Origin of the sequence: Segatella copri, from assembly GCF_009494835.1 — a bacterium.
Classification (GTDB): Bacteria; Bacteroidota; Bacteroidia; order Bacteroidales; family Bacteroidaceae; genus Prevotella; species Prevotella copri_F.
On the sequence record NZ_VZBE01000021.1, the window covers coordinates 1 to 41,301 of the forward strand.

Genomic DNA, 41,301 nt, shown 5'->3' on the forward strand with positions numbered 1-41,301 from the left:
AGGGACTTTTTCAGTGCCCTCCCTGGGCTAGGAGCTTCTGCCCTTTCAGGGCGTGTGAAGCTCAACGTTAGGGTGTCTGGAACTAGATTGCTATAAACTATTAACTATAAATTATTCAACTTTTGCCTTCACGCTGCCCTCGGCAAACCTCGTTTCAATGATGTCGCCAGACTTCAGTTGCGAGGCAGAACGGATGCTTTTGCCATCTTTCAGCGTGATGCTGTAGCCACGCTTCAGCAATAATTCGGGGTCTTGTGCCTGGATGCGCTGGGAAAGAAGCTGCAGACGATGACTCTCATTGAGCATTTTCCTTTCCAATATCGGCTGAATATTCTGAGAAAGAATCTCGAAATGGCGCTGGGCTTCCGATAGTTTCGACTGGACATTTGTGCTTAAACGACTCATCAGACGGTCGAGATAGGCTCCCTGTTTCGTCTTCACCAGCGAAAACTGGACAGGAATCGTGTTGCTCAATCTGTCGAGCCTCATCTTCTCTACCTGCAGACGGTGCTTCACATTCTGCACGATAGCCTCTTGCGCATTCACCACACGGGCATAAACCTCAGTAAGATGATTAACGAGGAAGGCGGCAGCGGCTGTCGGTGTCTTTACACGCTGGAAAGAAATCATATCCAGCACACTCTCGTCCCTTTCATGTCCTATTCCCGTGATGATAGGCAGCGGGAAGTTTGCCACATTCTCGGCAAGCGCCAGGGTGTCGAAACCCGAGAGATCGCTCGTAGCGCCACCGCCTCGGATGATGACTACGCAGTCAAACTGTTCCCATTCGGCATTGATACTGTCGAGAGCAGCTATCACACTCTGCTCTACCCCCTCGCCCTGCATCGTAGCCGGAAAGAGGCGGGTTTGAAACTGCAGACCATAATCGTTATCGGCAAGCTGGTTGCAGAAATCACCATAACCTGCTGCCGTAGCACTGGAAATGACGGCGATGCGCTGGCAGAACATCGGGAGCGCCAACTCCTTCTGCAGTTCGAATACGCCCTCTGCTTTCAGCGTATTGATGATTTCCAACCTCTTGCGCGCCATATCGCCCATCGTATAGTTAGGGTCAATATCATCTACTATCCAGGAGAAGCCATAGTTCTCATGAAACTGCGCGTGTACCTTGAGCAGCACTTTCATTCCGGCATGAATGCGCTGTCCGGTAATGCGCTCGAAATTCGGTTTGATGAATATCCATCGGTTTCGCCAGCAGGAGGCATGCGCCTTGGCAATGGGCGTATTAGACCGCTCATCCTTCTCGATGAGTTCCAGATAGCAGTGCCCGCCGTAGCCCTCGCGAGCCTCGGAGAGTTCCGCTTCCACCCAATAGCTGTCGGGCAAGGACATCGAAATGACGTCACGGACCATGGAGTTTAATTCAAAAAGTGATAATCGAAGTCGTTCCATGCTGTTTACTGTTTAAAGTTTACAGTTTATAGTTGAAAGTTTATAGCTAGCAGAGCAAGTTTGCCCTATTAACTATAAACTATCAACTATTAACTACTTAATCGCTTTCCCCGTCTGATAAGCCTTCCAGAAATCAGGCACACCATATCCGAATACATTATCGGGATGATGCTGATTATTACCAGCCAATCTCACGAGTTTCATAATCTGCTTAGCCGTCTTCTGAGGCAAAGCCTGCCAGAGACACGCTACCATTCCGGCGATGAGCGGAGATGAGAAAGACGTTCCGTTATCATTGATGATATTTCCACGGCCCGTAATCACACAGGTAGGACTTCCGTAAGCCATCACATCAGGCTTGATTCTGCCGTCAGCAGTAGGTCCCACGGCACTGAAAGCCGCATTCTCGCCCATTTCGTTTACGCTGCCCACGGTAAGGATATTGCGTGCATCGGCAGGGAAATTGATTTTCTTCCAACTTCCCATTCCGTCGTTTCCTGCAGAATTGACACAGATGATTCCCTTGTCAGCACACATCGAAGCGGTGCGGGAGATGAGGGTAGAATTGCCGTCCTGCTCATAATAATGATGGTTGGTAGACGCATCATCGAAGCCATGATAGCCTAACGAAGAGTTGATGACATCCACGCCGCAACTGTCAGCATATTCAGCCGCAAAAGCCCAGTAATCCTCTTCTGCCAGACTCTCTGTGCGCTCATCTTCACAGCGCACCAGCAGATATTGAGCCTCAGGCGCCACCCCTACGAATCTTTCGGGTTCGTTGGCAGCCATCGTAGAAAGCACCATCGTTCCATGCTCCATCTCGGCAAAAACATTCTTGGATTGAGGAACCACAAAGTCCTTAACGCCCGCCAATCTGATATTATGCAGCGCCGGAATCTTATCCACATTCATGAATCCGCCGTCGAAGACAGCAATCATCATTCCTTTGCCTAAATGTCCGGTTCCATGCAGCCGCTTGCCGTTGAGCGACTGGATCTGCGCATCGGCAGCACCATATTCGCCTACTCCACCAGTCCAATCGTTCAATCCCCTGCGAACGCTACTTCTGACGCGCTGACTGACAGAATCGGGAGCAGAGAAGACCTTCATCTTCCGGGTGATGAAATCGAGATCATCCAGTTTGCGGAGCTCCTTCTCCTTATGAATGCGGACCAGCAGGGTATTGTTCCACTTGCTTTTGCCCACAATCTCGATGCCTGCCTCGCTTACAGCCTGCACATAAGCAGGAGCCACAGGCAAATCGGTAACATCGATGGGCAGATTCTGTCTCTTTCTGCGCTCGATGGAACGGGAAGAGAGAAAATCTGCAGGGCGACTTATCGAAAAGGGAGTGTGACTGAGGTCTTTGTCTCTGAGATAAAGACGATACATCATACACTTGCCTCCCGGATACGACACCATATCGGTTTCGGCGATGCGGGGCAACCGCATCAGTTGCTCAAAATTGCTAACTCTATCTTCGCGAGCAAACAAAGAGAGAGCGGTCATTAAGAATGCATAAAGCATCAAAAATTTTTTCATCATTATATCGGTAGTCCGGTTTGTTATTGTTGTTGCTGCAATTTTCTGTATTGCATTTGTTTATGAGTTGAATTGTTTATTCTGAAGTGCAAAAGTACAGAAATTGTACGAAAACGCCAAAAGAAAAGAGAAGTTTTTATCGAGAAATGCAAGTTTTTCTCATATATATAATAAGGTATCAGATATTTTTTGTACTTTTGCAGACAAGTAGCCGCCGTGATTGCTTTTTAGAAGAAGCAGGGCGAGCGTCTATGAGGCAAAAACAGATATAAATGGAAAATAAACAAGCAACATTAGAATTAGGTACGAAGCCGGTGGGCAAGCTGCTCATTCAGTACGCCCTGCCAGCGATGATTGCAATGACCGCCTCCTCGCTCTACAACATCGTAGACCGTGCATTCATCGGTCAGGGTGTGGGAGCCATGGCCATCTCGGGTCTCGCCATCACCTTCCCCTTCATGAACCTCACCACCGCCTTCGGAGCCGGTGTTGGCGTGGGAGCGTCCACAACCATCAGCGTGAAGCTGGGACAAAAGGATTATGCCACAGCACAGAACATTCTGGGTAACACGATTTCTCTGAACCTCGTCATCGGTATCGGATTGAGCATCATCTGTCTGCTCTTCCTCGACCCTATCCTGAGATTCTTCGGAGCCAGCGACCAGACGCTCATCTATGCCCACGAGTATATGGTCATCATTCTGCTGGGAAATGTGGTGAGCCACATGTATTTCGGCATGAACGGCCTGCTCCGGGCTGCGAGCAAGCCCAAGCAGGCGATGTACGCCACCATCTTCACGGTGGTGATGAACGTGATACTCGATGCCCTCTTCATCCTCGGTTTCAAATGGGGAATACAGGGTGCCGCCATCGCCACCATCCTATCGCAGCTGATGGCGCTGATGTGGCAGATCAAGCTCTTCAGCAACAAGAGCGAGCTGCTCCACTTCAAGAAAGGAATCTACAAGCTGAAGAGAAAACTCGTGGAAAAAATCATTGCCATCGGCATTTCGCCTTTCCTGATGAACGTGTGCGCCTGCATCATCGTCATCTTCATCAACAACCAGCTGGTGCGTTTCGGAAGCGACCTCTCGGTGGGTGCCTACGGAATAGCCAACGGTATTGCGATGGTGTTCATCATGTTTGTTTTAGGCGTAAACCAGGGAATGCAGCCTATTGCAGGCTACAACTATGGTGCCCAGAAGCTGGACCGTCTGATGCGCGTACTGAACCTGAGCATCATTGCTGCCACCGCCATCATGGTGACGGGATGGCTGATAGCGATGTTCCTGCCTTACTACTGCGCAAGACTCTTTACTACGGATAAAACGCTGTTAGACCTGGGCATCAAGGCCATCAGAGTGGTGATGTGCTGCTACCCGGTCATCGGGTTCCAGATGGTCATCACGAACTTCTTCCAGTGTATCGGAAAGGTGAAGATCAGCATCTTCCTCTCCTTGTCGAGACAGTTGCTCATCCTCCTGCCGCTCCTGGCTTTCCTGCCGATGATCTGGGATATCGACGGCGTATGGTACAGTATGCCTATCTCCGACTTCACAGCATCACTCATCGCCGGAGTCGTAATGATGTGGTACATGAACAAGCTGAAGAAACAACATAAAGAAAATATGAAAGTTAATGTTAATGAATAACGGTTGAGGTTAACAGTTAACAGTTAACAGCTAAAATTTTAGACTTATGGAAAAGATTATCATAAACGTGGGTCGCCAGATAGGTAGCGGCGGCCATATCATCGCCGAGAAACTGGCGGAGGAATTCGGTTGCAAATGCTACGACCGTGAGCTGCTGAACCTGGCAGCCAAGGAGAGCGGATTCTCCGAGAAATTCTTCGAGCAGAACGATGAACAGAAGGGATTCTTCAAGTCTCTCTTCCACTCTCATCTGCCTTTCCTGAGCGACAACAACTTTTATCACAACGACTTCTCACAGGAAGGCTTATATAAATTCCAGAGCGACGCCATCAGAAAGGCTGCCGACCAGGGCAACTGCGTGTTCGTGGGCAGAACCGCCGACTATGTGCTGCGTGATTACAAGAACGTAATCAACATCTTCATCACCGCCAATATCGACGACCGCATCAAGGCAGTATGCAAGCGAAAGAACATCGACAGAGCCACCGCCCGCAAGTTTATCGAAAGTCACGAGGAGCAGCGCGCCTCTTACTACGATTACTATACAGGCAAGAAGTGGGGCCACAGCGAAAGCTACGACCTCTGCATCAACAGCAGCCTGCTGGGAATAGAAGAGACAGAGAAGTTTATCGCAGAATTTATCAGAAAGAAATTTAACTTATAATATAATGAAGAAGATTATGCTTTTGGGCTCAGGCGAACTGGGCAAGGAGTTTACCATCGCCGCAAAGCGAGCAGGACAGTACGTCATCGCTTGCGACAAGTACGACAATGCACCAGCCATGCAGGTTGCCGACGAGCGAGAAGTGTTCTCGATGCTCGATGGCGACGCATTGACCGCAGTGGTAGAGAAACATCACCCAGACATCATCGTGCCTGAGATTGAAGCTATCCGCACCGAGCGACTCTTCGACTTCGAGAAGGAGGGCATTCAGATTGTGCCTTCTGCACGTGCCGTGAACTACACCATGAACCGCCGTGCCATCCGCGACCTGGCTGCCAAGGAACTGGGTCTGCGCACAGCCAAGTATTTCTACGCAAAGACTTTCGAGGAGTTCAAGAACGCTGCCGATGAGATCGGCTTCCCATGCGTAGTGAAACCTCTGATGAGTTCCAGCGGTCATGGACAGAGCTATGTTCACAACGATGATGAACTGAAGGAGGCCTACAAGGAGGCAATGGAAGAAGGTCGTGGCGACGTGAAGGAAGTAATCATCGAGGAATTCATCGACTTCGATTCAGAGTTCACCCTCCTCACCGTCACCCAGAAAGACGGTCCTACCCTCTTCTGTCCACCTATCGGACATGTACAGAAGGGCGGCGACTACCGCGAGAGTTGGCAGCCATTCCAGATTCCAGAGGAGGCTTTGAAGAAGGCTGAGCATATTGCAGGTGAAGTAACCAAGGCATTGACCGGTGCCGGTCTCTGGGGCGTAGAGTTCTTCCTGAGCAAGCAGGGCGAAGTCATCTTCTCAGAGTTGAGTCCTCGTCCACACGATACAGGTATGGTAACACTCGGGCACACCACCAACCTGAGCGAGTTTGAACTCCATTTCCGTGCCGTGATGGGCTTGCCTATCGCCGGAATCCACCTGGAGCACATCGGCTGTTCAGCCGTTATCCTCTCTCCTGAGGAAAGCACCGAGCCATTAAACTACAACATGCTCGATGCCCTGAAGGAAGACCATACCCGCATCCGTATCTTCGGCAAGCCAGAGGCTCACGTAGGGCGCCGCATGGGCGTCGTACTCTGCTACGGCGAGAAGGGCGATGACCTGAATGCCCTTCGCGACAAGGCAAAGCGTCTGGCAAAAACTGTATTGGGAACCGACCCATACATGAAGAAATAAGATATGAAAGAATTAGGAAGAATTATCACATTACCCAAGATATTCGACCCTAGAGGCAACCTGACAGTGGCAGAGGGAGAGACGCATATTCCCTTTGCCATTGCCCGTACCTACTGGACCTATGATGTTCCGGGCGGAGAAAGTCGCGGTGGCCATGCTCACAAGGAATGCCAGGAATTCATCATAGCAGCCAGCGGTTCCTTTTCGGTAACACTGGATAATGGAGAACAGAAGAAGACCTATCATCTCAACCACCCTTGGGAGGGACTGTTCGTGGATGTCAATATCTGGCGAACACTGGATGATTTCTCTTCCGGCTCATTGTGTCTGGTTCTGGCTTCCCACAAGTTTGAGGAAGAAGACTACATACGCGAATATGACGAATATCTCAAATTCGTCAGTTCGAAAAACAGCCAAAATCTCTCAAAGACCGAGAATCAATAACGCTAAAAATCATGTTTGAGATCAGAAAATACAACGATGCAGACAAGGAAGTCTGGAATGCTTATGTAGAACATGCACGCAACGCCACCTTCCTTCTCAACCGCTCCTACATGGATTATCACAGCGACCGTTTCCATGACCATTCGCTCATGATTTTCCACAACAACAAGCTCTATGCCTTGCTCCCTGCCAATGAGGACGGAGATATTTTCTATTCTCATCAGGGACTCACCTATGCCGGACTGCTCACTACCGGACACGCCTCAGCAGAAAATATCTGTCAGGTTTTCGTTGCCATCAACACATACCTGAAGCAGGCAGGTTTCCGGAAGTGCATCTACAAACCGATACCCTGGATTTACCAGCAACTGCCAGCCGAAGAAGACCTCTATGCCCTCTTCAAGGAATGCCGGGCGCAAATCTGCGCCAGAAACATTGCGGCTGTAATCGACCTGAAGCATCCGCTGAAATGGTATAATATCAGAAAATCGGGCGCAAGGAAAGCCCTGGAAAAAGGAATCTTCATTGAAGAAAGTGAGGATTACGAAACGTTCTGGAGCATTTTAACCGAAAACCTGATGAACACCTATCAGGCTCATCCTGTTCATACCTTGCAAGAGATGAGCAGTCTGAAAACATCTTTCCCTGACAATATCAAACTGTATGTTGCCCGAGAAGAATCTGGCAAGATGCTAGGCGGAACCGTTCTGTACATCAGTAGAAAAGTGGTTCACACACAGTATATTTCCGCATCAGAAGAGGGAAAAAAGGCGCATGCTCTCGATGCTTTGTTTCTGAATCTCATTAATATAAGGTATAAGGATTTTGATTATTTCGATTTCGGAACATCTAATGAAGAAGGAGGAAAGGTGCTCAACACCAGCCTCATCTATCAGAAAGAAGGTTTCGGAGGAAGAGGCGTAATTTATGACACCTACGAATGGAACTTATAATAGTTGAAAGTTTAAAGTTGATAGTTTATAGCAATCTTGCGAACGGCTAAGCCCTATAAACTATCAACTTTTAACTATAAACTAAATCAGTATAACTGTCACACCACGAGCAGCTTGCGCACCCATAACCAATGCCTGCTCAATATCGGCAGTCTTGGAAGGACCACTGATGAAAGTACCGAAATTGTACTTCGGATCCATCTCAATACGGGCATAAGCCTCATGCATATTGTTCACAATCTTCTCTTTTTCGAGGAAAATCACGAGATATTCCGAGATGAAAAGCACCGCTTTCTCCTTCATGGTCTGAGGAATCCAGATGCAGCCATTCTCGGCTACACCCACTTCACCACGAACAATACCCACATCAGTACCGTTCAGGTCGTTAGCCTCAGCCACCGTGTCAGGGTTTTTCTGGGCAATCGTGATTTCTGGCAGATGAGAAGCAAAGACCTTGGCTTCAGGATAAGCCTTCTTTACCAGCTCATCCAGACTCTCGCCCTCCTTCGCCTCTATCACATGGCCACCTACCGATTCCGTCATCTCAATAAACTGTTTCAGCGTATCCTCATACTGGATACCCTTCACATCTACGGCAGGCATATCGAATTGAACGTGCGTATTCTTACGCAACTTGTTCAGGAAATCTTCTTTCTTCATTGAACTTTGAAATTTGAACTTTGAACTTTATGATGACCCACTACTTCACCTTTCCTTCTTTCCAAAGCTGATGGAAACTCTTCTTTGCAAACTCAGGCATGGCGTGACCGATGCCCCAGGCATTCCAATTGCTGAAGTGCGTACAGCATTCAGGAACCAGATTGACAAGCGGAGCAAACTTCAGGGCAGTGGTGTAGAGCGCAGGACGGTCGAAGAGATACTTCATACCATTCGACATCGCCTTCTTGACAGGATCAGCCTTACCCAATCTTTCCAGACTCTGGCGCCAGACATAAATCTGAGAACCAGGTCCTACCTTTGAAGGACAGACATTATCGCAAGACAAGCACAAGGTACATGCCGAAACATTATCGCTGTACTTCTGCGGATTCTTCAGCATACCCAGGTTCACACCAACAGGTCCCGGTATGAAATAGGTGTAGCTGTAACCACCCGAACGGCGATAAACCGGACAGGTGTTCATGCAGGCACCGCAGCGCATACACTTCAACGTCTGCCAGTGATCCTTATCGGCGAGAATATCGCTTCTGCCATTATCCACCAGCACCACATGCATCTCAGCACCCGGACGAGCCTGGCGGAAATGAGAAGTGAAGGTTGTTGTAGGCTGACCTGTACCGCAGCGGCAAAGCAGGCGCTGGAATACAGCCAAAGACTTATAATCAGGAACCAGTTTCTCAATACCCATCGCTACGATATGGAGCTTAGGCATGGAAGTGGTCATATCCGCATTACCCTCATTGGTGCAAACCACGCAATCGCCGGTAGCAGCCACACCGAAGTTACATCCGGTCATACCAGCTCCAGCTTCCATAAACTGGTCGCGGAGATGATGACGGGCACAGCGGGTCAGGTAAGTAGGATCATAGTTGCCGATTTCCTTGGAGATTCCCTTCTCCTCGAACATCTTACCTACCTCCTCACGCTTCAGGTGGATGGCAGGCATCACGATATGGCTAGGCTTCTGATGCAAGAGCTGGATGATGCGCTCACCCAGATCGGTCTCCACCACGTCAATGCCGTGCTGCTCCAGATAAGGATTCATCTCGCACTCCTCGGTGAGCATCGACTTCGACTTCACCATCTTCTTCACGTTATGATCCTTCAGGATACCGAGCACAATCTCATTAAATTCCTGTGCATCCTTTGCCCAGTGAACCTTCACCCCACGGCTCTCCAGATTCTTGGAAAACATATCGAGGTAATCGGCAAGATGGGTAATCGTGTGCATCTTGATTTCAGACGCATGCTCACGTAGGTCTTCCCACTCAGGAAGTTCCTGCGCCATTTTATCTCTCTTCTGACGAACAGACCAGAAGGTAGCATCGTGCCAGGTGGTCTTCTCTACGTTCTGCGTAAACTTCGCAGCTCTCTTGGAATGTTCTGTACTCATAGTCCTGCAGCTAATATTTGAACAACATGAATAAACTTGATCGGCATCTTCTCTTTCTTGGCGATTCCCGCCATGTGCATCAGGCAGGAAGAATCCGGACCCGTTACATACTCGGCACCTGTAGCCATGTGGCGCTTGATCTTATCTTCGCCCATACGGGTAGAAACGGCAGGTTCCTCAATAGAGAACATACCGCCGAATCCGCAACACTCATCCTTGCGCTCCGGTTCGTGGATGGTAATGCCTTCCACCATATTTAAAAGATCGATAATCTTATTGAACGGCTTGATGTGGCGTTCAGAAGGAGATGACAATCCCAGTTCGCGCACACCGTGACAACTGTTGTGTACACTCACCACATGCGGGAACTTGCCCGGAACATGATCCACCTTCAGCACATCGTGAAGGAACTCCACAACATCCATGATTTTCTTTGAGGAAATACACTCGTGCTTACCCTCAAGGATTTTAGGATAATACACCTTTACGTAAGCAGCACATGAGGCTGAAGGAGCTACGATATAATCGTAATCCTTGAACAGCTCATCAAATGTCTCTATGACCTTCTCCGACTTTTCCTGAAAACCGGCATTAGCCATTGGCTGGCCGCAGCAAGTCTGTTTTTCGGGATAACCCACGTCTAGTCCATAATGCTTAAGCAACTTGTATGTAGCCACACCCGCTTCAGGGTAAAGGGCATCCACATAACAAGGGACGAATAATCCGACTTTCATTGTTGTTATATTTATCTTGTTTGCTATTTTTTATTCTTTTTCTACATGACTAAAAGCCGCTGCAAAAGTAACAAAATAATTGCAAAAATACGACATTCTAGAGAAGAAATAATAATAATTGATGTTATTTAACTGTAAAGATTTGCAGAAAATTTGGAATAATCAAATAAATAGCGTAACTTTGCATCTAGAAATAGTGTGTCTACCATTTGTGAACTAACGCAAATACAGTTTAGTTGCTAAAAACATAAATAACAAGACATATAAAGAACAAACTTATAGTTATATTTAATGATGAAGAAACAGCTTAAGAAAGTCCTCGTTCTGGGTTCCGGTGCTTTGAAGATCGGCCAGGCAGGTGAGTTTGACTATTCCGGTTCGCAGGCTCTCAAGGCTTTGCGCGAGGAGGGTATTAGTTCCGTCCTCATTAATCCAAACGTTGCTACAATTCAGACAAGTGAAGGTATTGCTGACAAGGTTTATTTCTTGCCGGTGACACCTTTTTTTGTAACTGAAATTATCAAGAAGGAGCGCCCAGACGGCATCATGCTGGCTTGGGGTGGACAGACGGGCTTGAACGTCGGTACAGAACTTTACCTCAACGGTGTGCTCAAGGAGTACGGTGTAGATGTGTTGGGTACTTCGGTAGAGGCTATCATGAACACGGAAGACCGCGACCTCTTCGTAAAGGAGCTTAACAAGGTTGACCTCAAGGTTCCTGTAAGCCACGCTTGCGAGAACATGGAGGAGGCTGTGGCTGCGGCACGCAACATCGGCTACCCTATCATGATCCGTTCTGCCTACGCGCTGGGTGGTCTCGGTTCCGGTGTCTGCAAGACTGAAGAGGAGTTCAAAGAGATTGCTGAATCTGCCTTCACTTTCGCACCTCAGGTGCTTGTTGAGGAGAGCCTGAAGGGATGGAAGGAGATTGAGTTCGAGTGCATCCGTGATGCGAACGACCGTTGCTTCACCGTTGCCTCTATGGAAAACTTCGACCCACTCGGAATCCATACAGGTGAATCTATCGTTGTGGCTCCAACCTGTTCTCTTACCGACGAGCAGGTGAAGATGTTGCAGGACATCGCCGTGAAGTGCGTCCGTCACCTCAACATCGTGGGCGAGTGCAACATCCAGTATGCTTTCAATGCTGAGACCAACGACTACCGTATCATCGAGATCAACGCTCGCTTGAGCCGTTCTTCTGCCCTTGCTTCTAAGGCTACCGGTTATCCTTTGGCTTTCGTTGCAGCTAAGATTGCCCTCGGTTATACACTCGACCAGATTGGCGAGATGGGTACTCCTAACTCAGCTTATGTAGCTCCATCACTCGACTATATGATCTGTAAGATTCCTCGTTGGGACCTTACCAAGTTTGCCGGTGTAAGCCGCAAGATTGGTTCTTCCATGAAGTCTGTAGGCGAAATCATGTCTATCGGCCGTTCTTTCGAGGAGATGCTCCAGAAGGGTCTCCGTATGATTGGTCAGGGAATGCACGGTTTCGTAGGCAACGACCACACCAAGTTTGATAACCTGGATGAGGAACTTTCTAACCCTACCGACCTCCGTATCTTCGCCATCGCCCAGGCTTTGGAAGAAGGTTACACCATCGAGCGCATCGAGGAGTTGACCAAGATTGATCCTTGGTTCATCGAGCGCATGAAGAATATCGTAGATTACAAGCACAAGCTTTCTGAATATAATACTCTGGAGGAGATTCCTGCCGAGGTATTGCGCGAGGCTAAGGTATTGGGCTTCTCTGACTTCCAGATTGGCCGCTTCGTATTGAAGACTCAGAACACCAATATGGAGAAGGAGGTGCTCGCAGTTCGTGCCCAGCGTAAGAAGCTGAACATTCTTCCTGCCGTAAAGCGCATCCCTACTGTGGCAAGCGAGCATCCTGACCTCACCAACTATCTCTACATGACATACGCTGTAGAGGGTTACGACATCAACTACTACAAGAACGAGAAGTCTGTCATCGTTCTCGGTTCGGGTGCTTACCGCATCGGTTCTTCTGTAGAGTTCGACTGGTGTTCAGTAAACGCCATCAATACAGCCCGCAAGTTGGGTTACAAGTCAATCATGATCAACTACAACCCGGAGACCGTATCTACCGACTACGATATGTGCGACCGTCTCTACTTCGATGAGCTTTCATTCGAGCGTGTACTCGATGTCATCGACCTGGAGTCACCACGTGGCGTGATTGTTTCTGTAGGTGGTCAGATTCCAAACAACCTGGCTATGAAGCTCCATCGCCAGTCTGTGCCAATCCTGGGTACATCTCCTGTCAACATCGACCGTGCCGAGAACCGCGGTAAGTTCTCTGCCATGCTCGATAAGTTGGGTATCGACCAGCCTAAGTGGAGCGCCCTCACATCAATGGAGGATGTTCAGAAGTTCATCGACGAGGTAGGCTATCCTGTTCTCGTTCGTCCATCTTACGTTCTTTCCGGTGCAGCCATGAACGTTTGCCACGATGATGATGAGTTGCGTCGCTTCCTGGAGGCAGCTTCTGAGGTTTCTAAGGAGTACCCGGTAGTTATCTCTCAGTTTATGACAGAGACCAACGAGATTGAGTTCGATGGTGTTGCCCAGAACGGTGAGATTGTTGAGTATGGTATTTCAGAGCACGTAGAGTATGCAGGTGTTCACTCCGGTGACGCTACCATGACCTTCCCTGCCCAGCAGATTTCCTTCGCTACAGCCCGTCAGATCAAGAAGATTTCACGTGCCATCGCCAAGGAGCTCAACATCTCGGGTCCTTTCAATATCCAGTACCTGGCTAAGGGTCGTGATGTGAAGGTAATCGAGTGTAACCTCCGTGCATCCCGTTCATTCCCATTCGTGAGCAAGGTATTGAAGCGCAACTTCATCGAGACTGCTACCCGTATCATGCTCGATGCTCCATATCAGAAACCGGATAAGTCTGCTTTCGATATCGACCGCATGGGTGTGAAGGCTTCACAGTTCTCATTCGCCCGTTTGCAGAACGCCGACCCTGTTTTGGGTGTGGACATGAGTTCTACCGGTGAGGTAGGTTGTATGGGTGATACTTTCGAGGAGGCATTGCTCAACTCTTTGATTGCCACCGGCTACAAGATTCCTTCAAAGGACAAGGGCATCATGCTTTCAAGCGGCGGTGCTAAGGAGAAGGCTTCTCTGCTTGACGCAGCCCAGGCGCTGGTGAAGAACGGTTACACCATCTACGCTACTGCCGGTACAGCGAAGTTCCTGAACGACAACAACGTGAAGGCTACAGCCGTAGGATGGCCTGATGAGGACCACAAGGATCTTCCTAACGTGATGCAGATGATTGCCGACCACAAGTTCGACCTCATCGTCAACATCCCTAAGAATCACACCAAGCGTGAGTTGACCAATGGTTACAGAATCCGTCGTGGCGCCATCGACCACAACATTCCTCTGATCACCAATGCCCGTCTGGCTTCCGCCTTCATCGAGGCATTCTGCACATTGAGCCAGGATCAGCTTCAGATCAAGAGCTGGCAGGAGTACGAGTAATCGCACGCAGATTTATATGAATACGCCCTGTAAGGCAAGGCACAAGTTCTAGATTGTGCTCCAAGCCTTACGGGGCTTTTTTATTCTCTGCCATGAGAAAAAAGAAGATGAAATGATGGCTATCTCATTATTTTATTGTACCTTTGCAAACAGAAATAAGAATAAAACATGATAGTTTGTATAGCAGAGAAACCGAGCGTGGCTAAGGATATCGCCCGAATCATCGGGGCTACCACGGCACGCGACGGTTATATGGAAGGTAATGGTTACCAAGTAACATGGACCTTCGGCCACCTTTGTGAGCTGAAGGAACCGGATGATTATACTCCGATGTGGAAACATTGGAGCCTTGCGGCGTTGCCGATGATTCCACAGCGTTTCGGCATCAAGCTCATCAACGATGAAGGCATCAAGAAGCAGTTTGCTACCATCGAGAAACTGATGCAGGCTGCCGACAGCATCATCAACTGCGGTGACGCCGGACAGGAAGGAGAGCTCATCCAGAGATGGGTGATGCAGAAGGCGCAGGCGAAATGCCCGGTCAAGAGACTGTGGATTTCATCTATGACCGATGAAGCCATCAAGCAGGGATTTCAGGAACTGAAAGACCAGGGGGAATATCAGTCGCTCTATCTTGCCGGACTTTCCCGTGCCATCGGCGACTGGATTCTCGGCATGAACGCCACCCGACTTTATACATTGAAATATGGTCAGAACCGACAGGTGCTCAGCATCGGCCGGGTGCAGACCCCTACCCTTGCCCTGATTGTAAACCGACAGAAGGAAATTGACAACTTCGTTTCCGAACCTTACTGGGTACTCGCCACCATCTACCGCGACACCCAGTTTACAGCCACCAGCGGCAAGTTTACCAGCAAGGAGGAAGGCGAGAAGGCTTTCAGCACCATCGCCGGCAAACCCTTCACCGTTACCGATGTAAGCAAGAAGAAGGGAAACGAGGCACCGCCTCATCTCTACGACCTCACTTCGCTGCAGGTGGATTGCAACAAAAAGTTTGCTTACTCTGCCGATATTACGCTGAAACTCATCCAGAGTCTCTACGAGAAGAAGTACACCACTTATCCTCGTGTAGATACCCAGTTCCTGACCGACGATATCTATCCGAAATGTCCGCAGATTCTGAACGGAGTGAGTCAGGCAAAGATCATGAGTCAGCAGAAATACCTCCCGCTCATCCAGCAGCTCGCAACAATCAGCAAGAAATTGCCGAAGAGCAAGAAGGTTTTCGATAATAGCAAGGTAACCGACCACCACGCCATTATCCCAACCGGTGTTCCGCCAACCGGACTCACCGATATGGAGGCAAACGTGTATGATCTCATCGCCAAGCGCTTCATCAGCGTGTTCTATCCGGATTGTAAATTCTCCACCACCACCGTATTGGGCGAAGTCATCAACGAAGACGGACCGAAACCGGAGAAGATAGAGTTCAAGGTGAGCGGTAAGGAGATTCTCGAACCGGGCTGGCGAGTGGTCTATGCCAAGGATGCGAAGAATGCAGATGACGATGATGCTTCAGATAACGCCGCCGGAAATGCAGACTCAGGAAACGGTGCCAAGAAGGAAGTGGTAGAAGAAAGAACCCTCCCATCCTTCACAAAAGGCGAATCGGGAGAACATCAGCCTACCCTGACGGAGAAATGGACCACGCCACCTAAGTATTATACCGAGGCAACCCTGCTGCGTGCGATGGAGACAGCCGGCAAATTCGTAGAAGACGAAGAACTTCGTGCAGCATTGAAAGAGAACGGAATCGGCCGACCTTCCTCCCGTGCCGGCATCATCGAGACCCTTTTCAAGCGCCACTACATCCGTCGCCAGCGCAAGAATCTGATGGCAACCCCGACAGGCATCGAACTCATTGACACCATCCATGAGGAACTGCTGAAGAGTTGCGAACTGACCGGTATCTGGGAGAAGAAGCTCCGCGACATCGAACACAAGACCTACGATCCTGCCGACTTCATCAACGGACTGAAAGAACAGATCAACAAGATAGTCATCGATGTGTTGTCAGACAACAGCAACCGGAGAGTGACCATCATGACAGAGGAAGACCTCAAGAAGAAACCGGCTGCCAAGAAGCCGGCTGCCCGAAAGGCTCCTGCCAAGAAAGCCGATAAGGCAACAGCACAGAATACAGATTCTCAGAATGCCCCTGCTCAGCCAACTTCTGCGACTGACCCAATGGTTGGCAAACCATGTCCGCTCTGCGGCAAGGGCGTCATCATCAAGGGCAAGACTGCTTATGGATGCAGCAACTGGAAATCAGGCTGCCAATATCGCCAGCCATTCTCGCAGATGTAAATCAATATGAAACAAATAAGATTTTATCAAATCATAACAGCAATCAGCTGCCTCTTTCTGATAAGTTGCGGCATTGAACAGAACCTGAAGAAAGCAGACAAGCATCTTTCTTTAGGCGAATACTACGATGCGGCAACCCAATATAAAAAGGTGTACACCAAGACACCTACCAAAGAGCGGGCTGCCCGGGGCAAGGTGGCTCTGAAGATGGCACGCTGCTATGATAAAATCAACAGTACGCCGAAGGCACTGGCAGCCTACAGCAATGCCATCCGATACAAGCAGGCAGACCTCAACGACCGCCTGGCTTACGCCCGGCTTCTCCTGAAGAACGGAAGTTACAGACAGGCTGCCAAGGAATTCGAATTTCTGCTCGATTCCATGCCCGACAACATGCTGGTAAAGAACGGACTCGAATCGGCACGAAAAGCCCCAGTCTGGAAGAAGGAAGGAAGCCGGTACAAGGTAAAGCGGATGGATGTTTTCAACTCCCGAAGAGACGACTATTCGCCGATGTTCCTCAGCGATGACTACAGCCAGCTCTATTTCACCTCAACCCGCAACGAAGCCCAAGGCAGCGACCTGAACGGAGTGACGGGAACGAAATCTGCCGACATTTTCTTCTCTGAAAAGAACGACAAAGGCAAATGGAGCAAGCCAGAAGCCATCGGAACCGGTCTCAATACCGACTACGAAGAGGGCGCATGCTGCTTTACCCCAGACGGCAAGCAGATGTACCTCACCCAGTGTACCACCGATCCCACTTCGCCCCGCTTAGCCCAGATAGTAACCTCCAACCGCTCAGATGCAGCCTGGAGCAAGCCTACAAATCTGGAAATCAGCAAAGATACGCTCAGTTGTTTTGCCCATCCAGCCATCTCCCCTGATGGCGAATGGCTCTATTTCGTATCAGACATGCCGGGCGGAAAGGGCGGTCTCGACATCTGGCGAGTGCGCATCACTCCTGCCGGACTGGGCGGCGTAGAGAACCTGGGCGAACCTATCAACACCCCAGGCGATGAGATGTTCCCTACCTTCCGTCCTAACGGCGACTTCTACTTCAGCAGCAACGGTCATGTAGGAATGGGCGGACTCGACATCTATATCGCCAAAGTGAATTCCATCACCCGGAAATATGAACTCACCCACCCCGGCTATCCGCTGAATACAGAAGCCGATGACTTCGGAATGACTTTCGAGGGTCTCCATAACCAGGGTTTCTTCTGCTCCAACAGAAAAGACGGAAGAGGCTACGATCATATCTACTCCTTCGAGAATCCGGAGATTGTTACTACGATGAAGGGATGGGTTTACGAGAAAGACGGTTATGAACTGCCTGCCGCAGAGGTGAGAATCGTAGGCAACGACGGAACGAACAGGAAACTATCCGTCAAGGGCGACGGTTCGTTTGTCCTCCCTATCAATCCGCATGTCGACTACCTGGTGATGGCATCCTGCAAAGGCTACCTCAACCACAAGGAAGAAATTCGGGTTGATTCGGCTAAAGAGAGTAAGGAATACGTGCTCCAATTCCCGCTGGCTTCCATCACAGCCCCTGTACTCATCGACAACATCTTCTACGATTTCGACAAGGCAACCCTTACCGAAGCCAGTACAACAGCCCTCGACCAGCTGGTAACGCTGCTGAAAGAGAACCCGCACGTTACCATCGAACTCAGCGCCCATTGCGACTACAAGGGAAACAGCGAATACAACAAGCATCTGTCTCAGCGCCGCGCCCAATCGGTAGTAGACTACCTGATAAAACACGGCATAGAGAAAGAGCGCCTCACCCCTGTGGGCTACGGCAAGGAGAAACCGAAGAATGTGCGCAAGAAACTTACCGAGAAGTATCCTTGGCTCAAGGAAGGCGATGTGCTCAACGAAGAATTTATCCTGAAGCAGAGCAAGGAGCATCAGGAAATCTGCAACCAGCTGAACCGCCGAACCGAGTTCAAAGTGCTCCGCACTACCTATAAATTGTTTTAGAAACCGATATCATAAGCATAGGTGCTCTACTGAAAAAGTAGCAGCACCTATTTGTTTTTCTATATTCAGCAATATTAAATCTTCGTTCAAAGACATTGAATGTCCGTTCAAAGTCATTGAATGTCCGTTCAAAGACACTGAACGGACATTCAAAAGCTTTGAACGGAGATTTCAAAGGCATAAAGATGATATTTATAGTAATAAAAAACTCTTTCTATTAGCACTAAAAACTATTCTGCTAATAGAAAGAGTTGATCATTCATACAATTGATATCAGGGAAGAAGCCTACTGACGTGCATCAGCCAGTTCATTATATCCCCAAACCATGATGAGGACAACGAAGCCTGCCAGCACCATCAGGAGATTCTGAGAGTGGGCGATGGAATCTGCCACATGCGTAAGCGCACGCGAACCGGAGAGGAGGAAATCTATCTTCATAGAGAAAAGCCATCCCTGAATCTGTTCCCATCCCTGGCAGACTACTGCTATGATGATGCCGGTTGCCACACAGGCTGCCGTCCATAAATGTTCCAGGCGCTGGCGCTTAACCAGCGACATCGCAGTATCAGTTTCGGGTAAAGCCGGCAAGGCCTGCATCACCCTGTCGGAGAATCCGTCATCAGGAATCTCTGACATCTGGCAATCGGAAAAGAACATCTGCAAGAGTTCTTCATCCTGAGGGTTCAACGGTTCCCCTTTCATGCTCTCCAACTTCTTATCATTTATCTTATCGGTCATAACCATTCTTTTTTAAGTAACTTGCAAGTTTCTGTTTTCCTCGAGAGAGATGCGACTTGATGGTGCCTTGCGCCATTCCCGTCACCTCTGCAATCTTATCTATAGAGAGTCCATCCATCAGCTGCAGCGTGATGCATGTACGTTCATTTTCACTCAATATCTGTAGTGCCTTGAGCAAATCCATCTTCAATCCGGCATGGGCGCCCTGTGCATTCTTACTGGAAACGGCAGGCGTATCGATGTCCTGCGTCTCCTTATGGCTGCGGGTATAATCATACCATACATTATAGGCGATGCGGTAGAGCCAGGTGGAGAAAGAGGCTGTACCCCTAAAACCGGACAGATGGGTATAAGCCTTGACAAAGGTATCCTGAGCCAAGTCGTCACTCAGCTGCGCATCCCCCAACGTCTGCCGCAGAAAGAACCCACGAATGGGTGACTGATACTTCCTGACCAGCAGGTCGAACGACTTGCGGTCATGAAGCATCACCACCTTCGTGACGAGAGAGATATCGGATAACTTTTCCACCTTATATATATATTAACTAATAATTGTTGTTCTTTTCCTTGTGACTTCCTCTCCTATTGAGAAGCCATGATACATTGAATGTCGGCTGCTAGATCGGAGTTCCATTATATCCCGTGCCCTGATCGCCATGACGGTTCTTCCACCAGTCCTTGATGGCAGGAAGCGAGCCGATAACGGTCTGACCGATGCCATAGAAGAAGACCAGGGCTCCGATGCCAGCCAGGAAATCAGCATCCCACCAGGCAAACATGGCGCACAAGCCGGCTCCCAGGAAGGCATTTCTCAATCCCCGCTTTACCAGATACTCATCGCTCTGCTTGTCTATCGGCCGGTCGCTTTCCGGAACATTGATGCCCTTCTCCATCGCCATCTCCGCCAGTTTCATCCGGTCGTTGTGGCGGCGAATCAGATATCTGATAACCAGAAATACGATGATCAGCGGAGCAAAGACAAACAGCAGACCGAAGATGATACAGAAGATGATCATAACAGCCAGCGCTCCGCCACCAAATACCGAACCGATGAAATCGAACGGATCATCATAGTTGTCTAAACTGTATCTAGAATGAACAGACTTATTATCATTCTCATCATAATCATCATAGTTAGCCGAATCTGTACTGGTTGTATCAGAATAAGCCTCCAACGCCTCGTCGTCTTTATCCTTCGAAGCAGATGGCTGTGCAGCAGATGCAGAAGCAGCCTTTGAATCTACCTGTTGGGTAGTTGGATGATAACGATGTTTTGGAGCAGAAGACGCCAAAGACACTTGGGTGGCTCCGATGCTCATAACGAGCGCTAATGCCAATATTGCTTTCTTCATATCATTATTTTTTATTGTTTTACCTTGTTATTTGAAAAATTTCTGCTTCTTAGACGCATCTCTTCGCGATTTAGTTGCAAAGAAACGAAAAATTTCTTATTTTTGCAAACAAATTAAAGAAAAAGAAACAGAATGAAGACATTACCTGAAGATTTCAGAACATATACGCAGGCACTGATGGGCGAAAAGCTGTATCAGCGTCTGGAGCATGCTATCCTTGAAGAGGAGGCACCAACCAGTATCCGCATCAATCCTTTTAAATGCAAGGATGCTGATGGCGAACCGATTCCCTGGTGTCCGGAAACCGGACGTTATCTCTCTACGCGTCCCGGATTCACCTTCGATCCGCTGCTGCATGCCGGCTTATATTATGTACAGGAAGCCTCATCCATGTTTGTTGATATGGCTATCCGACAGTACGTAAGAGAACCGGTGATGATGCTGGATCTCTGTGCTGCCCCTGGCGGAAAGTCGACTGCCGTAAGGGCTGCCTTGCCGGAAGGGAGTCTGCTCTTCAGCAACGAACCGATGCGCACCCGCTCGCAGATTCTTGCCGAAAACGTACAGAAGTTCGGTCATCCGGATATGATTGTTACCAACAACTATCCCCGCGATTACAAGAAATCCAAGTTGCAGTTTGATGTGATTCTTACCGATGTTCCCTGCTCCGGCGAAGGAATGTTCCGCAAAGATGAAGGGGCTATCGGCGAATGGAGTACCCAGAATGTGAACAACTGCTGGCAGCTGCAGCGCGAAATCGTATCGGATATCTGGAACTGTCTGAAGCCAGGCGGTATCCTGATTTACTCTACCTGCACCTTCAATGCGCACGAAGATGAGGAGAACGTGGAGTGGATATGCGAAGAACTTGGCGCTGAAGTGATGGCACTGGAGGGTGTAGAAGATGCATGGAACATCACCCGCAACCTCACGGGCAGCGACTTTCCGGTTTACCGGTTCATTCCTGGCGTTTCGCGAGGCGAAGGTCTGTTTATGGCGATTCTGAAGAAAGAGGGCGAATGGGAAGCCGGTTCTTCAGCCAAGGAGAACAGGAAGGATAAGAAGAAGAAAGACAAGAAGGTGGCTAAAGGAAAGGGACCGGAGATTCCGGACGGCTGGCTGAAGACTGATACGGAATGGATGCCTGCAGAGAGCAACGAGACGGTTTACGCCATTCCGGGCAGATGGAAAGACATCTACGACCAGGCTGAAAAGAACCTGAAGGTGCTGCATGCCGGTGTGAAACTGGGAACAGACAAGGGAAAGGGTCTCATTCCCGACCAGGCTCTCGCTCTCTCTACGATGCTCAACAAAGATCAATTCCCACAGGTGGAGTTATCCTACGATGATGCCATCCGCTACCTTCGCAAGGAGGCTGTGAATCTGCCTGCCGATACGCCTAAGGGTTATGTACTGGTAACCTACAGACAGGTTCCGATAGGCTGGGAAAAGAACATTGGCAACCGTGCCAACAACCTCTATCCGCAGGAGTGGAAGATCAAGAGCAACCACGGGACAGGAGAGCTATTTATAGTTAATAGTTTATAGTTAACAGTTTACAGCAAGAATGAATAATTCAACATTCAACACTCAACATTCAACATTAAAATAAAAAATGCTCAGCATCATCGCCTGTATATCCAAAGTGCATAGAGCTATCGGGTACAAGAACCGGTTACTCTACGCCATCCCATCGGACATGACCCGCTTTCGTATGCTCACAACCGGACATACGATCATCATGGGCAGGAAGACATTTGAGTCGCTGCCTAACGGAGCCTTGCCCAACCGCCGCAATATTGTTATCTCGAAGACAAAAGAGCAGATAACAGGGTGCGAAGTATACACCTCTCTGGAAGAAGCGCTGGCAGCAAGGAAAGAAGAGGCTGGAAACAAAGAAGCGGCAGCAAGCAAAGAAGCGATTGGAAGCAAAGAAACTTCAGATGAATGTTTCATCATCGGAGGAGCCAGCATATATGAACAGGCATTGCCTTTTGCAGACAAGCTTTATCTCACAATCGTAGAAAAGGAACCTGAACATGCCGATACCTTCTTTCCGGAAATCAATCCGGCAGAATGGGAAGTGACAGAAAAAGAAATGAGGAATGAAAACGGCTTACCGTTCACATTCCTCACCCTTTATAGAAAGCAGTAATCCCGCAGGGAGCTACTGCTTTTTTTTCTTTTTATATCTTATTTCTCTGCTGCAGCCTCCTCATCAGTTTCCTCTTCATCATCGTTGAAAGTCTTGAGATCCTGCATAGAAAGCTGACGGTTGATAGATGCATTGAAAGAAATGATGGTCTCGCTGCGAGACAATCCCAGTGGCTGCAACTTGTCATGGATGATTTCCAGGAGATGGTGGTTGTTCAGCGCGTAAATCTTGATAAACATATCAAAGCCGCCTGTAGTATAGTGACACTCCACAACCTCAGGAATCTTCTTCAACTCCTCTACAACCTGGTCAAACTTCTCAGGCTCCTTCAGATAGAGTCCCATATAAGCACAAGTTTCGTAACCTATCTTTTCTGGGTCAATGATAAATTGTGAACCCTTGATGATACCAAGATTTGTAAGTTTAGCTACACGCTGATGAATGGCAGCACCGCTCACGTTGCAAGCGCGTGCCACTTCCAAAAATGGAATACGGGCATCCTGAGAAATCAGCTTCAGAATCTGCCTATCTAATGAATCTAAAATTTGTTTTGCCATAATACTAATAATTTGCTTGCAAAGATAATACAAAAAATTAATAAAAGCAATTTTTTAAGAGAAAAACATGATAAATTAATATTATTTTCCATTTTCTGTGGCAGAATAACTGATTTTTAGTGCTTTTGCCTGGCGCAAAGCCTGCTTTACGTCGGTTATCACACCCATCTTGGTTTCCTGATCTGCTTTGATTGATACGGTCATCAGCTTCTGGTCTTCCGGCGACATACGCTTCTTTTCTGCCGAAATGTAATCCATCACTTCGGGAGCCGAAGCAAACTTATCATTCAACTGAATCTGGGTACCGGTACCAAACTTTGCCTGCATCTCTTTGGTTGGCTTACCTATATAAATATGGCTCACCGCCGATTTCTTGGTCAGGCGGGTGAGTTCCTTGCCTTGTGGCAAACGGCAGTCTACCTTCAAGGTAACCTGGCGCATGTGGGTAACAATCATAAAGAAGAACAGTACGGAGAAAATGAGGTCTGGCAGAGAAGATGTATTCAACCCTGGCACTTCATGCGATTTCTTATGAAAATTCATCATTGTTTACCTCCTTTCTGCTGTTCTGTAGCTGTTTCTGTAGAATTTTCTTCCCCTTGCTTTTCTTCAGCATTGGCATCAACACGCTGGTCGGCATGAGTCATTGCGTTGGCATACGACTCTGTGATGCGCTGCGGACAGATGGTGCGCACCTGTTCTTTCTGGTCATTGTTCAAGAGGGCATAATCCCTGTGATATTTCTTCTGGGCTGTTTCGTTGCGTAGCTGGCTATATGCTTCCATCAGCTGATTCTGCATCTGGAAATAGAGATTGTAGTCGGCATCGCGGTCACTCTCGATAGAGATGAGATGTTTCTTGCCCAGACGGTGAACAAAGCGGATGGTTTCTTCCTTGAGCTGGCTCACCTGCATCGGCTTACCGTTGACCAAAAGCGTATCGCCAGCTGTCAGGCGCAGCGCCATGAGGTTAGCCTTGTCTACCACCGACTGCTGCTGTTCCTTCTTCTGCGGTTCAGGTGAAGGGAGTTGGCGCAACAGTCCCTTATCCACATCCATTGATGTGGTGACAAGGAAGAATATCAACAGCATGAACGAGATGTCGGCTGTAGATGTGGTATTCAGTCCAGGGGTTTCGTGTTGCTTCCTTCTAATCAGCATATTTAATCCTTATTTATAGAATAGAGAGCCCAGAGAGCTCTCTTAGTTTTTCTTCCGAATATAACGTGTGGCACCGAAACAGACGGCACCGATTCCTGCCACCAGCATCAGGAGCGATGTGATGACAAACATATCTGAAAGTTTGAGCCAGAGCCAGTCGGCATAATTCTCGCCATTGATGAGCATCGGAGCAGAACCGCCCCAAAAGAAGGTAAACAGCAAAACTGCCAAAGTTCCGATCCATGTGATGCGGAAGATGCGGCGCACGGGAATGCCATTCACTACAGCCTCCGACTTGCTGCTGCGATAATCTCTGATCATCGAAAAGACTGCCAGACCAGTACCTCCTATCAGGAAGAGCCACATCAGCAGGATGAGCACATCGGTAAAGAGAGGCGCATTAAAGTCGGGGTTCTCTTCGAAAGGCAAATCGTAGCCTACCAAAAAGAACAGACCGAAAACCAGCACCGCCAATCCTATCATGATATAGAACACCTGCTGCGATATCTTTTCGGCCGACTTCGTCTTCTGCTTTGAAAATTGAAATTTAACCATTTCTCTCTTCGTTTATTTATTCTTGGCAATAATATCCATTAAAGTAACCGCCGACTCCTCCATCTGGCTTGTCAGGTGCTCCACCTTAGAAAGGATGTAGTTATAGAAAACCTGAAGGATGAGGGCTACGATGATACCGAAGATGGTAGTGATGAGCGCCACTTTCATACCCGAAGCAACGATAGTAGGACTGATATCGCCCGCCTGCTGAATCTGGTCGAACGACATGACCATACCGATCACGGTTCCGAGGAATCCGAGCGATGGCGCCATAGCGATAAAGAGTTTGATCCAGGAGCATCCCTTCTCCAGGTTAGCCGCCTGAACGGTACCATATCCGCTTACCGAGCGCTCGATGTCATCAAGACTCTCGCTGATATGCATCAAACCCTGGTAGCAGATAGAAGCCACCGGTCCGCGAGTATTCCGGCAGAGCGTCTTAGCCCCTTCCACATCTCCCGCCGACACCTTCTGGTCAATATCCTGCATCAACTTCTTGGCGTTGATTTCAGAAAGGCTCAGATAGATGATGCGCTCGATACAGAAAGCCATACCCACGATGAGGGCGATGGCAACGAGAGACATAAATCCCGCATTACCCTCTATAAACTTTGTCTTAAGAGCTTGATGAAATCCCATGCTCTCTTCTTGAGCCATCATAGGCAGAGAACACATCCATGTGAAAACCAATATTGCAAAACGTGCAATAGCTGTATTTTTCTTCATATACCTTATTATATATATAAAAGCGGAAAGAGGGGGATTCGAACCCCCGAACCGGTTTTGCCGGTTACACGCTTTCCAGGCGTGCCTCTTCAGCCACTCGAGCACCTTTCCATATTCCGAAGAACTCTTCTTAATCGCCGCAACATGCTGCTGCAACAATTTCGAAGTGCAAAATTATTGCTTTTCCTCCGAAATACCATAACTTTCATTGTTTTTTTATGTTTATTTAAGGAGTTTTGAACGCTTACGTCCTATACTTGCGATACGGATAGCGGAAAAACCCGCTCTGCATTGAGGTTGGTCTGTCGGGCAAACTCCTCTTCGCTTATGCCATAAGCCTTGGCGAGCGTCTTCATCACTTCTACCACAAAAGCACTCTCGTTACGCTTGCCGCGATAAGGAACAGGCGCCATATACGGACTGTCGGTCTCCAGAACGATGCGATCCAGAGGAACTACAGCAGGCAGGTCTTCTCTGAGATGGCTGCTCTTGAAAGTAGATACGCCACCGACGCCCAATACAAACTTATCGAAGGAGAGCAGTTCTTCGGCTTCCTTCTGATTGCCCGTAAAGCAATGGAAGACGCCACCCGGCAGTTCTTTCTCATACTTTCTGAGCAGATGCACCATCTCGTTCTGCGCCTTGCGGCAATGAATCATCAGCGGGAGCTGGGTTTCTACCGACCATTTTACCTGTTCCTCGAAAGCCTCGAGCTGCTCGTTTTCGAACTCACGGCTCCAGTAATAATCAAGTCCTACCTCTCCGATAGCAATCAAGTCTGAAAACTGAGGAGAATCACCCGCAGGATTGGCATTACCCGATTCGTCTGCAGGATTGGCATTGCCTATCATGCGATGCTCCTCCAGTATCTTCCGGAGTTCAGCCAGTTGTTCCTTCCAGTCAGCCTTTACCTCTTCAGGATGCAGACCAATCATCGGATAAGCATAGCCTGGATATTCCTTGCTCAATGCCAGTACCGCGTGTGTGGTCTTCACATCGATGGCAGGCAAGAACACCTTGCCTACCCCCGCTTCCTTGGCACGGGCGAAAGCCTCCGCCCTATCCTCATCAAACTCCTCCGCATCGAAATGCGTATGTGTATCTATTACTTTGAACATTGCCCTATCAACTGTCAACTATAAACTATTAACTATCAACTAGTACTGGCGCTTCATCATTTTCTGAGCATACTTTGCCAATTCCTCCTTACGCTCAGCAGGCACATTCACGGCATCCAGATACTTCTTGCTCTGCTCGAAATAATAAGCAATCTTATCCTGCGCCATTTTGTCGATACCTATCTCGTTGTATAGACGGGTAACGGCAGCCACCTTCTCCTTGCGGTCGAACTCCTTGGCATTCACCCACTTCTGCAGTTCAGCACGCTGAGCGTCGTTGGCATGGTTGAAGGCATTGATGAGCATATAAGTTTTCTTGTTGGATGTGATATCGCCACCAATCTCCTTACCGAACACCTTGGTATCGCCGTAAACATCGAGGTAATCATCCTGCAACTGGAACGCCAATCCTATCTGCTCACCAAACTTATACAGGTTCTCTGCATCCTCATCAGAAGCATCGGCAAGGATAGCACCCATCTTCAGGGCACAAGCCAGGAGAACGCTGGTCTTGAGGCGGATCATCTCGATATATTCCTCCTCCTTCACATCGTTGCGGTTTTCAAACTCCATATCAAACTGCTGACCTTCACCAATTTCCAGGGCAGTGGTCGTAAAGAGTTTCAACACCTTGGCAAGATGCTTTTCATCACATTGAGCCATACGCTCATAAGCCAGAACGAGCATGCTGTCGCCCGAAAGGATTGCCGTATTGGCATTCCATTTCTTATGAACCGTTTCATGACCGCGACGCAAATCAGCATTGTCCATCAGGTCATCATGCAGCAAAGTATAGTTATGATAAGTTTCCAGGGCAACGGCATTCATCAGAATCTTCTCAGGATTGTCCTTGAAAAGATTGTAGCCCAGAAGCATGAGCGTAGGACGAATACGCTTGCCACCCATAGAAAGTACGTATCTGATAGGCTCATAAAGAGACTTTGGCTTTCTTTCGTAAGGCAAATTAGCCAGAAACTCATTTACCATGCTTAAAATTTCATCTGCTGTCTTCATAATAATGTATAATTTATAATGTATAATTTACAATGAACAATTTATAATTTATAGCTGGAACACTACCGGGATGGCAATCATCGTGCGACAGACCTTGCCTTTATCGATGCCCGGTTTCCACTTCGGCATCATCTTCATCACCCTCAAAGCCTCGTTGTCGAGCAATGGATCTACCGAAGTGCTTACCTTGATATTGGCAACACTTCCATCCTTGTTTACGATAAAGGATACCACTACGGTTCCCTGAATCCTACTCTTCTGGGCAGCTACAGGGTACTTCAGGTTCTTGGTAAGCCACTGCATGAAGGCAGACCAGCCACCAGGAAACTGCGGTATCTTCTGCACGACGGTCAGTTTGATAGGAGCCTCAGCTCCCGGATTCTCAATCGGAGTTTCAGGAACCGCTTCCTTCACCTCTGCTCCATCCACTACACCCGAGCCGTCGCCGATAACCAGTTCACTGGTTGTAGAACTGATTTTCTGCGGTGCCTTCTGAGTCTGTTGCTCGGCAGCCTTCACTTCCTGAGTAATTGACTTAGAAGCAGGAGCCGAAACAGCCTCTGCACTCACCATATCTTTCAGGTCGGGACGAGCCGACATTTCCAGATCCTGTGAAAGATCTTCCATCGATTCCGACAAGTCATCATCTCCCTGCGGACCTCTCTGATATTGGAGTCCTACGAAGATGAAAGTAAAAGCCAGCAGCAAACCTAGCAGGAAAAATGTAACCCGCTTATCTTCCAGTTGTGCGCTATTTGATTTCTTAATTTCCACAATAAAAACCGTTTAAAATCGTTATTTCCTACGAAAACATTGCAAAATTACTTCTTATTATTGAAAAAAGCAGTATCTTTGCCAAAGAATTAGAAAATTTAAATGAAAAAATATGTAATTTCCGCAATATTGACGCTTTTTGCGACAATTATTGATGCTCAAGAGAGCCAAACGGGGTATAATTTCCTTCGCTTGCCGGTGAGTGCTCATGCAGCTGCTCTGGGTGGCGACAACATCACCTTGATAGAAGATGATGAGGCACTCATATTCCATAATCCGGCTCTCCTGTCATCAGTAAACGACAAGACGGTCAATCTCAATTATATGAACTATATGTCGGGGGTGAACACTGCTTCGGCTAGTTTCAACCGTATTGTCAACGACAAGGCTTCGTGGGCTGTTTCGGCTCAGCTTGTTGACTACGGCAAGATGAAAGAGACGGATGAGAACAACATCCAGATGGGTGAGTTCTCGGCAAAGGACATTGCCGTTGCGGGTTACTTCTCTTATATGCTCGGTGAGAAATTCGCGGGTGGTATTGCCGCCAAATTCATCACTTCGTATATTGGCGATTACAATTCTATCGCTGTGGGAGTGGATTTGGGTATCAACTATTACGACCCTGAAACGGAATGGTCGGTTTCTTGCGTGGCAAAGAACCTGGGTGGACAGCTGAAAGCTTACGACAATGAATATGAGAAGATGCCGATCGACCTGCAGTTGGGTGTGACGAAACGCTTCGCCAACGCACCGTTCAGGGTATCAGCCACACTGGTCAACCTGAACCATTGGGACAGCAGTCTTCGTGATCATGCCGTAGTAGGTGCCGACATTCTGCTTTCGGAGAGCCTGTGGATAGGTGCCGGCTACAACTTCCGGAGAGCCAACGAGATGAAAATCAGCACCTCAGAAGATGAGGAAAGCAGTCATGGAGCCGGTTTCTCTGTGGGTGGCGGTATCAACCTGGAGCGCTTCCATCTGAACGTTGCCTACGGCAAATATCACGTCAGTAGCAGCAGCCTCATGCTGAATGTAAGTTACAGATTATAAATTATACATTATAAATTATACATTAAAGTTAGTTCGAAATTATGAAGAAAATAACAATAGCAATAGACGGATACTCTTCTTGCGGTAAGAGTACGATGGCAAAGGATCTTGCCAAGGAAATAGGTTATGTTTATGTAGATACGGGCGCCATGTACCGCTCGGTAACTCTCTATGCGCTGCGTCATCAGCTCTTCGAAGCAGATGGAGCTGTAAAGACTGAAGAACTGCAGAAGGAGATGAAGAACATCAGCATCTCATTCAAGTTTAATGAAACAACCGGTCGCCCGGACTGCTATCTGAACGGCGAACTGGTAGAAAAGGAAATCCGTTCGTTAGAGGTTTCCAACCACGTTAGTCCGATTGCCGCCGTTCCTTTCGTCAGAGAGGCGCTGGTAGAGCAGCAGCAGAAGATGGGCGAAGACAAGGGCATCGTGATGGATGGTCGCGATATCGGTACCACCGTGTTCCCTAATGCCGAACTGAAGATTTTCGTTACAGCCAGTTCACAGGTGAGAGCACAGCGCCGTTTCGATGAACTGAAGGAGAAAGGAATGCCAGCCGACTTCGATGCGATTCTGAAGAATGTAGAGGAACGCGACTATATCGATACCCACCGCGAGACTTCCCCACTCAGAAAGGCTGATGATGCCATCACGCTCGACAACAGCAACATGACCATTCCTGAACAGAAGGCATGGCTGATGGAACAATATCAAAAGGCAATAGCAGAATAAGCTACAGAAAAGAGACTGCCGGGTTATTTGCGCAAAAATACGTTAAATATACTACTTTTACCGATAAATTTATTTTATTCGATGAAAAAGATTTGGGAAAAAAAAATTTTTTAGTATCTTTGCAACCATATTAACAAGGTAGTAATGATATAGATTATAAATTTTGAGTTAATTACTGTTTTTTGAAGGTGATAGGTCTTCGGGAGAAGATTTATCACCTGTTTTATTTTCAGACAGTTTATAAAAGATAAACCCACTTGACGTCGTGAAACACGACACCAAATGGGTTAACTAATTAATAACCAACATATTAAGATTTTCAATCAACGATAAAACTATCCTCTACCCATATACGGTGAAACACCGTATCAAGTATATCAAGTTACTGATAATCAACTCTTTAACTCTCACTATAAGAGAGCAGAACTATCCTTGATAATCTTCTCCCTGCATTCTTCCATCAGCCACTTCGGCGTACTGGTAGCACCACAGATACCTACCGTTTCCACATCCTTGAACCAGTTCATATCTATTTCGTCGGCACTTTCTATCTGGTAGCTGTTGGCATTCACGCTCTTGCATTCCTTGAAAAGCACCTTACCGTTCGAACTCTTTCTGCCACTCACAAAGAGGATGACATCATGCTTGCTGGCAAAGGCAGCGATGTTAGGCATGCGGTTAGCCACCTGACGGCAGATGGTATCGAAACTCTTGAAGACAGCGCCCTCAACAATATGCTCCTGGCAGTATTCGATGATGCGGTGGAACTCATCGAGACTCTTGGTAGTCTGGGAGTAAAGATAGATATCTTTAGAGAAATCCAACTGACCGCTTTCCTTCAGCTGCTTCACATCCTCAAACTTCTCTACCACGATGGCATGACTCTCCGTCTGCCCCACCAGTCCGAGCACCTCAGCATGCCCGTTCTTGCCGAAAATCACGATCTGTGCCTCCGGATTGTTGACATACTGCTTCTTGATGCGGCGCTGCAACTGGAGCACCACAGGACAGGTAGCATCGATGATTTCGATGTTGTTTCGCTCGGCAAGGGCATAAGTTTCAGGCGGTTCACCATGAGCACGGAGCAAGACCTTTACGCCCTGCAGTTCCTCCATCTGCTCATGGTCTATCGTGATGAGTCCCGCTTCATGCAGGCGCTCCACCTCCATACCGTTATGCACAATATCGCCCAGGCAGTAAAGTTTACCACCCTTAGCCAACTCCTCTTCAGCTTTCTTGATGGCAGTGGTTACGCCAAAGCAGAACCCACTGCCGTTATCTATTTCTATCTGCACGATATTCGTTTTTAATTCATTGTACATTAATCTTCACCACCACCTTAGCATGGTCAGGGTCATTCGTAATCATGAGGATACGAGGGTGTCTGACACGCGATTTCTTCAAGTCGGCAGCCACAGCCGTCACCTTCATCTTAACGGTCTCTCCTGGCTGAATCTTACTCTTCTTCAGGTTCACCTGCAAGCCCATCGTAAACATCTGCATGCTACGGATATCCAGTTCCGACTTACCCTTATTGGTAATCAGAATCTCACCCTTCAGTTTCTTCTTTCCATTGAAACTACCCAGATTGAGATCGGTGGCAGACATCTCTATCTTCGGAGCCAGTGCCTTCTTGGCTGGAGTCATGTTCTCAAAACCAGGAAGAAGAACGGCTGATACCACGATTTCCTTCTCAGGCGCAATCCTATCGCCAGGACGTTCACCGAGATAAACCGATGTCTGGTTCAAGCCCAGGTCGCGCAGTTTCTTGGAATCCAGCACGAAACTGATTTCGGCAGAATGACGCGGAGCTACCTTGGAAGGCGATACGAAAGCATGAAGATAGGATGGCAGATGCATCACTACCGGCTCCAGTAATTCGTCGGTAGGATTGAAGATATGGATGCGCTGAACCGGACGGTCGCCACGGTTCACGTCATCAAACTCCACCTCCTGGGCATCACTCTTGATGACACCCAGCATCTCATCGTAAGAACCAGCGAAATCTACTACGCTGCCCACTACCTTTCCCCTCATAGAGAGGATGAACGGGTCTTCACCCGCATTGGTATAGAGGCAAACCTGCTTGGTGAAAGTACCCATCTGCTTGGCATCGTATACCGCCTTGATGACGAAACTTTCGCCGGCAGCAATGCTCGTCTTCGGATAATCTACCTCCGTACAGCCGCAGCTTTTCAATACATTGTTGATAACCAACGGCTTGAGCCCGTCATTCTTCAGCATGAATTCGGCAGTTACAGGCTTGTTGAACACCACCTGTCCGCAGTCTACCACCTCGTGCTGGGTTGTAATCTTCTGTGCTGATGCAGGCAGCGCCAACAGCGCTGAGAGCATCCATATATTCATCCGTTTCATACTATTCTATTTTAAATTATCAATCTATAAACTTTTAACTATCAATTATTAACTTTCAATTCATAAGTCTCTGTGCGGCCACCAAACTCCGGACTGTAGGTACACTCAGCGGTGCAAGTTCCGCTCTGATAGTCGCCCTTTCTATCCACGTAATACTCCATTTCTACGATGTGCATACCTTTAGATAAACGATCGAAATAGAAATTTGTTGCATGATCTCTTGGAGAAACATAGCAGCCTATGCCCCACTGATAACCACTCTTCTGGTTAACCGGTTCCAGACATGCCGCACGCTTATCCGTAATCTGTACAAAGTCGTAGTCGCGGTCGGCGGTAATGAGGAGTGTTACCTTCACCTTCTCTCCTACCTTCGCCTGTGCCTTGCCCTTACCCTCAGATTCGGCAGGAACGATGACACGGCGCACCTTGATGCCCGACTCCATGGAACCGATTTCGCTGACAGGCTGCTTAAACTCTGCATAGACAGCTCCCCAGCTGGTATAATCGCTCTTTTTGTCGATGCTCAGCTTAGATGCCTTGCCCGTCTTTTCGGTCTTCACATAGCCCAAAGTAGTGGAATCCTGCGGCATCGGCAGCAGCTTTCCGTCCAGTTTCAGCACGGCATTCTCAGCCTTCCTGCTCCAGTTGCTCTCATTGCCCTTCATAAAGGCGTAGACAGCATCCACGGTGTTCACCGGCGTATCCCAAACCTGGGTACGTTTCGACATCAGGAGCCAGCGCTGCAGTTCCTCGATGGTCTGCTTGTCGTTCGGTTTCAGCATCTGCAGCGCCTCTATCACGGATACCTGGGTAGGAATCTTATAGTTTCTCCAGCTGTAGAGTGCCTTGCGGGTATCGTAGTAGCGGCCCATCTCCTCACGGTAAACGGCATATTCGTTCACGCTCTGCAGATATTCGCCTGCCTTCTCGCGGTAAGCAGCATTCTGCTGGCTGTTTTTGGCGAGTACCACGGCAGCACGCGCCTTGCCATAGATGGAGAAATCACCCGTCATCTTCGACATCTTTTCCAGGAGATAAGCCTTGTCCTGCTCCAGATTCTGCTTCATCTTTCTGCCATCCATCGAAAGGATGTAGAGATAATGCAGCGCCTGTTCGCTAGGACTCACCTTCTGCTTTTTCTCCTCCTGCTTCTTCATTTCTTTTACTTCCTGTGCTGTCTGCCAGGAGAGATAATCGATGGCGGAAGTCAGCATCCGGGCGGTTGATTTCTGCACACCTGCGATGGCATTCAATCGAACCATCATTTCGGCTACCGACGTTGTCATATACCGGCTGCCCTTCATGCCCTTCCACCAGGAGAAGGAACCGTTAGGGTTCTGCAACTTCTTCAGCTTCTCCACCTGATTCTGCAGACGGATGCTCTCCTGAGAGAGATTCTTCTGAGAATGATTATCCAAAGAGAGAGTCTTCTGGATATGGGTGGTGATGGTATTGGCATAGATGGCAGACATCAGCGAGATGGCGTTCTCCTCATCCGGATTGCTGATGGCAGGCAGCGCCTTCACCATGAGCCAACTTGGGTTATTGGTGTACTCGATGGTTACCTTTGCCTCTTCAGCGCCCTTCGCCTGCTTGCCCTCCTTGTTCAGGAAGAGTTTGCTCAGGTCGAAGTTCTGCTCACCCTTCTGATGCAGGGTGATAGGCAGGGTGTTCACCACGAGTTCACGGTTGCTCAAAACCGGCAGATAGTGCTGTTCACCATCGCTATAGCCATTACCGGCAGCCACCACCTTATTAATATATATGCCTTCTTTCAGCCCCTGGACATCAAAGGAGATGGTAGCAGAGCCCTCGGCATCGATGCTGTAGTTCTGCGTCTTCTGCCAAACCACCTTGTTGGTCTCCGGGTCGAGAATCTGCATACGGGCGTTGCCGCTCACCTTCTTGTCGGAAGTATTGAAGAGTTTCACCACGATAGTTGCCTTATCGCCCTCACGCAGGAAGCGAGGCATGTTAGGCTGCACCATCACGGTCTTCTGAGCCACAGCCTCATCCACCAGCAAACCGTTGCGCATCTCCTTGTCATGAGCCAGGCCCATGAACTTCCAGGTAGTCACGCTCTCCGGCAGGGTAAATCTGATGGCTACGTTGCCATTGTTGTCGCTCTCCAAGGCAGGATAGAAGAAAGCGGTCTCGTTCATGTTCTCACGCACCTGCACCTTGTCGAGGAATTGTCCTGCATCTGGACCTGAACCGCCGACAAACTGCGGCATCTCCTCTACTACATCAAAAACCTTGTTGGCAGATGGAGCAGCCGCTCCGACACGGGTCATTTTAGAGCCGCGAATCCTGATGACTTTCGCTTCTTCTCGAACCAGCTCGTCTTTTTGTATACGAACAGACTCAACGGTTCCGCCAGAAGAACGTTCCAACTTGCTCAGTTCCACCGCTTGCATATAAGCATAATAGCTAAAGAATTTACCATCAAACTTATCCACATCCAATTGCTTCTCGTCATAATACTTGGTAGGATAAGCGCCATTCAAGCAAAATGAACGGAAAGTGAGGTTGTCCTCCCAGTAGCAGTTTGGCAAACTCTGATAGAAGCCCAGGGAGAAATTCCAGAAATGCGGGGTTATCTGGTCGAGCGACTTGTCATAGAGTACGCTCATCAGCTGCGCCTTAGCTGGCTTGCCGTCAGGGGTGGTAATCTTCAGCGTCCACTCCTCCTTCTGTCCAGGGGTCAGACGGTTGCGGAAGGTTTTCCAGGCGATATTCAGTTTCTTCTCAGGCAAAGGACGGGCGATGCTCATCATTCGGGTATAGCACTTGCCTTGCTTCACGAAACTATAATTCAGTACGATGCCCGACGCATATTCCTCCTTGTAGGTGAAAGGCAAGGTCACGATACTGTCGCCCAACTCCCAGGCACCTTTCTCCAGCAGTTTGTTGCCGGCGATGATGGAATATACGATGTGCGCTCCGTTCTCCGAAGAGCCCACCTGGATATAGACCGGCTTGCCATCACGAGGGAAAGTCTTCGCCGTCTGATAATACCATTCGGTAGTTGGCTCCACCGGATGGGTATCCTTCATGCTGAAAAGGGTGAATTTCTGCTGCAGGGTGTCCTGTCCGCAGATTGCCTCCAGCTGATGAACGCCAGATTTCCAAACAAAAGTAGTAGTTGCATATTCCTTGATAGCAACCGGAGCATTTGCCTCGGCATCCTTCCATTCGCCCTTATCAATTCGATATTTCAACCTGCTCGAAATCGGCATTCCACTGGCATTGCGGTAAGCGAAGGTCACCGCCTTCAGACTGTCTGTTTCGATACGCTTAGGAAGATTCACCGTGAGGATGGTTGGCTTGGTGCCCAGAGGCAGACTCATCACGCCCTCATGGCTCTCACCACTGATGTCGGTAACGATGGCTGAGACCTCGAAGTTGAAGAAACGGGCTTGGCGCATGAAATCGCTCATATCAGCCTCGTCTTTTCCTGACAAGGAAGCCTCCAGCGGAATCTCGACGTCGAAGGTTCCGTCCTCACGAGTCACGCAACTGTCAGTTTTCACCAACTGTCCGGCAGATCCTGCGCCCCACCACCAGAGTTGGTTTCTGCGGGTCACCTGATACTCCACCTTGGCACCCTGCACAGGCACACCAGCATAGGTCTTGGCTGAAGCTTTCACCACCACGGTGTCGCCCCAGTTATATTTCTCATTCACCTTCGGGAAGGTAATCTCGAAGGTTGGACGCTTGTACTCCTCAACTCTGAAATATTCGCTTGCTGTACCATTCACGGAGATGGAATACTGTCCTGTCTTTCCCTCCTTCGGGAGTTCGAAATCTACCGAAGCCGTACCATATTCATCGGTCGTAACCTTCTGTTCTGCCACCTGCTTCCAGTTGGCATCACTCAGGACAAACTTCAGTTCCATACTCTTTCCTGGCACGCTGGCATCCAACCCCTTCTTGACAGTATAGGAAATGGCTGAGGCATGCACCTTCTGTCCTGGGCGATAGAGAGCACGGTCGGTATAAACCTGATATTTAGTCTCATTATCCTTCTTCTCATAATAGCGGGTACGGCTGAGATAGATGTCCCTGGCTGGCGTAAACTTGTCATTGTTGGTAGAAATCAACACCATTCCATCCACATTTTTGAAGTAAGCCTCTCCGTTCTCATCTGTTGTCAAGCGGGCATGAACTATTCGCTTGTCCTTCTTCGTCTTGAAATCATACCGCTGGTCGTAGAGTTCTATCTTCGCCCCAGCGATAGGCTGTCCATCGGTAGCATTCACCACTACATAGCGATGCTTATCATCCGGCAACTGCTGGATCATCACCGCCAAATTGCTGACATAGAAGAGTTCTCGCTGCGGAGCGATGCCGGTATTATCCGAAGTTACCTCCATCAGATAGGCACCCAGCGGCAGATTGCCACCGATTTCGATGGAATCCTTCACCGTTTCATAATCCGGCCGACCGTAGTAGTTGCGGCTGAAATCCTTCTGATGCAGCTTCGTAGTCTTCTTCAGGAGCATCTTATAGATAGCCTCATCCTGCGCATTATAATCGTTATCTGCCGTAATATTGAGGCGGGAGATACTGATTTTCAGGTTCTGCAGATTGCGCACGTCCAGATGCACCCACGCCTTCTCCCCAGGTCGCAACACCTGCGGCATATCCAGCACCTGGAACATCGGTTCGGTGAGTCGCTTCTGCGCATTTCTCAGTTCGTTCATTCTCGACCATCCCCCCCAGCGGCTCAGCGCATAGTTGATATAGTTGAGCTTATCCTGCGGTTTGGCATCGGTAGCACCTTCCATGAAGCGGAAATGCTCCACGGCAAGTTCGCCTGCCTCCGGAATATCCTGATAAACCTGGATGAGCGAGTCGATGGTCTGCAGATACTTCGATTTCTTCACCTCTCTCACGTCGTCCTGACGGTATTTCTCGATGAGCTTATAGGCACAGAGACAAGCCGCACCCCGATTGCCCACCTTATTATAATAGGTGTACAGCTGCAGATACGCCTCCTTGCTGTCTGCCTCGAATCCGATGAGATGCAGCAGATCATTGTTGAAGGAACTGCCATCCACGCCCTTCAGCGTCAATGGCACATACTCAGTGGAGGTATGTCGAGCAAGAAGTTCAGGCTGTTCCAAGGCCTTCTTGAAGAACTCCTGGCTTTTCTTTTCGTTCATATCACAGTACACCTTACCCAGCACGGCATATCTCACCGCCTTCAATGCGGGGTCGTTCACCTTCAGCACCTCGGCTTCCATCCGCTTCACGTTAGGCGTCAGCGAGTCAGCCGAAATCTCATTCCAGAGTGTCATCTGTCTTGTCTCAGCCGCCAGCAGCTGCCCGTAATCTTTGGCAGCCGAAGCCTTGGCGATGATTTTCTTCATCACCGCGATTTCGCTCTTAGGCTGGTCCTTCTGAGCATTGATTTCAGCTTGCTTCCACAAGTTGTCGTATGTCTGAGCCGCTACCTGCATCGTAGCAAAGAGGGCTATCAGAAGTGATAAAATGTTTCTTTTCATAAGCCAACTGTATAAAATGTTAATAGAATGATGATAATCATCAAACTTTTCATTGCAAAAATACAAAAAAAAACTGTTTTCTAACCCCGAAACTTAAACTTTTTACTATCTTTGCACCAAAATAGTATATTTTACCAAGAAATAACATTAAAAAAACAATGGCAGAAAAAAAGTATGGTCATTTTGATGACGCCAATCGCGAATACGTGATTACTGACCCAAAGACCCCATGGCCTTGGATCAATTATTTGGGTAACGAGGATTTCTTCTCGCTCATCTCAAACACAGCAGGTGGTTATTCCTTCTACAAGGATGCCAAGTTCCGTCGCATCACCCGTTATCGCTACAATGGTGTGCCGATGGATAACGGCGGTCGCTATTTCTATATCAAAGATGGCGATACCGTATGGAACCCGGGATGGAAACCTTGCAAGACACCGCTCGACAGCTATGAGTGCCGCCACGGCATGAACTATACCCGCATCACGGGCAGCAAGAACGGCGTAGAGGCGAGTGTACTCTTCTTCGTACCGCTCCATACATGGGCTGAGGTGCAGAAGATGACGCTGAAGAACCAGACTAAGGAGGTGAAGACCCTCAAGGTGTTCTCCTTTGCAGAGTGGTGCCTCTGGAATGCTGCTACCGACATGGAGAACTTCCAGCGCAACTTCTCTACGGGCGAAGTAGAGGTAGAAGGCTCTACCATCTATCACAAGACCGAATACCGTGAGCGCCGCAACCACTATGCTTTCTATACAGTGAATACCGAGATTCAGGGCTACGATACCGACCGCGAGAGCTTCATCGGACTCTACAACGAGTTTTCCGAGCCTGAGGCTGTGATGGAAGGCAAGCCACGCAACAGCTTTGCCCACGGCTGGAGCCCTATCGCATCTCATTATATCGAGGTTACCCTGCAGCCAGGCGAGAGCCGCGACCTCATCTTCCTGCTGGGCTATGTGGAGAACGAGCAGGACAAGAAGTTCAGCGCCAAGAAGGTAATCAACAAGGAGAAAGCTCATCAGCTTATCGCCAAGTTTGATACCACCGAAAAGGTGGATGCTGCCTTCGCAGAACTCAACCAGTACTGGGATAACCTGCTGAACATCTTCACCGTGAAGAGCGGCAACGATAAGTTAGACCGCATGGTGAACATCTGGAACCAGTATCAGTGCATGATCACCTTCTGTATGTCGCGCTCAGCAAGTTTCTTCGAGAGCGGCATCGGTCGAGGCATGGGCTTCCGCGATTCCAACCAGGACCTCGTAGGTTTCGTTCATCAGATACCTACCCGTGCCCGCCAGCGCATCATCGATATCGCCAGCACCCAGTTCCCTGACGGTGGCTGCTACCACCAGTATCAGCCGCTCACCAAACGCGGCAACAACGATATCGGTGGCGGTTTCAACGACGACCCATGCTGGCTCATCTTCGGTACCGTAGCCTATATCAAGGAGACGGGCGACTTCTCTATCCTCGCTGAGCAGGTGCCTTTCGACAACCAGCCAGGCACAGAAGTAAGCCTCTTCGAGCACCTCAAGATTTCGATGAACCATGTTATCAACAACCTGGGTCCACACAAGTTGCCACTCATCGGAAGAGCCGACTGGAACGACTGTCTGAACCTGAACTGCTTCTCCTGGGACCCTAACGAGAGTTTCCAGACCACAGAAAACAAGGGCGAAGGAAGCAAGGCAGAGAGTCTGATGATAGCCGGTCTGTTCGTGGTTACCGGCAAGGATTATGTGGCTCTGTGCAAGCAGCTTGCCAAGGAAGCAATGGAAAGCAAGGAGGGCGAAATAGCCGGTCTTGCAGAGGAAGATTATTTGACAGAAGCCGAGCGCATGCAGCAGGCTGTAGATGAAATGAACGAGGCTGTGAAGCAGCATGGATGGGACGGTGAATGGTTCCTCCGCGCTTACGATTTCTTCGGCAACAAGATTGGTAGTGATGAGAACGAGGAAGGCAAAATCTTCATCGAGAGCCAGGGCTGGTGTACGATGGCTGGTATCGGTCTGGAAGAAGGACTTTGCGATAAAGCACTGGACAGCAGCAAGAAACGACTGGAATGCGAGCACGGAATGGTGCTGAACAACCCAGCCTACACTACCTATCATGTAGAAATGGGTGAGATTTCTTCTTATCCTGAAGGCTACAAGGAGAACGCCGGTATCTTCTGCCACAACAATCCTTGGGTCATCATCGGAGAGACTGTAGCCGGCCGAGGCAACGATGCCTGGAGCCATTATACCAAGATTCTGCCTAGCTATGTAGAGGAAAAATATCAGACACTTCACAAGGTAGAACCTTACGTAAACTGCCAGATGGTAGCCGGTAAGGATGCAGCCAAACCGGGCGAAGGAAAGAACTCCTGGCTCACCGGTACAGCGGCATGGATGTGGTATACAGTATCAGAATTCATCCTCGGTATCAAGCCTGATTATGAAGGTTTGCTCATCGATCCTTGTCTCCCAAGCACCGCTAAGGAGTATGAGGTAACCCGCAAGTTCCGTGGTAGCGAATACCATATTACAGTAAAGAATCCTAGCGGAAACCAGAAGGGCGTGAAGCAGATTACAGTGGATGGCACTCCTATCTCAGGCACCATCATTCCTTGCGCTGAAGGCAAGCATGAAGTAGTGGTTGAGATGTAAAATCAGCCAGATTTCATCAAGTTACGATTTGAAAGTTCTATGTAACGAAACTCCTTTTCATACCCATACGTCGTGTTTCACAACGTATGGGTATCACAATAAACACCATACACCTTATTTCAGGGTGTATGGTGTATTATATATCTGATAATCTGATACTTAACTTTTAACATAAGCACATATCCAACACTATCAAGAGTAAGATTCTAAGCTTGCTCAGTTCCTCAGTTCCTCAGTTCCTCAGTTTTTTCCTAGGGGGTATATAGCCCTTATAGTTCAAAGTTATTTTAAATTGTTATATATTATATATTATTATATAT

The 41,301-nt window shown here is 48.6% G+C and carries 33 protein-coding genes and 1 tRNA gene; 14 read left to right on the forward strand and 20 right to left on the reverse strand.

Annotated features, from left to right (window positions below):
* Window positions 1–111: 111 nt before the first annotated feature.
* Together xseA and F7D47_RS03795 are read right to left on the reverse strand one after the other, a co-directional pair.
* The gene (xseA, locus tag F7D47_RS03790) at window positions 112–1,413 is read right to left on the reverse strand and encodes an exodeoxyribonuclease VII large subunit (RefSeq protein WP_153085858.1); all 1,302 of its coding nucleotides are present in this window, start codon (window positions 1,411–1,413) and stop codon (window positions 112–114) included.
* Window positions 1,414–1,506: 93 nt separating this feature from the next.
* Complete coding sequence (locus F7D47_RS03795; RefSeq protein WP_153085857.1) at window positions 1,507–2,961, reverse strand: S8 family peptidase; 1,455 nt, start codon at window positions 2,959–2,961, stop codon at window positions 1,507–1,509.
* Between the two features lie 269 nt (window positions 2,962–3,230).
* On the opposite strand from F7D47_RS03795, the gene F7D47_RS03800 reads away from it, so the two are divergent.
* The 5 genes from F7D47_RS03800 to F7D47_RS03820 are packed head-to-tail and all read left to right on the forward strand — an operon-like array spanning window position 3,231 to window position 7,857.
* On the forward strand, window positions 3,231–4,610 hold the full coding sequence (locus F7D47_RS03800; RefSeq protein ID WP_153085856.1) for an MATE family efflux transporter: 1,380 nt from the start codon (window positions 3,231–3,233) through the stop codon (window positions 4,608–4,610).
* 46 nt (window positions 4,611–4,656) lie between these two features.
* Window positions 4,657–5,274 (forward strand): AAA family ATPase, encoded by a 618-nt coding sequence (locus F7D47_RS03805; RefSeq protein ID WP_153085855.1) that lies wholly within the window; start codon window positions 4,657–4,659, stop codon window positions 5,272–5,274.
* Between the two features lie 4 nt (window positions 5,275–5,278).
* A complete protein-coding gene (purT, locus tag F7D47_RS03810) occupies window positions 5,279–6,460 on the forward strand; it encodes a formate-dependent phosphoribosylglycinamide formyltransferase (RefSeq protein WP_153085854.1) in 1,182 nt (393 codons plus the stop codon).
* Between the two features lie 3 nt (window positions 6,461–6,463).
* The gene (locus tag F7D47_RS03815) at window positions 6,464–6,904 is read left to right on the forward strand and encodes a sugar 3,4-ketoisomerase (protein ID WP_153085853.1); all 441 of its coding nucleotides are present in this window, start codon (window positions 6,464–6,466) and stop codon (window positions 6,902–6,904) included.
* A gap of 11 nt (window positions 6,905–6,915) precedes the next feature.
* A complete protein-coding gene (locus tag F7D47_RS03820) occupies window positions 6,916–7,857 on the forward strand; it encodes a GNAT family N-acetyltransferase (RefSeq protein WP_153085852.1) in 942 nt (313 codons plus the stop codon).
* An 81-nt stretch (window positions 7,858–7,938) separates the two neighbouring features.
* On the opposite strand, the gene F7D47_RS03825 is transcribed toward F7D47_RS03820, so the two are convergent.
* From F7D47_RS03825 to F7D47_RS03835, 3 genes are read right to left on the reverse strand one after another with little or no spacing between them, the layout of a single operon-like run.
* Window positions 7,939–8,517 carry a LutC/YkgG family protein gene (locus tag F7D47_RS03825; RefSeq protein WP_118063584.1) on the reverse strand — a complete coding sequence of 193 codons (579 nt, stop codon included), beginning with the start codon at window positions 8,515–8,517 and terminating at the stop codon, window positions 7,939–7,941.
* Window positions 8,518–8,557: 40 nt separating this feature from the next.
* Window positions 8,558–9,931 carry a lactate utilization protein B gene (locus F7D47_RS03830; protein WP_153085851.1) on the reverse strand — a complete coding sequence of 458 codons (1,374 nt, stop codon included), beginning with the start codon at window positions 9,929–9,931 and terminating at the stop codon, window positions 8,558–8,560.
* Window positions 9,928–10,665: a (Fe-S)-binding protein gene (locus tag F7D47_RS03835; protein ID WP_022121492.1), complete on the reverse strand. Its 738-nt coding sequence runs from the start codon at window positions 10,663–10,665 to the stop codon at window positions 9,928–9,930. The genes F7D47_RS03830 and F7D47_RS03835 overlap by 4 nt, the downstream gene beginning before the upstream one ends.
* 294 nt (window positions 10,666–10,959) lie before the next feature.
* On the opposite strand from F7D47_RS03835, the gene carB reads away from it, so the two are divergent.
* The 3 genes from carB (at window position 10,960) to F7D47_RS03850 (ending at window position 18,507) form a co-directional block, all read left to right on the forward strand.
* Window positions 10,960–14,190 carry a carbamoyl-phosphate synthase (glutamine-hydrolyzing) large subunit gene (gene carB, locus F7D47_RS03840; RefSeq protein WP_118153644.1) on the forward strand — a complete coding sequence of 1,077 codons (3,231 nt, stop codon included), beginning with the start codon at window positions 10,960–10,962 and terminating at the stop codon, window positions 14,188–14,190.
* Between the two features lie 168 nt (window positions 14,191–14,358).
* On the forward strand, window positions 14,359–16,518 hold the full coding sequence (locus F7D47_RS03845; protein WP_153085850.1) for a DNA topoisomerase 3: 2,160 nt from the start codon (window positions 14,359–14,361) through the stop codon (window positions 16,516–16,518).
* Between the two features lie 6 nt (window positions 16,519–16,524).
* Window positions 16,525–18,507, forward strand: coding sequence for an OmpA family protein (locus tag F7D47_RS03850; RefSeq protein ID WP_153085849.1), 1,983 nt, complete (start codon window positions 16,525–16,527; stop codon window positions 18,505–18,507).
* A gap of 286 nt (window positions 18,508–18,793) precedes the next feature.
* Here F7D47_RS03850 and F7D47_RS03855 read toward each other — a convergent pair whose 3' ends face one another.
* The 3 genes from F7D47_RS03855 to F7D47_RS03865 form a co-directional block, all read right to left on the reverse strand.
* Complete coding sequence (locus tag F7D47_RS03855; RefSeq protein WP_194252651.1) at window positions 18,794–19,246, reverse strand: DUF5056 domain-containing protein; 453 nt, start codon at window positions 19,244–19,246, stop codon at window positions 18,794–18,796.
* Window positions 19,236–19,775 carry an RNA polymerase sigma factor gene (locus F7D47_RS03860; protein ID WP_218434742.1) on the reverse strand — a complete coding sequence of 180 codons (540 nt, stop codon included), beginning with the start codon at window positions 19,773–19,775 and terminating at the stop codon, window positions 19,236–19,238. The genes F7D47_RS03855 and F7D47_RS03860 overlap by 11 nt, the downstream gene beginning before the upstream one ends.
* An 88-nt stretch (window positions 19,776–19,863) precedes the next feature.
* Window positions 19,864–20,598 (reverse strand): DUF6249 domain-containing protein, encoded by a 735-nt coding sequence (locus F7D47_RS03865; protein ID WP_153085847.1) that lies wholly within the window; start codon window positions 20,596–20,598, stop codon window positions 19,864–19,866.
* Window positions 20,599–20,730: 132 nt separating this feature from the next.
* Here F7D47_RS03865 and F7D47_RS03870 point away from each other — a divergent pair, with 132 nt between their 5' ends.
* Window positions 20,731–22,146 (forward strand): methyltransferase RsmF C-terminal domain-like protein, encoded by a 1,416-nt coding sequence (locus F7D47_RS03870; RefSeq protein WP_153085846.1) that lies wholly within the window; start codon window positions 20,731–20,733, stop codon window positions 22,144–22,146.
* A 67-nt stretch (window positions 22,147–22,213) separates the two neighbouring features.
* A complete protein-coding gene (locus F7D47_RS03875; RefSeq protein ID WP_153085845.1) occupies window positions 22,214–22,753 on the forward strand; it encodes a dihydrofolate reductase in 540 nt (179 codons plus the stop codon).
* A 38-nt stretch (window positions 22,754–22,791) separates the two neighbouring features.
* On the opposite strand, the gene F7D47_RS03880 is transcribed toward F7D47_RS03875, so the two are convergent.
* From F7D47_RS03880 to F7D47_RS03920, 9 genes are all read right to left on the reverse strand, one after another.
* On the reverse strand, window positions 22,792–23,310 hold the full coding sequence (locus tag F7D47_RS03880) for an Lrp/AsnC family transcriptional regulator (RefSeq protein WP_119229165.1): 519 nt from the start codon (window positions 23,308–23,310) through the stop codon (window positions 22,792–22,794).
* A gap of 81 nt (window positions 23,311–23,391) precedes the next feature.
* The gene (locus F7D47_RS03885; RefSeq protein WP_153085844.1) at window positions 23,392–23,856 is read right to left on the reverse strand and encodes an ExbD/TolR family protein; all 465 of its coding nucleotides are present in this window, start codon (window positions 23,854–23,856) and stop codon (window positions 23,392–23,394) included.
* Entirely contained in the window at window positions 23,853–24,470 is a 618-nt protein-coding gene (locus F7D47_RS03890; protein WP_153085843.1) for an ExbD/TolR family protein, read from the reverse strand. The genes F7D47_RS03885 and F7D47_RS03890 overlap by 4 nt, the downstream gene beginning before the upstream one ends.
* 42 nt (window positions 24,471–24,512) lie before the next feature.
* Window positions 24,513–25,025 (reverse strand): hypothetical protein, encoded by a 513-nt coding sequence (locus F7D47_RS03895; RefSeq protein ID WP_153085842.1) that lies wholly within the window; start codon window positions 25,023–25,025, stop codon window positions 24,513–24,515.
* A gap of 12 nt (window positions 25,026–25,037) precedes the next feature.
* Window positions 25,038–25,700 carry a MotA/TolQ/ExbB proton channel family protein gene (locus tag F7D47_RS03900; protein WP_118081725.1) on the reverse strand — a complete coding sequence of 221 codons (663 nt, stop codon included), beginning with the start codon at window positions 25,698–25,700 and terminating at the stop codon, window positions 25,038–25,040.
* A 74-nt stretch (window positions 25,701–25,774) separates the two neighbouring features.
* Window positions 25,775–25,862 (reverse strand) — tRNA-Ser (locus tag F7D47_RS03905).
* Window positions 25,863–26,002: 140 nt separating this feature from the next.
* Window positions 26,003–26,869, reverse strand: coding sequence for a TatD family hydrolase (locus tag F7D47_RS03910; RefSeq protein ID WP_153085841.1), 867 nt, complete (start codon window positions 26,867–26,869; stop codon window positions 26,003–26,005).
* A gap of 39 nt (window positions 26,870–26,908) precedes the next feature.
* Entirely contained in the window at window positions 26,909–27,883 is a 975-nt protein-coding gene (locus F7D47_RS03915) for a polyprenyl synthetase family protein (protein ID WP_153085840.1), read from the reverse strand.
* Between the two features lie 48 nt (window positions 27,884–27,931).
* A complete protein-coding gene (locus tag F7D47_RS03920; RefSeq protein ID WP_022121382.1) occupies window positions 27,932–28,657 on the reverse strand; it encodes an energy transducer TonB in 726 nt (241 codons plus the stop codon).
* Between the two features lie 102 nt (window positions 28,658–28,759).
* On the opposite strand from F7D47_RS03920, the gene porQ reads away from it, so the two are divergent.
* The 3 genes from porQ to F7D47_RS14705 are packed head-to-tail and all read left to right on the forward strand — an operon-like array spanning window position 28,760 to window position 30,575.
* Entirely contained in the window at window positions 28,760–29,707 is a 948-nt protein-coding gene (gene porQ, locus F7D47_RS03925) for a type IX secretion system protein PorQ (RefSeq protein WP_153081868.1), read from the forward strand.
* A gap of 41 nt (window positions 29,708–29,748) precedes the next feature.
* Complete coding sequence (gene cmk, locus F7D47_RS03930; RefSeq protein ID WP_118063612.1) at window positions 29,749–30,441, forward strand: (d)CMP kinase; 693 nt, start codon at window positions 29,749–29,751, stop codon at window positions 30,439–30,441.
* Window positions 30,402–30,575 carry a hypothetical protein gene (locus F7D47_RS14705; protein WP_153085839.1) on the forward strand — a complete coding sequence of 58 codons (174 nt, stop codon included), beginning with the start codon at window positions 30,402–30,404 and terminating at the stop codon, window positions 30,573–30,575. Before cmk ends, F7D47_RS14705 begins: the two co-directional genes overlap by 40 nt.
* A gap of 276 nt (window positions 30,576–30,851) precedes the next feature.
* On the opposite strand, the gene F7D47_RS03935 is transcribed toward F7D47_RS14705, so the two are convergent.
* From F7D47_RS03935 to F7D47_RS03945, 3 genes are read right to left on the reverse strand one after another with little or no spacing between them, the layout of a single operon-like run.
* Window positions 30,852–31,739, reverse strand: coding sequence for a 4-hydroxy-3-methylbut-2-enyl diphosphate reductase (locus F7D47_RS03935; RefSeq protein ID WP_228113454.1), 888 nt, complete (start codon window positions 31,737–31,739; stop codon window positions 30,852–30,854).
* Window positions 31,740–31,752: 13 nt separating this feature from the next.
* Window positions 31,753–32,817, reverse strand: coding sequence for a DUF1573 domain-containing protein (locus tag F7D47_RS03940; protein ID WP_153085837.1), 1,065 nt, complete (start codon window positions 32,815–32,817; stop codon window positions 31,753–31,755).
* Between the two features lie 41 nt (window positions 32,818–32,858).
* On the reverse strand, window positions 32,859–38,327 hold the full coding sequence (locus F7D47_RS03945) for an alpha-2-macroglobulin family protein (RefSeq protein ID WP_153085836.1): 5,469 nt from the start codon (window positions 38,325–38,327) through the stop codon (window positions 32,859–32,861).
* Between the two features lie 158 nt (window positions 38,328–38,485).
* Here F7D47_RS03945 and F7D47_RS03950 point away from each other — a divergent pair, with 158 nt between their 5' ends.
* Window positions 38,486–40,981 carry a GH36-type glycosyl hydrolase domain-containing protein gene (locus F7D47_RS03950; RefSeq protein WP_153085835.1) on the forward strand — a complete coding sequence of 832 codons (2,496 nt, stop codon included), beginning with the start codon at window positions 38,486–38,488 and terminating at the stop codon, window positions 40,979–40,981.
* The last annotated feature ends 320 nt before the right edge of the window (window positions 40,982–41,301 follow it).

What these genes read in the sequence shown, in the direction of transcription:
- purT (WP_153085854.1), top strand. Translation starts at nt 5,279, where the DNA reads ATGAAGAAGATTATGCTTTTGGGCTCAGGCGAACTGGGCAAGGAGTTT.
- F7D47_RS03820 (WP_153085852.1), top strand. Translation starts at nt 6,916, where the DNA reads ATGTTTGAGATCAGAAAATACAACGATGCAGACAAGGAAGTCTGGAAT.
- F7D47_RS03880 (WP_119229165.1), bottom strand. Translation starts at nt 23,310, where the DNA reads ATGGCAAAACAAATTTTAGATTCATTAGATAGGCAGATTCTGAAGCTG.
- xseA (WP_153085858.1), bottom strand. Translation starts at nt 1,413, where the DNA reads ATGGAACGACTTCGATTATCACTTTTTGAATTAAACTCCATGGTCCGT.
- F7D47_RS14705 (WP_153085839.1), top strand. Translation starts at nt 30,402, where the DNA reads ATGGCTGATGGAACAATATCAAAAGGCAATAGCAGAATAAGCTACAGA.
- F7D47_RS03950 (WP_153085835.1), top strand. Translation starts at nt 38,486, where the DNA reads ATGGCAGAAAAAAAGTATGGTCATTTTGATGACGCCAATCGCGAATAC.
- carB (WP_118153644.1), top strand. Translation starts at nt 10,960, where the DNA reads ATGAAGAAACAGCTTAAGAAAGTCCTCGTTCTGGGTTCCGGTGCTTTG.
- F7D47_RS03945 (WP_153085836.1), bottom strand. Translation starts at nt 38,327, where the DNA reads ATGAAAAGAAACATTTTATCACTTCTGATAGCCCTCTTTGCTACGATG.
- F7D47_RS03900 (WP_118081725.1), bottom strand. Translation starts at nt 25,700, where the DNA reads ATGTGTTCTCTGCCTATGATGGCTCAAGAAGAGAGCATGGGATTTCAT.
- F7D47_RS03855 (WP_194252651.1), bottom strand. Translation starts at nt 19,246, where the DNA reads ATGACCGATAAGATAAATGATAAGAAGTTGGAGAGCATGAAAGGGGAA.
- F7D47_RS03895 (WP_153085842.1), bottom strand. Translation starts at nt 25,025, where the DNA reads ATGGTTAAATTTCAATTTTCAAAGCAGAAGACGAAGTCGGCCGAAAAG.
- F7D47_RS03835 (WP_022121492.1), bottom strand. Translation starts at nt 10,665, where the DNA reads ATGAAAGTCGGATTATTCGTCCCTTGTTATGTGGATGCCCTTTACCCT.
- F7D47_RS03830 (WP_153085851.1), bottom strand. Translation starts at nt 9,931, where the DNA reads ATGAGTACAGAACATTCCAAGAGAGCTGCGAAGTTTACGCAGAACGTA.
- F7D47_RS03885 (WP_153085844.1), bottom strand. Translation starts at nt 23,856, where the DNA reads ATGATGAATTTTCATAAGAAATCGCATGAAGTGCCAGGGTTGAATACA.
- F7D47_RS03870 (WP_153085846.1), top strand. Translation starts at nt 20,731, where the DNA reads ATGAAGACATTACCTGAAGATTTCAGAACATATACGCAGGCACTGATG.
- F7D47_RS03805 (WP_153085855.1), top strand. Translation starts at nt 4,657, where the DNA reads ATGGAAAAGATTATCATAAACGTGGGTCGCCAGATAGGTAGCGGCGGC.
- F7D47_RS03865 (WP_153085847.1), bottom strand. Translation starts at nt 20,598, where the DNA reads ATGAAGAAAGCAATATTGGCATTAGCGCTCGTTATGAGCATCGGAGCC.
- F7D47_RS03825 (WP_118063584.1), bottom strand. Translation starts at nt 8,517, where the DNA reads ATGAAGAAAGAAGATTTCCTGAACAAGTTGCGTAAGAATACGCACGTT.
- F7D47_RS03890 (WP_153085843.1), bottom strand. Translation starts at nt 24,470, where the DNA reads ATGCTGATTAGAAGGAAGCAACACGAAACCCCTGGACTGAATACCACA.
- cmk (WP_118063612.1), top strand. Translation starts at nt 29,749, where the DNA reads ATGAAGAAAATAACAATAGCAATAGACGGATACTCTTCTTGCGGTAAG.
- F7D47_RS03875 (WP_153085845.1), top strand. Translation starts at nt 22,214, where the DNA reads ATGCTCAGCATCATCGCCTGTATATCCAAAGTGCATAGAGCTATCGGG.
- F7D47_RS03795 (WP_153085857.1), bottom strand. Translation starts at nt 2,961, where the DNA reads ATGATGAAAAAATTTTTGATGCTTTATGCATTCTTAATGACCGCTCTC.
- F7D47_RS03800 (WP_153085856.1), top strand. Translation starts at nt 3,231, where the DNA reads ATGGAAAATAAACAAGCAACATTAGAATTAGGTACGAAGCCGGTGGGC.
- F7D47_RS03940 (WP_153085837.1), bottom strand. Translation starts at nt 32,817, where the DNA reads ATGAAACGGATGAATATATGGATGCTCTCAGCGCTGTTGGCGCTGCCT.
- F7D47_RS03815 (WP_153085853.1), top strand. Translation starts at nt 6,464, where the DNA reads ATGAAAGAATTAGGAAGAATTATCACATTACCCAAGATATTCGACCCT.
- F7D47_RS03845 (WP_153085850.1), top strand. Translation starts at nt 14,359, where the DNA reads ATGATAGTTTGTATAGCAGAGAAACCGAGCGTGGCTAAGGATATCGCC.
- F7D47_RS03915 (WP_153085840.1), bottom strand. Translation starts at nt 27,883, where the DNA reads ATGAAGACAGCAGATGAAATTTTAAGCATGGTAAATGAGTTTCTGGCT.
- porQ (WP_153081868.1), top strand. Translation starts at nt 28,760, where the DNA reads ATGAAAAAATATGTAATTTCCGCAATATTGACGCTTTTTGCGACAATT.
- F7D47_RS03850 (WP_153085849.1), top strand. Translation starts at nt 16,525, where the DNA reads ATGAAACAAATAAGATTTTATCAAATCATAACAGCAATCAGCTGCCTC.
- F7D47_RS03910 (WP_153085841.1), bottom strand. Translation starts at nt 26,869, where the DNA reads ATGTTCAAAGTAATAGATACACATACGCATTTCGATGCGGAGGAGTTT.